This is a genomic window from Methylobacterium sp. E-066 (assembly GCF_022829635.1).
Taxonomy (GTDB): Bacteria; Pseudomonadota; Alphaproteobacteria; order Rhizobiales; family Beijerinckiaceae; genus Methylobacterium.
Genome location: NZ_JAKSYO010000050.1, coordinates 1 through 56,118, shown reverse-complemented (window position 1 = coordinate 56,118; position 56,118 = coordinate 1). Strand labels below are relative to the sequence as shown.

Annotated in this window: 51 protein-coding genes, 1 tRNA gene and 6 pseudogenes (1 of these 58 only partly in view); 28 read left to right on the top strand and 30 right to left on the bottom strand. The window is 67.5% G+C overall.

Going from position 1 to position 56,118, the window contains the following annotated elements; translation table 11 throughout:
* The 5 genes from MKL20_RS06175 to MKL20_RS06155 all read right to left on the bottom strand — a co-directional run.
* Positions 1–62, bottom strand: partial view of a hypothetical protein gene (locus MKL20_RS06175; RefSeq protein WP_050735995.1) — the beginning only. The gene continues 139 nt to the left of window position 1, outside the view; the window shows 62 of its 201 coding nt (coding positions 1–62); it begins with the start codon at positions 60–62; its stop codon lies off the left edge, out of view.
* Positions 63–447: 385 nt separating this feature from the next.
* Positions 448–1,971, bottom strand: coding sequence for a carbohydrate porin (locus MKL20_RS06170; protein ID WP_244035937.1), 1,524 nt, complete (start codon positions 1,969–1,971; stop codon positions 448–450).
* 75 nt (positions 1,972–2,046) lie between these two features.
* The gene (locus MKL20_RS06165) at positions 2,047–2,982 is read right to left on the bottom strand and encodes a Gfo/Idh/MocA family protein (protein ID WP_244035936.1); all 936 of its coding nucleotides are present in this window, start codon (positions 2,980–2,982) and stop codon (positions 2,047–2,049) included.
* 1 nt (position 2,983) lies between these two features.
* Positions 2,984–3,964 (bottom strand): AraD1 family protein, encoded by a 981-nt coding sequence (gene araD1, locus MKL20_RS06160; RefSeq protein ID WP_244035935.1) that lies wholly within the window; start codon positions 3,962–3,964, stop codon positions 2,984–2,986.
* Positions 3,965–4,031: 67 nt separating this feature from the next.
* The gene (locus MKL20_RS06155; protein ID WP_244035934.1) at positions 4,032–5,639 is read right to left on the bottom strand and encodes an aldehyde dehydrogenase (NADP(+)); all 1,608 of its coding nucleotides are present in this window, start codon (positions 5,637–5,639) and stop codon (positions 4,032–4,034) included.
* A 145-nt stretch (positions 5,640–5,784) separates the two neighbouring features.
* Here MKL20_RS06155 and MKL20_RS06150 point away from each other — a divergent pair, with 145 nt between their 5' ends.
* Positions 5,785–6,525 (top strand): FadR/GntR family transcriptional regulator, encoded by a 741-nt coding sequence (locus MKL20_RS06150; RefSeq protein ID WP_243970690.1) that lies wholly within the window; start codon positions 5,785–5,787, stop codon positions 6,523–6,525.
* A gap of 37 nt (positions 6,526–6,562) precedes the next feature.
* Here MKL20_RS06150 and MKL20_RS06145 read toward each other — a convergent pair whose 3' ends face one another.
* The 3 genes from MKL20_RS06145 to MKL20_RS06135 form a co-directional block, all read right to left on the bottom strand.
* Positions 6,563–8,362, bottom strand: coding sequence for an IlvD/Edd family dehydratase (locus tag MKL20_RS06145; RefSeq protein ID WP_244035933.1), 1,800 nt, complete (start codon positions 8,360–8,362; stop codon positions 6,563–6,565).
* Positions 8,359–9,510 (bottom strand): aldose epimerase family protein, encoded by a 1,152-nt coding sequence (locus MKL20_RS06140; protein WP_244035932.1) that lies wholly within the window; start codon positions 9,508–9,510, stop codon positions 8,359–8,361. The genes MKL20_RS06145 and MKL20_RS06140 overlap by 4 nt, the downstream gene beginning before the upstream one ends.
* A gap of 173 nt (positions 9,511–9,683) precedes the next feature.
* Positions 9,684–10,835: an aldose epimerase family protein gene (locus MKL20_RS06135; protein ID WP_244035931.1), complete on the bottom strand. Its 1,152-nt coding sequence runs from the start codon at positions 10,833–10,835 to the stop codon at positions 9,684–9,686.
* A gap of 156 nt (positions 10,836–10,991) precedes the next feature.
* Here MKL20_RS06135 and MKL20_RS06130 point away from each other — a divergent pair, with 156 nt between their 5' ends.
* Positions 10,992–12,305, top strand: a complete 1,314-nt coding sequence (locus tag MKL20_RS06130; RefSeq protein ID WP_244035930.1) for a sugar MFS transporter — start codon at positions 10,992–10,994, stop codon at positions 12,303–12,305.
* Between the two features lie 70 nt (positions 12,306–12,375).
* Complete coding sequence (locus MKL20_RS06125) at positions 12,376–13,239, top strand: SMP-30/gluconolactonase/LRE family protein (protein WP_244035929.1); 864 nt, start codon at positions 12,376–12,378, stop codon at positions 13,237–13,239.
* A gap of 274 nt (positions 13,240–13,513) precedes the next feature.
* Here MKL20_RS06125 and MKL20_RS06120 read toward each other — a convergent pair whose 3' ends face one another.
* Positions 13,514–13,735, bottom strand: coding sequence for a DUF6894 family protein (locus tag MKL20_RS06120; protein ID WP_243970701.1), 222 nt, complete (start codon positions 13,733–13,735; stop codon positions 13,514–13,516).
* Positions 13,736–14,473: 738 nt separating this feature from the next.
* Between MKL20_RS06120 and MKL20_RS06115 the strand changes: the two genes are divergently transcribed.
* From MKL20_RS06115 to MKL20_RS06105, 3 genes are all read left to right on the top strand, one after another.
* A complete protein-coding gene (locus tag MKL20_RS06115) occupies positions 14,474–14,698 on the top strand; it encodes a hypothetical protein (protein ID WP_243970703.1) in 225 nt (74 codons plus the stop codon).
* Between the two features lie 155 nt (positions 14,699–14,853).
* Positions 14,854–15,183: a hypothetical protein gene (locus tag MKL20_RS06110; RefSeq protein ID WP_244035928.1), complete on the top strand. Its 330-nt coding sequence runs from the start codon at positions 14,854–14,856 to the stop codon at positions 15,181–15,183.
* A 6-nt stretch (positions 15,184–15,189) separates the two neighbouring features.
* Positions 15,190–16,923, top strand: a complete 1,734-nt coding sequence (locus tag MKL20_RS06105; protein ID WP_244035927.1) for a sensor histidine kinase — start codon at positions 15,190–15,192, stop codon at positions 16,921–16,923.
* Between the two features lie 152 nt (positions 16,924–17,075).
* Here MKL20_RS06105 and MKL20_RS06100 read toward each other — a convergent pair whose 3' ends face one another.
* The 5 genes from MKL20_RS06100 to MKL20_RS06080 all read right to left on the bottom strand — a co-directional run bounded on the left by MKL20_RS06100 (position 17,076) and on the right by MKL20_RS06080 (position 23,002).
* The gene (locus MKL20_RS06100) at positions 17,076–17,465 is read right to left on the bottom strand and encodes a phage holin family protein (RefSeq protein ID WP_244035926.1); all 390 of its coding nucleotides are present in this window, start codon (positions 17,463–17,465) and stop codon (positions 17,076–17,078) included.
* Positions 17,466–17,554: 89 nt separating this feature from the next.
* Entirely contained in the window at positions 17,555–17,983 is a 429-nt protein-coding gene (locus MKL20_RS06095; protein WP_244035925.1) for an RNA polymerase sigma factor region1.1 domain-containing protein, read from the bottom strand.
* A 168-nt stretch (positions 17,984–18,151) separates the two neighbouring features.
* The gene (locus MKL20_RS06090) at positions 18,152–21,388 is read right to left on the bottom strand and encodes a helicase HerA domain-containing protein (protein ID WP_244035924.1); all 3,237 of its coding nucleotides are present in this window, start codon (positions 21,386–21,388) and stop codon (positions 18,152–18,154) included.
* The gene (locus MKL20_RS06085) at positions 21,385–22,062 is read right to left on the bottom strand and encodes a hypothetical protein (protein ID WP_244035923.1); all 678 of its coding nucleotides are present in this window, start codon (positions 22,060–22,062) and stop codon (positions 21,385–21,387) included. Before MKL20_RS06085 ends, MKL20_RS06090 begins: the two co-directional genes overlap by 4 nt.
* 4 nt (positions 22,063–22,066) lie before the next feature.
* A complete protein-coding gene (locus MKL20_RS06080) occupies positions 22,067–23,002 on the bottom strand; it encodes an endonuclease domain-containing protein (RefSeq protein WP_244035922.1) in 936 nt (311 codons plus the stop codon).
* Positions 23,003–23,455: 453 nt separating this feature from the next.
* Between MKL20_RS06080 and MKL20_RS06075 the strand changes: the two genes are divergently transcribed.
* The 10 genes and pseudogenes from MKL20_RS06075 to MKL20_RS06030 all read left to right on the top strand — a co-directional run bounded on the left by MKL20_RS06075 (position 23,456) and on the right by MKL20_RS06030 (position 27,856).
* Positions 23,456–23,532, top strand: a tRNA-Arg gene (locus tag MKL20_RS06075).
* Between the two features lie 295 nt (positions 23,533–23,827).
* Positions 23,828–24,205, top strand: a complete 378-nt coding sequence (locus tag MKL20_RS06070) for a hypothetical protein (protein ID WP_244035921.1) — start codon at positions 23,828–23,830, stop codon at positions 24,203–24,205.
* A pseudogene (locus MKL20_RS06065) lies at positions 24,202–24,486 on the top strand (SH3 domain-containing protein); the annotation flags it as partial. The gene MKL20_RS06070 and the pseudogene MKL20_RS06065, both read left to right, overlap by 4 nt.
* A gap of 45 nt (positions 24,487–24,531) precedes the next feature.
* Entirely contained in the window at positions 24,532–24,756 is a 225-nt protein-coding gene (locus MKL20_RS06060) for a YARHG domain-containing protein (RefSeq protein WP_244035982.1), read from the top strand.
* A 94-nt stretch (positions 24,757–24,850) separates the two neighbouring features.
* Entirely contained in the window at positions 24,851–25,087 is a 237-nt protein-coding gene (locus MKL20_RS06055; protein ID WP_244035920.1) for a hypothetical protein, read from the top strand.
* A 62-nt stretch (positions 25,088–25,149) separates the two neighbouring features.
* On the top strand, positions 25,150–25,350 hold the full coding sequence (locus MKL20_RS06050; RefSeq protein WP_243970723.1) for a hypothetical protein: 201 nt from the start codon (positions 25,150–25,152) through the stop codon (positions 25,348–25,350).
* An 87-nt stretch (positions 25,351–25,437) separates the two neighbouring features.
* Entirely contained in the window at positions 25,438–25,581 is a 144-nt protein-coding gene (locus MKL20_RS06045; RefSeq protein WP_244035984.1) for a hypothetical protein, read from the top strand.
* Positions 25,578–26,582, top strand: coding sequence for an NAD(P)H-binding protein (locus MKL20_RS06040; RefSeq protein ID WP_244035919.1), 1,005 nt, complete (start codon positions 25,578–25,580; stop codon positions 26,580–26,582). Before MKL20_RS06045 ends, MKL20_RS06040 begins: the two co-directional genes overlap by 4 nt.
* 696 nt (positions 26,583–27,278) lie before the next feature.
* Positions 27,279–27,518 (top strand): hypothetical protein, encoded by a 240-nt coding sequence (locus tag MKL20_RS06035; RefSeq protein WP_244035918.1) that lies wholly within the window; start codon positions 27,279–27,281, stop codon positions 27,516–27,518.
* 110 nt (positions 27,519–27,628) lie between these two features.
* Entirely contained in the window at positions 27,629–27,856 is a 228-nt protein-coding gene (locus MKL20_RS06030; RefSeq protein ID WP_244035917.1) for a hypothetical protein, read from the top strand.
* Positions 27,857–27,896: 40 nt separating this feature from the next.
* On the opposite strand, the gene MKL20_RS06025 is transcribed toward MKL20_RS06030, so the two are convergent.
* Both MKL20_RS06025 and MKL20_RS06020 read right to left on the bottom strand, forming a co-directional pair.
* Complete coding sequence (locus MKL20_RS06025) at positions 27,897–28,163, bottom strand: hypothetical protein (RefSeq protein ID WP_244035916.1); 267 nt, start codon at positions 28,161–28,163, stop codon at positions 27,897–27,899.
* A 1,841-nt stretch (positions 28,164–30,004) separates the two neighbouring features.
* Positions 30,005–30,523: a MucR family transcriptional regulator gene (locus tag MKL20_RS06020; RefSeq protein WP_244035915.1), complete on the bottom strand. Its 519-nt coding sequence runs from the start codon at positions 30,521–30,523 to the stop codon at positions 30,005–30,007.
* Between the two features lie 365 nt (positions 30,524–30,888).
* On the opposite strand from MKL20_RS06020, the pseudogene MKL20_RS06015 reads away from it, so the two are divergent.
* Positions 30,889–31,657 (top strand): annotated as a pseudogene (locus MKL20_RS06015) (transposase); the annotation flags it as partial.
* Positions 31,658–31,759: 102 nt separating this feature from the next.
* Here the strand turns inward: MKL20_RS06015 and MKL20_RS06010 are convergent.
* A pseudogene (locus MKL20_RS06010) lies at positions 31,760–32,571 on the bottom strand (IS5 family transposase).
* A gap of 474 nt (positions 32,572–33,045) precedes the next feature.
* On the opposite strand from MKL20_RS06010, the gene MKL20_RS06005 reads away from it, so the two are divergent.
* Complete coding sequence (locus tag MKL20_RS06005; protein WP_244035914.1) at positions 33,046–33,213, top strand: hypothetical protein; 168 nt, start codon at positions 33,046–33,048, stop codon at positions 33,211–33,213.
* 942 nt (positions 33,214–34,155) lie between these two features.
* Positions 34,156–34,332, top strand: a complete 177-nt coding sequence (locus MKL20_RS05995) for a hypothetical protein (protein WP_244035913.1) — start codon at positions 34,156–34,158, stop codon at positions 34,330–34,332.
* Here MKL20_RS05995 and wrbA read toward each other — a convergent pair.
* From wrbA to MKL20_RS05980, 3 genes are all read right to left on the bottom strand, one after another.
* A complete protein-coding gene (gene wrbA / locus MKL20_RS05990) occupies positions 34,329–34,982 on the bottom strand; it encodes an NAD(P)H:quinone oxidoreductase (protein WP_244035912.1) in 654 nt (217 codons plus the stop codon). The two genes, MKL20_RS05995 and wrbA, sit on opposite strands and share 4 nt — an antisense overlap.
* A gap of 9 nt (positions 34,983–34,991) precedes the next feature.
* Positions 34,992–35,189 carry a hypothetical protein gene (locus tag MKL20_RS05985; protein ID WP_244035911.1) on the bottom strand — a complete coding sequence of 66 codons (198 nt, stop codon included), beginning with the start codon at positions 35,187–35,189 and terminating at the stop codon, positions 34,992–34,994.
* Positions 35,190–35,457: 268 nt separating this feature from the next.
* Positions 35,458–35,835 (bottom strand): DUF1236 domain-containing protein, encoded by a 378-nt coding sequence (locus MKL20_RS05980; protein WP_244035981.1) that lies wholly within the window; start codon positions 35,833–35,835, stop codon positions 35,458–35,460.
* 519 nt (positions 35,836–36,354) lie between these two features.
* Between MKL20_RS05980 and MKL20_RS05975 the strand changes: the two genes are divergently transcribed.
* A complete protein-coding gene (locus MKL20_RS05975) occupies positions 36,355–36,990 on the top strand; it encodes a class I SAM-dependent methyltransferase (RefSeq protein WP_244035910.1) in 636 nt (211 codons plus the stop codon).
* A gap of 413 nt (positions 36,991–37,403) precedes the next feature.
* Positions 37,404–37,628: a hypothetical protein gene (locus MKL20_RS05970; protein WP_244035909.1), complete on the top strand. Its 225-nt coding sequence runs from the start codon at positions 37,404–37,406 to the stop codon at positions 37,626–37,628.
* A 280-nt stretch (positions 37,629–37,908) separates the two neighbouring features.
* Here the strand turns inward: MKL20_RS05970 and MKL20_RS05965 are convergent, their stop codons facing one another.
* Together MKL20_RS05965 and MKL20_RS05960 are read right to left on the bottom strand one after the other, a co-directional pair.
* Positions 37,909–38,085, bottom strand: a complete 177-nt coding sequence (locus tag MKL20_RS05965; protein ID WP_243970750.1) for a hypothetical protein — start codon at positions 38,083–38,085, stop codon at positions 37,909–37,911.
* A 620-nt stretch (positions 38,086–38,705) separates the two neighbouring features.
* The gene (locus MKL20_RS05960) at positions 38,706–39,464 is read right to left on the bottom strand and encodes a tyrosine-type recombinase/integrase (protein WP_244035908.1); all 759 of its coding nucleotides are present in this window, start codon (positions 39,462–39,464) and stop codon (positions 38,706–38,708) included.
* Between MKL20_RS05960 and MKL20_RS05955 the strand changes: the two genes are divergently transcribed.
* Entirely contained in the window at positions 39,457–39,672 is a 216-nt protein-coding gene (locus MKL20_RS05955) for a hypothetical protein (RefSeq protein WP_244035907.1), read from the top strand. The genes MKL20_RS05960 and MKL20_RS05955 overlap by 8 nt on opposite strands.
* Positions 39,673–39,762: 90 nt before the next feature.
* On the opposite strand, the pseudogene MKL20_RS05950 reads toward MKL20_RS05955, so the two are convergent.
* The 5 genes and pseudogenes from MKL20_RS05950 to MKL20_RS05930 form a co-directional block, all read right to left on the bottom strand.
* Positions 39,763–39,972: pseudogene (locus tag MKL20_RS05950) on the bottom strand (Arm DNA-binding domain-containing protein); the annotation flags it as partial.
* Positions 39,973–40,500: 528 nt separating this feature from the next.
* Complete coding sequence (moaA, locus tag MKL20_RS05945; RefSeq protein WP_244035906.1) at positions 40,501–41,520, bottom strand: GTP 3',8-cyclase MoaA; 1,020 nt, start codon at positions 41,518–41,520, stop codon at positions 40,501–40,503.
* Between the two features lies 1 nt (position 41,521).
* Positions 41,522–42,841: an FAD-dependent oxidoreductase gene (locus MKL20_RS05940; protein WP_244035905.1), complete on the bottom strand. Its 1,320-nt coding sequence runs from the start codon at positions 42,839–42,841 to the stop codon at positions 41,522–41,524.
* Positions 42,838–43,143, bottom strand: a complete 306-nt coding sequence (locus MKL20_RS05935; RefSeq protein WP_243970759.1) for a ferredoxin family protein — start codon at positions 43,141–43,143, stop codon at positions 42,838–42,840. Before MKL20_RS05935 ends, MKL20_RS05940 begins: the two co-directional genes overlap by 4 nt.
* Positions 43,144–43,188: 45 nt before the next feature.
* Positions 43,189–45,315 (bottom strand): molybdopterin-dependent oxidoreductase, encoded by a 2,127-nt coding sequence (locus MKL20_RS05930; protein WP_244035904.1) that lies wholly within the window; start codon positions 45,313–45,315, stop codon positions 43,189–43,191.
* Between the two features lie 210 nt (positions 45,316–45,525).
* On the opposite strand from MKL20_RS05930, the gene MKL20_RS05925 reads away from it, so the two are divergent.
* On the top strand, positions 45,526–46,410 hold the full coding sequence (locus tag MKL20_RS05925; protein ID WP_244035903.1) for a helix-turn-helix transcriptional regulator: 885 nt from the start codon (positions 45,526–45,528) through the stop codon (positions 46,408–46,410).
* A 351-nt stretch (positions 46,411–46,761) separates the two neighbouring features.
* Positions 46,762–47,652 (top strand): transporter, encoded by an 891-nt coding sequence (locus MKL20_RS05920; RefSeq protein ID WP_243970767.1) that lies wholly within the window; start codon positions 46,762–46,764, stop codon positions 47,650–47,652.
* A gap of 98 nt (positions 47,653–47,750) precedes the next feature.
* On the opposite strand, the gene MKL20_RS05915 is transcribed toward MKL20_RS05920, so the two are convergent.
* Positions 47,751–48,701: an IS481 family transposase gene (locus tag MKL20_RS05915; protein ID WP_244035902.1), complete on the bottom strand. Its 951-nt coding sequence runs from the start codon at positions 48,699–48,701 to the stop codon at positions 47,751–47,753.
* 388 nt (positions 48,702–49,089) lie between these two features.
* A complete protein-coding gene (locus MKL20_RS05910) occupies positions 49,090–49,689 on the bottom strand; it encodes a TetR/AcrR family transcriptional regulator (protein ID WP_244035901.1) in 600 nt (199 codons plus the stop codon).
* Positions 49,690–49,777: 88 nt separating this feature from the next.
* On the opposite strand from MKL20_RS05910, the gene MKL20_RS05905 reads away from it, so the two are divergent.
* From MKL20_RS05905 to MKL20_RS05885, 4 genes and pseudogenes are all read left to right on the top strand, one after another.
* Positions 49,778–51,037, top strand: a complete 1,260-nt coding sequence (locus MKL20_RS05905; RefSeq protein WP_244035900.1) for an efflux RND transporter periplasmic adaptor subunit — start codon at positions 49,778–49,780, stop codon at positions 51,035–51,037.
* 119 nt (positions 51,038–51,156) lie between these two features.
* Positions 51,157–54,351 (top strand): efflux RND transporter permease subunit, encoded by a 3,195-nt coding sequence (locus MKL20_RS05900; RefSeq protein ID WP_244035899.1) that lies wholly within the window; start codon positions 51,157–51,159, stop codon positions 54,349–54,351.
* A 9-nt stretch (positions 54,352–54,360) separates the two neighbouring features.
* Positions 54,361–54,905: pseudogene (locus tag MKL20_RS33245) on the top strand (LysR substrate-binding domain-containing protein); the annotation flags it as partial.
* 383 nt (positions 54,906–55,288) lie between these two features.
* Entirely contained in the window at positions 55,289–55,909 is a 621-nt protein-coding gene (locus MKL20_RS05885; RefSeq protein WP_244035896.1) for a hypothetical protein, read from the top strand.
* 98 nt (positions 55,910–56,007) lie between these two features.
* Here the strand turns inward: MKL20_RS05885 and MKL20_RS05880 are convergent.
* Positions 56,008–56,118 (bottom strand): annotated as a pseudogene (locus MKL20_RS05880) (IS630 family transposase); the annotation flags it as partial.

Here is a 56,118-nt window from a genome sequence, read left to right as displayed (position 1 = left end):
CTCGCGCCGTTGCCCTTGTGCTCGTCGAAGAACTTGCAGCTCTCGCAGTTTGCGCTGGCCATGTCTCGATGCTCCCGTTTCGGTTCGGCGGCGTGCCGTTCGTTCTTGCAAATTAGAACAACTATAATCTGCTCGTCAACCCACGACCGGGCGCACGGTTCCATCCCGGGACGCGCCCCCGAGGGCGACGTCTCCCGAAAGGCGGGGCCGGCATTCGGGATGGAGCAGACCATGGATCTCGCACGGCTGCCGGGATTGGGCCTGCACCTCTTCATTGGCTTCATTGGCGCCGGATCCTGCGGGCGGCCTTCGCCTGCGAGGCCCTGATCGCCCGCCCCGAAACGCGATCGGCGCGCGCGGATGTTCCGCGCGCGCCGATCCGGTTACCGTCCCGCCCGCGAGCCCGCTGGGGGCGGGTTCGCGGGCGTCGTCGTGGTAACCCTGATGTCAGAGGCTCCCGGGGCCCTTGGCCAGACCGCCCAGGGTGAACAGGTCGACCGAGAGCTTCGCGCCGACCACGAAGGCGTTCGGGATCGGCTTCGGCCGGAACGGGAAGCGGGTCTGGTCCGGGTCGATCACGTATTGCAGGTTCGGCATCAGCCGCACCGCCGGGGTGAGCTGGATGCCGTAGCTCAGCTCCAGGATGGTCTGCAGGGTTTCGACGTTGCGGCTGCTGAGCCCGTACGACGCGCGCGCCGCCCGGATATTGGCTGCCCCGAGGGAGGAAAGTTTCTCCATCACGAACACGGCGCCGAGGGTGTCGTAGGGCCGGCCCGGGAAGGTACCGGTCAGAACGGCGCCGCCCTCCAGGAAGAAGTCCTGGGTCTGCCGCCCGCCGGTGGCGCCCAGCGCGACCCCGAACAGCGTCAGGCCCTGGATGCCGTTCGGGTCCGGACGCCAGACCATCTGGTCGAACCGGGCATAGACCGCCGACCGGCCGAACCGGGTCAGGTCGTCGAGCCCGCTGAACAGGCGAGGCCCGCGGCGCACGTCGAGCACGGGATCGCTGTAGTCGGACTGGTCGATGATCGCGCCGATGCCGTAGTTGCGCGGCAGCGGATCGTTGCCGAAGTTGGTCGAGTAGCCGACTTCCACCGGGATCACCACGCCGGTGGCGCCGTTGGTCGACCAGTCGATGCCGTTCCGGTCGTCACGCTGGTTGCGAGGATTCACCTCGTAGACGCCGGCATGCACGAACACCTTGTCGTTGACCCAGGCCTTGGCGTGGCCGCCCCAGCTCGCGATCGGCCAGTAGGTGAAGTTCGTCATCTTGAACGCGGATTTCGGCGCGCCGCAGGTGCCGTTGTTCTGGAAGTTGCAGTAGAGCGGCGAGGCGAGGAACGGCGGGTTGGCCAGAAGGCGACCGACCTCCACGTCCAGGCGGTTGTCGAACAGCTTTTGCTCGTAGGACAGCACCGTGAGATGCGCGGTCTGACCGCCGCCGTAGACTTCCTGGACGCTGGTGTTGTTGCCGATATAGTCCTGCGACAGGCTGCGGCCGTGACGCTGGGTCACGATGGTATGCACCGCGCCGCCGTCGATCCCGGCGAGACGGCCGAGGTCGGCATCGAGGCCGAACACGATCTGGCCGGTGTAGTCCGACCCCTGGCGGATGCCGCCCGACGGGTTGGCGGCGAATTCGCCGGTGTAGTTCAGGATCATGCTGATCCCGTTGCCGAGGTCGAGGGTTCCCGGCGGCAGGCCCGGCGGCGTCGCGCTGGCGCCCTGCACGTCGGCCGCAGCCGCCGCGCTATCGGCGCCGGCAAAGCTCCGCGCCGAGCGCACGTTCCGCCGCCGGGCGCGGTTTGCGCGGTACTGGGCCTTCGCCGCCGGACTCGCCTTCGGACCCGGGTTCACCAGGGACGGTCCCCCGTCCGGAGCATTAGGCTCTTGAGCTTCGGCCGGGCTGACGCCCGCCGAGAGTGTCGCGGCGCACAATGCGAGCGCCGCCCATCGCGTGTACTTTCCCATAACAGTGACTCCCCCTTAGTAACGCGCGGCCCTGATTGGCTCTGTCGCGTTGGTGTTCCGCCGGGATCCCTCCGGTCAGTCCGTGAAGGCCTCCACGGTGCGGCGCTCGCCGCGCAGGAGGGCGTCGGCGACGTGGATCAGCGGGTTCAGGTCGACGTCGCTCGTGCCGGAACGGACGAGGGCGGCGAAGCGGTCGTAGAGGCCGCGATACTCGGCCTCCGGAAGCAGCGGTTGCGGGCTGCCGTCGATCGTGAGGACGCTGCCGCCCTTCGACAGCACCAGCAGGCCGTCCTCGGTGTCGACGCGGATGTCCCAGGTCTGCGGGCCGGTCTGGCGCCAGTCGAACACGGCCTCGATCGGGGTGCCGGCGGCGTCGGTGAAGTGCAGGTCGGCGGCGATCGGCGCCTGCCGGTTCTCCGGGACCGAGAGGGTCGCGCCGGTGAGGAAGAACGGCGGCAGGATGTGGGTGGCGATCGACAGGGCGTTGATCCCCGGATCGAACACGCCCATGCCGCCGGCCTGCCAGATCCAGGCCTGGTTGGGATGCCAGTGCCGGACATCCTCCATCCAGGCGATCGCCACCGACCGGATCCGGCGGCCGGACAGCCACTGGCGCGCGGGCTCGACCCCGGGGGCGTAGCGGGAGTGCCAGCTGGCGAACAGGGTGACGCCCCGCGCCCGCGCGGCCTCCACCAGGATCCCGACCTCCGCGAGCGTCGCCCCCGGGGGCTTCTCCAGGAAGACGTGCCGGCCGGCCTCGATCGCCGCCAGGGCGGCCGAGAAGCGCACCTGCGGCGGCTGGCACAAGGCGACCGCGTCGAGGTCGCCCTGCCCCGCCAGCATCTCCGCCAGCGTGCGGTAGTTCGGCACTCCCTCGAAGCGGCCTTCCCGGCTCGCCACGGCGGTCATGGTGTAGTCCGGCGAGGCACCGATGACCGGCAGATGCTGGTCCCGGGCGATCTTGCCGACGCCGACCAGCCCGATGCGGATCGTTCCGTTCGAAACCGACATCTCAGAGGACCTTCACGGCGAGTTCGCGGGCGGGCGCGACCGCCAGGGGATTGCGCAACGGCAGGGTGAAGGGCGCAGCCTCGATCTCGAACACGTCCCCGGGCTGGGCCGTGACGCCGTCGCTGAACGACAGGGTGGCGGTGCCGAAGAAGTGCACGTGCAGGTCGCCGGGGCGGCGGAACTGCGCGTATTTGAAGTGGTGCCGCTCCAGGTTCTCGATCGTGTGGGACATGTTCGCCTCACCCGAGAGGAACAGCTTCTCCCAAAGCACAGCGCCGTCGCGCCGGATGCGGCTGGAGCCGCGCACGTCGGCGGGCAGCGCCCCCAGCCACAGTTCCGGCCCGAGCGCGGCCGGACGGAGCTTCGAATGGGCGAGCCACAGGTAGTTGCCGCGCTCGGTGACGTGGTCGGAGAACTCGTTCGCCAGCGCGAAGCCCAGGCGCACCGGATGGCCGTCCGGGTCGATCAGGTAGATCCCGGCGATCTCCGGCTCCTCGCTGCCATCGAGGGCGAAGGCGGGCGACAGGAGCGGCTCGCCGGTGCCGACGATCGCGGCGCCGTCGCCCTTGTAGAACCATTCGGGCTGGACCCCGGTCTCGCCCGGGGCGGGCTTGCCGCCCTCGACGCCCATCCGGAACATCCGCATGGAATCGGTCGGGGCCGGATCCGCCGCCGCGGCGCGGTGCATCTTGTCCCGGCCCTCGGCCGAGCCGAGATGGGTCAGGCCGGTGCCGCTGAGCAGCAGATGCGCGGGATCCTGGTGGTCGATCGGGGGCAGCAGCCGCACGGCGTCGAGATCCACGGTGTCGCCGAGCCCGAGCCGGGCCGCCGTCTCGGCCAAGCCGTCCCCCGCCGCGAGTGCGCGCCGGGCCAGCTCCAGGACGCTGTCCACGCCGACCACGCTCCGCGCCCGGCCGTCCTCCAGCACCGCCACACCCCGCCGCCCGTCGGGGGCACGGAATTGTAGGAGTGATTGACCCATCGTGATCCTCCCAGGGCCAGCCTTCGGCGGACCGGCTCGAAATCAGGTGGCGCCGCGCGCCGGCGCGTCAGCGATCGAAGGTCGGGCTGAGGGTGCCGTCGACCCTGCGGGTGAGATGCCAGGGATTGTCCGGGCGCAGGGGCTGCGGCAGCAGCGCCTCGGGAAGGTCCTGGTAGCAGACCGGGCGCAGGAACCGCTCGATCGCCAGGGTGCCGACCGAGGTGCTGCGCCCGTCCGAGGTCGCCGGGAACGGGCCGCCATGGACCATCGCGGGCGCGACCTCCACGCCGGTGGGCCAGCCATTGGCGAGGATGCGGCCGGCCTTGCGGGCCAGGGCCGGGACCAGGCCGGCGGCGATGTGCTCGTCGGCGCGGTCGAGATGCAGGGTCGCGGTGAGCTGGCCCGGGAGCGCGGCGATGATGCGGTTGACCTCATCGAGGTCCGCGGCCGCCACCAGGATCGCCGCGGGGCCGAACATCTCGTCGGCGAGGCCGGGATCCGCCAGGAACCGCGCCCCGTCCGTGCGCAGCAGGGTGGCGGGGGCGCCACCGGGACCAGCCTTCTCCCCGCGCGCCGCGACAGTCACCCCCGGGCGGCCCGCCATCTCGGCGACGCCCTGCTCGAAGCGGGCGCGGATGTCGGCGGTCAGCATCGCGTGCGGCGCGCTCTCGCGGATCGCCGCTGCAGCGGCCTCAGCGAAGGCTTCGAGGTCGGAACCGGCGATCCCGATCAGCAGGCCCGGATTGGTGCAGAACTGCCCGGCCCCCAGCGTCAGGGACTGGCCGAAGCCGGCGGCCAGGGCCGCGCCCCGCGCCCGCAGGGCGCCGGGCAGCAGCAAGACCGGATTGACCGCGCTCATCTCGGCATAGACCGGGATCGGCTCGGGGCGGGCCGCCGCCACCCGCATCAGCGCGAGTCCGCCGCCACGCGAGCCGGTGAAGCCCACCGCCTTGATCCGCGAATCGGCGACCAGCGCCGTCCCGAGGGCGTTCGAGGGCCCCGGCAGGTAGGAGAACACGCCCGGATGCAGGCCGCTGGCGGCGACCGCCGCCCGCACCGCCCGGGCGACCAATTCGCCGGTGCCGGGATGGGCCGGGTGGCCCTTGACCACCACCGGGCAGCCGGCCGCGAGTGCGGAGGCGGTGTCGCCCCCGGCCACCGAGAAGGCGAGCGGGAAGTTGCTGGCGCCGAACACCACCACTGGGCCGAGCGCGACGTGGCGGCGGCGCAGGTCGGGGCGCGGCAGGGGCGTGCGCTTGGGCTGGGCCGGATCGATCGTGGCCTGGACCCAGTCGCCCGCCCGGACGACGCTCGCGAACAGGCGCAGCTGGCCGATGGTACGGGCGCGCTCGCCCTCCAGCCGGGCGCGCGGCAGCCCGGTCTCGGCCATGGCCCGCTCGATCAGGGGCTCGCCGAGATCGCCCACGGCCGTGGCTACGGATTCCAGGAACCCGGCCCGCACCTCGGGGGTCGATTCGGAAAAGCTCGGGAACGCCGCATCCGCCAGGGCGCAGGCCACCGCGACCTCCGCCGCGCCGGCAGCGGAGAAGGCTGGATCCAGCGCCGCGCCAGTTGCCGCCTCGACGGCCCGGAAGGTATCTGCCGCAGTCGCATCCTCGGCGCCGATCAGGATCGTGCCGCGAATCTCCGCATTCACACTCAGCTCTTTACTCATACAAATAACTTAGAGCAGTTGTGCAGTGGCTGCAAGCCTGGCGGCACTATGATGCTTGCGGGTGTCGCCGCTTGCGCTCCTACAACTTCCAGGTACGATCGCGGCGATCCTGCCCCGTCCTGGCGGCTCGGACTGGAGGTGTCGGGTGAGGGGGGATCCGGGGTTCGAGGACATCAAGCTGCCGCTGGCCTCGGGCTCGCGCCGGATCCACGGCTCGGTGGCGCGCGATCTCGGCATCGCGATCCTGGCGGGCCGCTACGCGCCGGGAGACGTTCTGCCCGGCGAGATCGAATTCTCGGAGCAGTTGAAGGTCTCGCGCACCGCCTATCGCGAGGCGGTGCGTATCCTCAGCGCCAAGGGGCTGGTCGAGAGCCGGCCCCGCACCGGTACCCGCGTGACCCAGCGCAGCCGCTGGAACCTGCTCGATCCCGACATCCTCGCCTGGGCCTTCGAGGCCGAGCCCAGCGAAACCTTTATCCGGGATCTGTTCGAGTTGCGGATGATCGTCGAGCCGGCGGCGGCGGCCCTGGCGGCCGAGCGGCGCTCGGGGCTCGACATCTCCCGGATGGGCCATGCCCTTGAGGAGATGGGCCGCTACGGCCTCGCCACCGAGATCGGGCGGGCCGCCGACCAGGCCTTCCACAACACGATCCTGGAGGCGGCGCGCAACGGGCCGCTGATGGCACTGTCGAGTTCCATAGCCGCGGCCGTGACTTGGACGACGATCTTCAAGCAGCGCCGCAGCGCCCTGCCCCGCGATCCGATGCCGGACCACCGGATCCTGTACGAGGCGATCGTGGCTGGCGACGTCGAGGCGGCGCGCGCGGCGATGACCGAACTGGTCCGCCTCGCGCTTGCCGACACCGAACTGTCGCTGAAGGCGTAAAAGAACCCCGCCGCCGTCACGGCGGCGGGGCTTCCGTTCAGTGGTTGTCGCGCGGCAGCCCGCTGGTCTGAGCAATGCGCTGGAAGCGCTCGGCGCCCTCCAGGATCGCCCCGGTGTGCATCTGCCCGACGCTCGCACGCTGGATCGCCTGCCATGGGGTCTGGGACGCCGGATAGGCGTAGCCCCCGGCCTCCTCCAGGGCCTTGCGCCGCCGCTCGATCTCGTCCGCGTCGAGCAGCATGTCGGCGGTGCCGCACTTCAGGTCGATCCGCACCCGGTCGCCGGTGCGCAGCAGCGCGAGGCCGCCGCCGACTGCCGCCTCGGGCGAGGCGTTGAGGATCGAGGGCGAGGCCGAGGTGCCGGACTGGCGCCCGTCGCCGAGGCACGGCAGCGCGTGCACCCCTGCGCGGATCAGGTAGGCGGGCGGACGCATGTTCACCACCTCGGCCGCGCCCGGGTAGCCGACCGGGCCGGCGCCGCGCATGATCAGGATGCTGTTGTCGTCGATCCCCAGCGCCGGGTCGTCGATACGGTGGTGGTAATCCTCCGGTCCGTCGAACACTACGGCCCGGCCCTCGAAGGCCTCCGGGTCCTCGGGGTTCGAGAGGTAGCGCTGCCGGAACTCCTCGCCGATCACGCTGGTCTTCATGATCGCCGCGTCGAAGAGGTTGCCGCGCAGCACCAGGAAGCCCGCGGCCTCCTTCAGCGGCCGGTCGATCGGGCGGATCACATCCTCGTCCTCGATCTCCGCGCCGCGGCAATTGTCGCCGATGGTGCGCCCGTTCACCGTCAGAGCGTTCTCGTGGAGCAGCCCGCGCCGCATCAGCTGCGCGGCCACCGCCGGGAGGCCGCCGGCGCGGTAATAATCCTCACCGAGATACTCGCCCGCCGGTTGCAGATTGACGAGCAGCGGCACGTCGAGGCCGTGGGTCTGCCAGTCGGCGATGTCGAGCTCGACCCCCGCGTGGCGGGCGAGCGCGGCCAGGTGGATCGGGGCGTTGGTCGAGCCGCCGATCGCCGAGTTGAGGACGATCGCGTTGAGGAACGCCTCCCGGGTCAGGATGTCGGTCGGCTTGAGGTCCTCCGCCACCATCTCGACGATGCGCTTGCCCGTGCGGTAGGCGACCTCCTGGCGGTCCCGGTAGGGCGCCGGGATCGCCGCGGAGCCCGGCAGCATCATGCCGAGCGCCTCGCCGAGCGCGTTCATCGTCGTCGCCGTGCCCATCGTGTTGCAGTAGCCGGTGGAGGGGGCCGACGAGGTCACCAGCTTGATGAAGCCGTCGTTGTCGATCTCCCCCGCGGCCAGCATCTGGCGCGCCCGCCACACAATGGTGCCGGAGCCGGTGCGCTGGCCCTTGTACCAGCCGTTGAGCATCGGACCGACCGACAGGGCGATGGCCGGGATGTTCACGGTGGCGGCCGCCATCAGGCAGGCCGGGGTGGTCTTGTCGCAGCCTGTGGTCAGCACCACCCCGTCGAGGGGGTAGCCGTACAGGAGCTCGACGAGGCCGAGATAGGCGAGGTTGCGGTCGAGGCCGGCGGTGGGCCGCTTGCCAGTCTCCTGGATCGGATGGACCGGGAATTCGAGGGCGATGCCGCCGGCCTCGCGGATGCCCTCGCGCACGCGCTCCGCCAGGACGAGGTGATGCCGGTTACACGGCGACAGGTCGGAGCCGGTCTGGGCGATGCCGATGATCGGCTTGCCCGAGCGCAGCTCCTCCAGGCTCAACCCGAAATTCAGGTAGCGCTCCAGGTAGAGCGCCGTCATGTCGATGTTGTCGGGGTTGTCGAACCAGGCGCGGGAGCGCAGGGGGCGGTTGGTCGGGCGATCGGTCATGGCTGGGTCCGGGGTGCGGAGCTGGCGGAGAAGCGGTAGGTGATCACGTTCCGGTAAGTGGCGCCGGGGTCGAGCCGGGCCGAGCCGAAGGCCGGCTGGTTCGGCGTGTCGGGGAACAGTTCGGGCTCGATCGCGAGGGCGTCCGACTGCCGGTAAACGAGGCCGGATTTGCCCACCACGGTCGCGTCGATGAAGTTACCGGTGTAGAATTGCACACCTGGCTGGTTGCTGGCGACCTCCAGGACCCGGCCCGAGTGAGGATCCTCGACCTTCGCCACGAGATGCAGCTCGGCCGTGGGCGCGTCGGTCACGACCCAGTTGTGATCGTAGCCGCGCCCGCGCACGATCTGGATGTCCCGCCCGTCGCGGATGCGCGAGCCGATCACCGTCGGCTTGCGGAAGTCGAACGGCGTTCCCGCCACCGGGACATGCGCGCCCGTGGGGATCTGCGTGGCGTCGACCGGGGTGTAGCGCTCGGCCGGGATGGTCAGAATCTGGTCGAGGACCGAGCGGCCCGAGCCCTCGCCGGCGAGGTTGAAGAAGCTGTGATTGGTCAGGTTGACGACGGTCGGCTTGTCGGTGGTGGCCTGGTAGTTGATGGTCAGCGTATTGGTGGCGTCCAGCGCGTAGGTCGCGGTCACCGTGAGCGTACCGGGAAAGCCTTCCTCGCCGTCCGGGCTGACGTAGCGCAGGGTGACCGACGGCGTGGCGCCGCCCTTCACCTCGGTGATGGTCCAGAGCCGCTTGTCGAAGCCGGCGGTGCCGCCGTGCAGCGTGTTGGGGCCGTCATTGGTGGCCAGCGTATAGGTCCGGCCGTCGAGGGTGAAACGCCCGCCGCGGATCCGGTTGGCGTAGCGCCCGACGGTCACCCCGAACCGTTTCGGCTTGTCGAGATACGTCGCGAGATCGGTGTAGCCGAGGACGATGTCGGCGGGCTTGCCGGCGCGGTCGGGCACTTCGAGGCTCCGCAGCAGGGCGCCCCAGGCGATCACCCGGGCGGTGACGCCCTTGCCGTTGGTGAGCATCACCTCCTCGACCGTGCGGCCGTCCGGCAGAGTACCGAACACGGTCCGGACCGGCTCGGCCGCCTGTGCGACCATCGGGATCGTCGCACAGCCGCACAGCACCAACCACTTCAACAGACGCATCCAGGTTCCTTCTGCCGTCGCCGGCTTGGCCTGCCGATTGCGCGCAGGCCATTCTATCTACTCATACACATCAGGTCTCGGCGCCCGGGGCGGTCGAAGTGTCCCGGGGCCGATACTGAAATCAGGCGCGCTTTCGGAGGAGCGCGGTCATGGCGGTCCTGTCGGGCGATCGATCATTCGTGGCCTCGATGCGCCGCGCCGGTGGAGAAGCGGTAGGTGATGACGTTCCGGTAGGTCGCACCGGGATCGAGCCGGGCCGAGCCGAAGGCCGGCTGGTTCGGCGTGTCGGGAAACAGCTCGGGCTCCAGCGCCAGGGCGTCCGATTGCCGGTAAGCGAGGCCGGATTTGCCCACCGCGGTCGCGTCGAGGAAGTTGCCCGCGTAGAACTGCACGCCCGGCTGGTTGCTGGCGACCTCCAGGACCCGGCCGGATTCGGGATCCTCGACCCGGGCCACGAGATGCGGCTCGGCCGTCGGGGCGTCGGTCACGACCCAGTTGTGGTCGTAGCCACGCCCGCGCACGATCTGGATGTCCCGCCCGTCGCGGATACGGTCGCCGATCACCGTCGGCTTGCGGAAATCGAACGGCGTGCCGGCAACCGGAACGTGCTCGCCGGTCGGGATCAGGGTCGCGTCGACCGGGGTGTAGCGTTCGGCCGGGATGGTCAGGACGTTGCCCAGGATCGACCGCCCCGAACCCTCGCCGGCGAGGTTGAAGAAGCTGTGATTGGTCAGGTTGACGATCGTCGGCCTGTTGGTGGTGGCTTGGTACGTGACCGTGAGGGTGTTGGTGTCGTCCAGCGCATAGGTCGCGGTGACCGTGAGCGTGCCGGGATAGCCCTCCTCGCCGTCCGGGCTGACATGGCGCAGGGTGACCGACGGGGTGGCGCCGCCCTTGACCTCGGTGATGGTCCAGAGCCGCTTGTCGAAGCCGGCGGTGCCGCCGTGCAGGGCGTTGGGGCCGTCGTTGGTGGCGAGCGTGTAGGTCCGGCCGTCGAGGGTGAAGCGCCCGCCGCGGATCCGGTTGGCGTAGCGCCCGACGCTGACCCCGAAATAGTTGGGCTGGGCGAGGTAGCCGGCGAGATCGCGGTAGCCGAGGACGATGTCGGCGGGCTTGCCGGCGCGGTCGGGCACCTCGAGGCTCCGCAGCAGGGCGCCCCAGGCAATGACGCGGGCGGTGACGCCCTTGCCGTTGGTGAGCGTCACCTCCTCGACCGTGCGGCCGTCCGGCAAGGTGCCGAACACGGTCCGGACCGGCTCGGCCGCCTGGGCGACCACCGGGATCGCCGCACAGGCGCCCAGCGCAACCGCTCCCACTCCACGCATCCGATCCCCTGGCAAGATGCTCGCCCTCCCCTTGCCGATCGTGCGCCGGCCCTCCAAGGGTGCCGCGGTTGACGTCGGCACATCCGCTATATACTCATACAAATGAAATTCACAATAAGGGGCCCGTAAGGCGGCCCCGGCAAGAGGAAACGTTTGATGGCAGGACCGATCGCGAGCATCGGAGCGCCCGCGGCGGAGACGGCGACGCGGGACCAGGGCAGCTACCGCCCGGCCCTCTCGCTGCTCGCGAGCCTCTTCTTCATGTGGGGCTTCATCACGGTCATCAACAACACGCTGCTGCCTCATCTGCGGAGCGTGTTCGACCTCAGCTACACGCAGACCACGCTGATCGAGTCGGTGTGGTTCATCGCGTATTTCGTGGCCTCGATCCCGGCGGCGAAGCTGATCGCGCGCATCGGCTACCAGCGTGCCCTGGTGGTTGGCCTCGGCATCATGGCGCTGGGCACGCTGGGCATGGTCCTGGCCTCGCATCAGGTCTCGTACGCGATCACCCTCACCGCCCTGTTCGTGATCGCCAGCGGCATCACCCTGCTCCAGGTCGCCGCCAACCCCTACGTGGCGGTGGTCGGGCCGCCGGAGACCGCCCCGGCGCGCCTCAACCTCGTCCAGGCCTTCAACTCGTTCGGCACGACCCTGGCGCCTTTGTTCGGCGGCTACCTGATCCTCGGCCGCTCCGCCTCGGGCAACGTCGCCGCCGGCACCGCCCTGAGCCCGGCCGAGCGGCTGGCCGACGCGCAGTCGGTGCAGCTCCCCTACCTGATCGTGGCGGCGATCCTCGTCGTCCTTGCTGTCGTCATCGCCCGCTTCCCCCTCCCCGCCATCGGCGGCGGGGACGATGCCGCGAAGCGCACCGCCAAGACCGAGCGCGGAACGCTGTCGCTCTGGCGCCACCGCAACCTCGTATTCGGCGTGCCGGCGATCTTCATCTACCTGATCGCCGAGATCGGGGTCTCGAACCTGTTCATCAACTTCGTCTCGCAGCCGGAGATCGGCAACCTCACGCACACCGAGGCCTCGCATTACCTGTTCCTGCTCTGGGGTGGGATGATGGTCGGCCGCTTCGTCGGCAGCTACCTGATGCAGGGGCGCTCCGCCGAGACCATCCTGGCCGGTGCGGCCATCGCGGCCTTCGCGGTGATGCTGGTGGCGACCTTCGCGACGGGGCCGCTCGCGATGTGGGCGCTGATCTCCGTGGGGCTGTTCCACGCCGTCATGTTCCCGACGATCTTCACCCTGGGCATCCGCGGCCTCGGGCCCCTGACCGAGGAGGGGGCGGGCCTGCTGATCATGGCGATCGCCGGGGGCTCCCTGGTGGTGGTGCAGGGCTGGGCCGCCGACCGGTTCGGCCTGCAGCACTCCTTCCTGATCACGGCCGCCTGCGAACTCTACGTCCTGTTCTTCGCGCTGTGGGGCAGCCGGCCGAGCCGGGGCGCGTCAGACCGCGCCTGATCGGCCCCGCCCGCGATGCTGCGTGAGGCGGCGGGCCGGGACCCGTCGCTGGACTGGAAGAAGGCGATCCATGGAAGCACAGTTCCGCATCGTCGCCCGTGCCGAGCGCGACCGGCTCGGCGAAGGCCCCGTCTGGGTGCCGGAGCGGGATCGGCTGTTCTGGGTCGATATCGAGGCGCCGGCCCTGCGCTGGCTCGACCTCGCCAGCGGCGCGACCGGCACGCGCCCGTTCCCGGAGCCGATCGGCTGGATCATCCCCCGCGCCCGGCGGCGTGACTTCATCATCGGCCTGAAGAGCGGCTTCGCGGTGTTCGACCTGGAGGCCGACAGCGTCACCCCGATCGGCAATCCGGAGCCGGATTATCCGGACAACCGCCTGAACGACGCCAAGGTCGACCATGCCGGCCGGATCTGGGCCGGGAGCATGCACCAGGCCGAGACCGCGATCTCGGGCGCCCTGCACCGGCTCGATCCCGACCTGACCTGGCGCCGGATGGACGGCGCTTACGGCGTCGCCAACGGCCCGACCTTCAGCCGCGATGGCCGGATCCTCTATCACAGCGACAGCGCCGCCCGGACCGTCTTCGCCTTCGACCTCGCCGCCGACGGCACCTTGACGGGCAAGCGCGAGTTCCTGCGCTTCCCCGAGGCCTGGGGCTGGCCCGACGGGATGACCACGGATGCCGATGGCTGCCTGTGGATCGGCCATTGGGGCGCGGGCCGGCTCAGCCGGGTGGATCCGGAGGGGCGCCTCCTGCGGGCCATCCCGCTGCCGGCCACCAACATCACGAGCTGCGCCTTCGCGGGCCCAGGGCTCGACCGGCTGTTCGTCACGTCGGCGTCGCGGGGCGCCGAGCACGAGCCCTCCGCGGGGGCGTTGTTCGAGCTCGATGTCGGCGTGAGCGGCCTGCCGCCCCGCGCCTTCGGCGGCTGATCGCCTCGATCCTTCCGGTCAGGCGCGCGCCGCCGAAGTGGATACCGGTTCGGCGTCAGCGAGCGCGTTCAATCAAGGACTTGGAGCCGTTCCCGATTGCAACGCGATCGGGAACGGCTCCAGGCCGAGGCATCGCTGAAACGTGTGGAGGCTTTCCCCCGGATGAGGGATGCGGCCGTCGGGTGCGGCGTCTAAGATCCGGCATTCTCCGAGACGAGATCACCTTCAAACCCGCCCGGCCCGTGCCGCGGCGGGTTCTTTGATCGGGGCACCCTCACGGCTGGATCGGCAGGCGGCCGACCACCGACCCGGCGGCATCCCGGACCACCAGGGTCCACGAGGCGCCGGACGCGCCCCTGCCGACAGAACCCGCCATCTCTTCGATCACGCTGTGCGCTTCGGCCAGGGCCTCCTCCAGGCTCTCGGCCTCGACGCCCACATCGTCCCGGATCCGCTCCCGGTCGTTCTCGACATCGAAGTAAAAGCGCTCGGGCACCGACTTCCCCCTGCTGGAACCCGCTGGCGGGCGCTCGGACCATGCTACGTAGTCTGGTGCGCGGCTGCGACCAACGCCGACTGCGATAAACCTTAATGTAGCTAAAACGTGAATTGGTCGGCGCTACGACAATAACGCCGAGATTTGATCGCGGCGATCTAATATAGATCTTGGCCATAGCCCGCCCGCCCACACCCAGTGGCCCGAAGAGGTGGTGCTTCCGACCCCGGGGCTTTGACATGTCGACCTCCGAAGAGCCGCCTGCTGCGAAGAGCACGGGCACCGGTTCAAACAGAAAAGAGATGGTGCGGGCGCATATCCGGAGCGTTCTCTCGAAGATCGGTACGCCATCAATACCCAAGGATCAGACGCGCTGAGGGCGGCTTGGCAATACGCCCTTGGGTGATGGGAGGCGCGCGGGCTTCCGCGCACGACCGCCTTTTTGCGTAGCAACGCCGTACGAAATAGCGGGTTTCTGAAACTTCCAGCGTCGTCGCGCCGTAGATCGACCCATGTCGGACGAGACCCACCTTCGCGCGCGTATCCGCGCGGTGCTGCTTAAACTGTTGCGGACCTTGACGGACCGGACGGAGCCGCGCGGCCCGGCGCCGCTCTAGGCTCGTGTGCCGCCACCCCGCCCCTTGGGGCTGCGGGATCGCCATGCCGGCACCGATCAGCCCGGGGCGTTAACCTTTCGTCAACCATGGGCCGACACAGTTCCGGACGGAGGGCTGAGCCATGGTTCGACGCCGGGATTTCGATGCGCTGAGCGAGGCGCAGATCGCCGCGAGGCGCACGCGGAAGCGCTGGGTCGAGCCCAAGGCGCAGTTCCGACCCGCCGCGCCGCAGGCGGTCACCGAGCTGCTCGACACGATCCAGCACGTCGCGGAGGCGGCTACCGGCGAGCGCAGCTTCCTGCATCTGCGCCCCGTCGCGGGCGGAGCGCGCAGCCACGAGCATTAAGGCAAGCCGCAGCGTTTCGAGGCCGAGCCCGTCTGCGGGCTGGCGAGCGTCCGCCGGTTCTGCAACAAGGCCGGGATGAGCCGGCGTACAGCCTTCGATCTCGCCTTTGCCCCGGCGCCGGCCGTGTCCGGCCGATGCCGCGCGATCCGCAGGCCGTGAGACCGGCGATCGCTGCCGGAGCCTTGCCGTTCCGCACCAGCCTGTCGATGATCGCCGGCCTGGCCGAGCCGCTGGCGGGACATGGCCGGATCCACGCGGCGTCGGCTTGCGGCAGGACGGTCAAGCTCTATCTGTCGCGGCACCTCGGTGTCGGAGCGCCTGAGAGGGCGGCGGCCGGCCTGACCGAACGGCACCGGGGCGAGCGCGGTCATACCGTGCGCGTGGTAGAGGATGAGCCGGCGTTGCGCGACCTGATCGTGGAGGTTCCGGGCGACCTCGGATTCGCCGCGCTCCAGGCCGCTCATGCCGGCGAGGGCCGCGACTGACGAGCCATGTCGCTGACCACGCGTATCCTGCTGCTGGTGCTGCTGGCGCTCACCCCAGCGCTGGTGATCCAGGGCTACAATGAGGTCGCCCTGCGGACGAGCCGCGACGCGGCGGTGCGCGCCGACGCCCTCGCCACAGTCCGGGGCGCCGCGGAGGATTTCGCCCAGCTGTCGGACCGGATGCGGCAGGCCCTCGACCTCATCTCCGGGGATCCGTCCGTGCGGGCGCGCGAGCCCGCCGCCTGTGAAGCGTATCTAAAGCGATCCGCCGCCCGGCTCCCGCACGTGATCCTGATCGCGCTCACGGATCCCGACGGCAGCGTGATCTGCGACAGCGCCGGTTCCGCGGCGGGGGCCTATTCGAGCGGGGCGCGGGCCTATCACCGCCGCGCCCTCGAGGCGGACGGCTTCGCGGTCGGCGGCTACGCGCAGGGCATCGTTTCGAAACGGCCGTCGATCCACTTCGCCCGGGTGGTGTCCGCGGCCGACGAGGCGGTCGCCGCGGCGACAGGCATTCGAGCGACCGGCGTCCCGGCCACAGGCGTCCTCTTGGCCGCCGTCGATCTCGACTGGCTGTCTGACCACCTGGAGCAGACGCTGCACCAGGCGGAGACGGCCATCACGGTGACGGATAACGACGGCCTCATCATCGCGCAGCGCCCGAACGGGGCGGACTGGATCGGCAAACGGATTCCGCCGGAACGCGCCGCGATGCTGACGGCCGGGGACGGCGACGTGCGCATCGCCGAGGGCCTCGACGGCCGCACCCGGATCATCGCCACCGCTAGGCCGGGGGGACCGCTCGCGGGGGTGCGCCTGATGGTCGGACGCGACAGCGCGGCGGCCTTCGCGGATATCGACGCCGCCACGCGCCGCGGGCTGGTGCTGATCGCCCTGGGCGCGGTGCTGGCGCTGGCGGCGGCGCTCCTGGCCGGACGGATGTTCATCCGCCGCCCGATCGATCGCCTGCTCCGGATCGCGGCCGCCTGGCAGGCCGGCGACCTCACCGCCCGCACGGGCGTGCGCGGCACCACGGAGTTCGGCCGACTCGGCGGCAAGCTCGACGCCATGGCCGGCACGCTTCAGCGCAACGCCGACGAGCTGCACGCCGAGATCCGCCGCGGGCGCGCCCTCCAGGAGCAGCAGGTGACGATGCTGCACGAGTTGAACCATCGGGTGAAGAACACGCTGGCCACCGTGCAGGCGCTGGCCCGCCAGTCCCGCGGGTCCGAGGGGGTCCTGGAGGCGCGGATCCTGGCTTTGTCCAAGACCCACGACCTCCTGACCCGCGAGGATTGGAGCGGGGCCTCCTTGCGCGAGGTGCTGGAGAGCGAGCTGAGCCCCTATCGCACGGGCGGCGACCAGATCGGCCTCGACGGTCCCGACGTCTCGCTGTCCCCCCGGCACGTGCTGGCTCTGGGCATGACGATCCACGAGCTGACCACGAACGCGGCCAAGTACGGCGCGCTCTCGGTCTCCGGGGGACGCGTCCGGGTCTCGTGGTCCCTCGCCGCGATGGAAGGCGGGACGCTGCGCCTGCGCCTAACCTGGCAGGAGAGCGGCGGCCCGCCGGTGCAGCCGCCGGCCCGGGCCGGCTTCGGGACACGCCTGATCTCGGGTGGGGTGCGGCGCGAACTCGACGGCCTCGTCGACCTCGCCTTCGAGGCCGAGGGCCTCCGCTGCCACCTCGATGTGCCGCTCGATCCGGGACTCAGCGCGATCCTGGCGCCGACGCAGTAAATCGCAAAGCCCTGGGTTTCCAAAGGGCTTGGAGCCCTTTGGTCAGGTTTGGGACAAAGTCCCGAGGCTCGCAGGGCTCTGCCCTGCACCCGCAAAAGTTCGAAGACCTTTTGAAACCCCGATCGTTTGTCCGTATGCGGTCGCGCGCGACTCTAGGCCCGCGTCCGCGCCACCTCGCGGGCATCCTGCTTCACCTGCCGCCACGTCCGCCACGGCTCCAGGTTCGAGAGCGCCATCCGGCGCAGGCCGAGCCAGCCGAGCACCAGCGCCACGGCCAGGAACGGCGCCGCGACGATCAGCGCCGCCGGCGCCTCGGAGCCGAACGGCACGGCGAGCAGCTTCACCACCGCGTCGAGCCCGAGGAAGAACGTGACGATCAGCAGCACGGGGATCGTGCCCACGATCGCGATCAGCGAGACGATGGCCCGGACGTTGCCGTCGATCTCGGTCCGCGCCAGCGTCAGCAGCGCCTCCATATGCGCCGCGCTCTCGCGCAGGGCCGCGACCAGCAGGGCCAGGGTGTTATCGGCGCGTTGACGCATGGTCGGGGTTCGTCCTCTTGGTCCGCCAGGGCCGGGGCCAACGGGGCGGCCCGCGGAAGCGTTCCGGCCCGGAGCCTCACAGCCGGGCATCACAGCAACAACAGCACGGCGCCGAGGATGAGCAGCGTCGCGAGCCCCGCCAGGGCGACGGCCCGGGTGACGTCCCGGCTTCCGTCCGGATCCCGCTCGGGCGGGGTGGCGGGCCGGATCGGCGCGGGCTCCGCCGGCACGGCCGGGGCTCCCGTCCCGCCCGCGGGCAAGACAGGCGGCGGCGTCCCGGAGAGCTGCTCCGGGAGCATCAGCGATCCGGAGATCGGCCGGTCCACGGGCGGCCCGAACGCCTCCGGCTCGACGCTGACCCCCGCGGCGTCGAGCTCCAGCATCACCAGCACCAGGGCGTCGACTTCCATGCGGTCGACCGGCAGCGCGGCCTGCAGGTCCTGCGCCGTGAGTTCACCGCGCGCCCGGCCGAGGGCGATCAGCCGGTCCAGCGTCCCGCGATCGATCGTCTGCGCCATCCGCGACCCCCGCCCCTGCCCGCCAATGTCAACAAGCCGCGCACCCCGCGCCGCGCCGAGAAGCTGCCCATGCCGCAGGATTACAATGAGGCAGGCAGCTACCAGTGCCGCGCCTTGAACGTGGCCGGCGTCGCCGCGCGTGGCGACGCCGGCCCGGGATCGGGTGCCTCAGGAGGCCCCCGCGCGGGTATCCGGCTCGGTCGAGCGCCTGGCTTGACGAACGACCTCTTCCGGCGTCGGCGGGTTGGCTGGGTGGTAGGAGAGGCAGAGCGGCGTGCGCAGCTTGGCCGGCCGTCCCGAGCCCTCGGTGGCGAAATAAAATTCCCCCGCCCCCAGTTTGCCGATATCGGCAGCAGTGCCCCCGTTCGCCGCGAGGATCTCCTGGGCGGCCGCGATGGTCGCGGGTGCGCTCTGCCGGCCGAAGAACTGCGTGGTGCAATTGGAGACGACCTGGTTGTGGATGCCGCGCGGCACCTGCGTCGCCACGATCATCCCGAGCCCATACTTGCGACCCTGCGCCACGAGCTTGATGCCGCTGCCGAGGCCCGGCGACGCCTTCTGGGCGGGCAGGAAGGTCTGCGCCTCGTCGACCACGTAGAGCATGCCGCGCGGGGACGGGTTCTTCTTGATCCAGCCGAACAGCGTCATCTGGAGCCGGTTCACGAAATCCTCCCGGGCCGCGTCCGAGGCAAGGCCCGACAGGTTGATGACCGAGATGCGCGTGCGCGCGGGGTCGCGCCCGAAGAACAGCTGCCGCGGGTCGAGCACCGCGCCGTCCACCTTCAGAAGCGGGTTCGTCGCGATCGCGGCATGAAGCTGGTCCGCCATGCCGAGCCCGAGCTTGGCGGCGTTGCCGATCGGGCTGATCCCGTCGGGCAGGTCCGCGAGCAGGGCGATGAAGTCGTTGAGCTTGCCCCCGCCCCGGTCCGCGAAATGATGGAGCGCGCCGGCCAGCACGCCGCGCAGGAGATTGGTCTTGGCGCCGGCCAGCGGGCCCAGGGTCTCGGCCGCCATCTCGATCGCCTGCTGGCGCTCGTCCCGATCCGCGCTGAGTTCCGCGAAGTCGGGCAGGACCGAGAGAAACAGCGGGTTGCCGGCATGCACGCCCGGCGTCCAGACCACGACCTCGACCCGCTCGGCGTAGAGCGCCGCCTTGCGGTCGTCCTCCGGGGAAAACCCTTTCGGTCGCGCCGGCCATGCGTCGCCGAGCCGCGAGAGATCGTTGTTGGGATCGATCACGATGGCCGGAATCCCCGCCAGGGCGGCCTCCTCCACGAGGCGGCGCAGGAGCACGGTCTTGCCGGAGCCCGAGCCCGCGATGATCGCGGTGTGGCGGGGCAGCAGGCGCAGGGGCAGGCTCACCTCGGGGGCGTCGGGCGTCATCCGGTGCCCGACCGGGATCGCGTCCGGCGCAGCCGACCCGGAGGCGGTCCCCTCGGCCCGGATCGCCCGGCCCGGCCCATCGGCATCCGCCCGCGCCGAAGCGGGTTTGCCGGCAGCGTCGGACCCCTCGGGGGCGGCCTTTTTCTGGGCGATCGGGAGAGCGATGTCCTCTCCGTCGCTCCTCGGGGCCGGGATCGTCCGGCCGGATGCGGGGGCCTCTGCGCTGGCCGCCGCGTGGGCGAGGCCCGCGTCCCGGAAGAAGGCCGTCTTCACCAGCGGCTGCTCGGCGCGGATCCAGCGCTCGAACCGGTCGGAGATGCCCTCCGCCTGCGCCCAGGCGTGCAGGTCGCGCAGGGCGACGAAGGTCCGCAGGTCCTCGTCCGAGGGATCGATCGACCGGCCGCCGGCCGCCGTGAACGCCGCGACGAGCTGCTTCGTCTTGGACCCGCCCGGCATGGGCCCGCGGCGGACCAGCAGCAATTCCCGGTCGGGGATCCGCGCCGAGATGCCCGAGGCTGTGAGCGCCGCCCGCAGGCGGGCCTGGAACGCGATGGCATTCTGGTGCTGGAGCGCCCGGTAGCAGACGTGCCGCTCGCGGTCGTTCTCGTCATGATGGATGAAGATCAGCCGTCCGTGGAGCGGCGGGATCCGCTGGTCGGGTTCGCCCCGGCTGGCGACGTCGAGCGTGTCGTCCGGGTCGTCCTCCAGGGTGTAGAGGTCGAAGACGTCGCGCAGCAACTGGCCGAGCCAGCGATCCTCGTCGCTGCGGATGCCCGAAATGTCGGCCGCCTTGCAGGCCTCGGCGAGGTCGAACTCGGTGGGTGACGCCACCGTCACCGGCGCATCCGGCGCCTTGCCGAGGCTGTCGCAGATCGTGACCGCGCCCTCCGCGAGGCAGCGGCGGCGGACGGCGTCGCAGCGCATCAGCAGGGTGCGCGGCATCATGTTGGCCGCTGCCGCCTCCGCGATGGCGCGCGCGCTGAACGGCCAGGTCGGCGACGGGGCCTCGAAACCGGTCTCCGCGTAGGCTGGGGCCAGCCGGCCGGCCACGAGGGCGGCGGCGGCAGCCTGCTCGTTCATGCCCAGCAGCACCGTCGGCTCCCCGAAGCGGCCCAGCATCGGCGCGAGGCTGCGCGCCGTGAGGCGCGCCCAGGATTCCTCGAGGCAGGTCACCACCGTCATGCTGCGGTCGCAGACGATGTTGACCTCGAGCAGGCCCGCGGCCAGCACCTCGGCGAGGCCGGCTTCCGCGTCGAGCCCATCCTCCGCGGCGAGCCGGCTGCTCTCGATGATCCCGTCGATCTGGTCGACCGCGATGAGCGTCGGACCGCTCAGGGCCATGATCCAGCTCATGCCCCGCACGAGCTCGACGGGGGCCGGCGGCGGCGTCTTGAAGCCCAGGGCGGCCCGCTCAACCGGGTCGGCGTCGTAGCCCTGCAGCCAGGCATGGGCGAGGCCGACCACGCCGAAATCCTGCGAGCGCAGCAGGCAGAGCGCGCGGAACACGTCGAGATGCTTGAGCGCCCGCGCCGCATCGACCCGCATCAGCGCCGTGACGAGGACATCGACGATCCGGCGGGCGTCGATATTCGGGGTGTTGAACGCGGCCTCGACCTGCGTCTCGACCCCGAAGCGGCGTGCCACGCCCGCCAGCACCGCATCCGATTGCCGCCGTCCGTCCGGCATCTTTTGCAGGAGGGCGGTCACGAAGCTCAGGGCCGCGCTGCGCCAGAAATCCGTCAGCCCGAGGACGTCCAGGGGCACGAACCACGCACCGGTGCGCCAGGCCTCGCGGCGGAGCTGCCCGACCAGATGGGTCTTGCCGACGCCGGCCGGCCCGACGAAGACGCGGCCGATGGCGCGGTCGGCCGGCTTGCGGGCTTTGGCGTGCAGGTCGGCGACGAGGCCGGGGACGAGGCGCTCGTTCGGGCTGCCGATGGGCGCGGTGTCGACCCAGATGCTGTCGAGCGTGCGCACCCAATCGAAATCGACCCGGCGCAGAGCGTCGAGGGCATCGGTCATGATTGGATCCAGAGGATGTGGAAGGGTTCGCCGGCCGGGCTGAACGCCGCCTCGCGCTCGGCGGATGTGAGCGACTTGGGATCGCTGAACTGGCTCAGCCGCGCCGTCTTGTCGCCGCGCAGGATCGCCGCGAGGCCCGCATCGACAGTCGCCCGGTCGAGGTCGCCGAGCTCGGCCCTCAGGGCGCTCAAGCGCACGGCCTTGGCCCTCTCCCCGCCGGTCAGCGCGAGATACGCGGTCTCGATTCGGGCGCGGAGCTGCTTGGGCCCGGGCTTCTTCGCTCCCGTGTTCGCTCCCTTGGCCGCCGGTTTGCTCGCGGGCGGGCGCGGCACGGCCGGTGCCGGCTCGTCGGGGGCGGTCCCGACGAGGTCGGCGAGGGCACGACCCGTCGCGGCGAGATCGGCCTGGATGCGCGCCAGCCAGTCCTGCAGCACACGGAAGGTCGGCGGCAGGGGCTCGCGCATATGCCCGCCCGCCCAGTTCCAGCCCTTGTCCGTGACGGTCAAGCGCAGCGAGCGCCCGTGCCGCACGGCTTCGAGGTAGCGGCCCTTGATGAGGGCTTCCCGGTCCGCCTTGTCGATGCGGGGCGTGATCGCGCTCTGCAGGGCGCTTCCGCACCGGCCGATCAGGCACCACAGAATCAGCGCCTGCTTCGGCGTTACCGACTCGCTCATCGACTCACCCCTCCTGCGAACCGCGCCGCAGGCGGACGACGGCCCGGATCTTCTCGATCGCCAGCGGAAGGTCGGCCGCGACCTGATCGTTGGTCAAGCGCAACACGAGGTAACCCGCGGTCAGCAGCTCGTAGTCCCGGTGACGATCGTTGCCGAATTTGGGCTCCGCCCGGTGCTCGGGACCGTCGAGTTCCACGACGACGCGGTGTTTCCGGCACAGGAGGTCGACACGTGGTCTCGCGCCCCAGGCCCCGACGGGCACAGGGGCATTGCAGACGAACAAGTCCCTGAGGTCGGCGTCCTGTGCCAGGGCGTCGGCGACCCGCCGCTCGATGGCGCTCGCCGGGTGCGCACCGACCGGTGCGATGAAACGCTCGGCCGCTGTGCTTTCCGGGTGGGCGAGTTCATAGGCGCCGTAGAGGACACGGTCATAGGGCGCGGTCTCAATCGGCGGCACGGCGAGCGTCGCCACCACCGCGGCCCCGTGCTGCGTGCACCATTCCAGCGCCTCGATCGCCGGACGCGCCCGCGTCGCCGATGCCGGATCGACCTCCCAGATCAGAACGACGCCGGCGGGGTCGATCGCACGCGAAAGCCGGAGGAGCTCAAGGGCTCGCCCCATCCTGCGGAAGCGCGGCACCAGGCCGAGCCTGGCGCGCTTCGACGCCGCTTTCAGCCAAGGATCGGCGGTGACCGGAGTGAGAGACGCATCGCGGCCGTGCCAATGCGGCCAGCGTCCGAGGGCCAGCTCGGCGAGATCGTCGAGAAGCCGGTCGATGAGCGCCATGGCCGAGAGCTGGACCCCGCTCGCGACCAGCAGTGCGCTGCGGTCGGTGCCCTCCGAGACGAGGGCGCCGATGGCGGTGCGATCGATGCCCAGGACGACCAGACGCGCGCTCTGCCCCAAACCGGCGATGCGCCGGATCAGGTCGTCAGCCATGATCTGCGGCCGCGCCGCAGGGCCAAGATGGAGGGACGGTAGCAAACCGAGACCGTGCTGCCCGCTGCCCGCTGGCGCCGAGACGCCCTGCAGCTGTTTGTCGGACCTTTTCAGCACAGCCGCTGGGTTCTGGCTACAGGCCGAACACCTTCAGGTTGTCGCGCCCTCCAGGGAACACCTCCCGGTCTCACTCGGAACCCCTGCATCGTCGCGCCAAGCCAACGCTCCTTCCGGAGGAGAAGCCGCGGCGCGTTCGCGCCACAGGCCGCGTGCCGCCCTTGAGCCTCCCTCGGCCGACCGACTCATTTGCGCTCAGCGCTCGCGCGCACCCGACACGCTTCGAGCCTGTGCCCTTTGCCGCAGGGGGCTCGATACCTCCCTGTCGCGCCTCAGAGAGGCACACCCGAGCCGTTGCGCTGGCGGCGCGGTTGGGTTAGGAAATCGGCGCGGCTAGCACCCGTAGCTCAGCTGGATAGAGCGTTGCCCTCCGAAGGCAAAGGTCACACGTTCGAATCGTGTCGGGTGCGCCAATCTTGTCAATGACTTAGCGGACTACGCGATGCGGTCCGAAGATCGCCGCGGAAGCACTGCGGAAGCGGGCGGCTCGAACCGCCCTCCCCTCATTCATGTTGGCTGGATCCTGGATCCAACGAAGAGCGGTTTGTCGCGCCATAGAATCGTTGGCGGCATTCCAGTTGGGCATTGGGATGCCGGAGCATTTTCGAGATGAGGCGATTACGGCTTTTCGCTCCTGCAGCCATAGCGGTGCTCGCTGCGTCACCTGCATCTGCATCCGGTAAAATCTTCTACGGGTCGCGGGCCGGTATGACGGTGACGGTCGTGTCCATGAATGGGCTCGATACCGATCGCGCGGTGATCCGCACGAAGCACACACGCGAGGATGCCGTCGGCTTCTGCCGCGACTATGTCGGCAAGGTCACGCCCGATTGCATCCGTGAGGAACTGGCAGTCCGGCTTAACGACGAGGTTACGGCGAACTGCCCCAGGGGCGAGTTCGTAGACTTTCAGGGAAACCGTTACCGCGTCCTCGGGCCATCCCGCGACAAAGACAGCATGACCAAGTACGTGCTGAAGAACCTGCCGTCGGGCGAGATCGCCGATGGATCGTCGGCAAGCGGCTATCCGACCAACATTCAGATTTTCAAGGCCCTCTGCCCGAGCCGGGCGCCGCTTGAGGAATGAGCGGCATGTACAAGCTTCTCTGTCTGATCATAGGCGGCGCCATCGCCGCGCTCGCCTTACCCAGCGGCTCGGCTCTGGCCCAGGTCCAGCAGGAAGCCTTCAGCTACCCGGTCGGCCTCGATCCTTACGGCGACAACTTCCTGGCGCTGCGCAGCCTGCCAAGCGGCACCCAAGGCGTCCGCCTCGCGCGACTCGGGCCCGACACCCTGTTCACCGAACTCGGCCGCCAGGGCGGCTGGGTGAACATCCAGCTGCCGTCCGGCCAGACCGGATGGGTGAGCGCTCGGTACGTCGGCTGCTGCCGCACAGCCGCGAGCGGCCGCAGTGTGCCGAGCGGATCCGCCTCGTCATCGTGCGAGGAGCTGTGGTCCGAGCGGAACGCGATCTTCAAGGCTGCGGGCTACTGCTTCCGCACCCCGCAGGCCATCCAGGCGTTCGGCAATGCCGGGTGCCAGTTCGACGACGAGGCGGACGTGCCGCTGTCGACGCGCCAGCGGGAGCAGGTGGCCAAGATCCGGGCGACGGAGCGTCAACTGGGGTGCGCGCGGTGACAGCTTGGCCCACTGGCCAAGGCTACGTTCTGCCCCGCGCGGGATCTGAATGGGTCAATCCAAATTGACCGGCTCTCACGCAGAGCCCGACAAGGTGGCCGAGGTCGCCCGGCTCGCAACAGCGATCGCCGACCGCATCTTGGAACAGAACGCCGCCGGTACGACGATCCCGCCGGAGCAGTTCACCATGCTTGTCAGGGCTGCCCGGATGCTTCTGGACAATGGGGCACCCTGGCCGCCTTCCGTCGAAATCGTGCTGATGGAGGTCGCCAGGCGCATCGGGCAGGCCGAGGCGGCCCCTGATGTTGGCCCGGCTGCGACTAAAGGGTGACGACGTCGTGGGGCACCTGACGCAAGCTCTTAATGCAATGCGACGGCCGTAGGGAAGCGAACATGCGCATGGGACGATCGAAGCGCAGGCTACCCAAGAGCCTGACGCAGCACGTGTCGGATCCGAAGATCGTGGCCTTCAGGCCTCGAACCGACCAGCGTCGTGCCAACCTTCGGACCGAAGCCGCAAAAAGGTTCTACCTCTCGATTGTCACCCTCACCGTCGTCGTGCTTGCTGGCGGGTATCTGCTGCGCCTCTGGTAGCCCCCTCGCAGCCGCCGGCGTCATCTTCATCGAGGAGAACGGCGAGGGGCCGGGCGTGCGGCTAAAGAAAGCCTGAGAGGCGAGACCATGTCCGACGCGATCGCGGATACCGGAAGCACGGGACCGAAACGCTCAAAGGGCAACGTGTTCACCACGGAAGTCGACACCGGCAAGCGGGCTCAGAAGTTCTTGGCGGTGGGGAATTTCGTGCTGCGCAAGCGGGTGCCGTGAAGGTGGATCGGCCGGATGATTCACCACCGCGGCGCGTCCTCGTTCTGGGCGGCACCGGCACGATCGGTCGCGCGACGGTGCGGGCGCTGGTGGCGCGCGGTCACGCGGTCGTCTGCCTCATCAGGCGCCGCGACCCGTTAGGGCCGGCGGACCCTACCGCCCTCCCCAAGGGCGCCACCGCGCGGGTCGCAGACCTGATGGATCCGGCCTCGCTCGCGCGCGACGGCGTCTGCGGCGAGCCGTTCGACGTCCTGGTCTCGTGTCTCGCCTCGCGCACCGGCCTGCCCGACGACGCCTGGGCGATCGACTATCAGGCGCAGGTGAACGCGCTGCGCGCCGTCGAGGCGGCCGGCGTGACGCACGTGATCCTGCTCTCAGCGATCTGCGTCCAGAAGCCGATCCTCGCCTTCCAGCATGCCAAGCTGGCGTTCGAGCAGGCGCTGATGGAATCGGGCCTCGCCTACACGATCGTGCGGCCGACCGCCTTCTTCAAATCGCTCTCGGGGCAGATCCAGCGCGTGCAACAGGGCAAGCCGTTCCTGGTCTTCGGCGACGGCCTGCTCACGGCCTGCAAGCCGATCAGCGACGACGATCTGGGCCGCTACCTCGCCGATTGCATCGACGCCGAGGACCGGCGCAATCGCGTCCTCCCGATCGGCGGACCGGGCGAGGCGATCACCCCGAAGGCGCAGGGCGAGCACCTGTTCGCCCTGCTGGGGCGTGAGCCGCGTTTCCGGCATGTGCCGGTGGCGCTGCTGGACGGGATCATCGCCGTTCTGTCCACCCTCGGGCGGCTTGTCCCGGCCCTGGCCGCCAAGGCCGAGCTCGCGCGCATCGGACGCTACTACGCCACGGAGTCGATGCTCGTCCTGGATCCGGCGACGGGCCGATACGATGCCCGGGCCACGCCGTCGACGGGGTCGGATACGCTGTTCGATTATTACGCGCGTTTGGTCCGGGGCGAGGCCGTCGCCGAGCGCGGCGACCACGCCGTGTTCTGACAGTACGGGCATCGGAAGTCTTAGATTTTGCTTGACCCGTCTCTCCGACCCTCGACCTCATCTTGAGATGCCCGCGCCAGCGGACCCCGACGGAGCGCGCCAGGCCCCCTCTCCCGTGCGGGAGAGGGTTGGGGTGAGGGATCAGGTTTCTCCGGAGAGGTCGCATCCCTCGCCCTGTCCCTCTCCAGCACGGCAGAGGGGACCCGCGCCTCATCTTGGCCTGAAGGCCCGTCTATCGATCGAACGACCGACAGCCTGTCAGGACGAGGGAAGAGATTGGGATCTCCGTTAGTCGAGATCGTTTCTCAAGCCCCCGTCAGCGTGCCGCGCTCGCCCTCGGCTCCGTCACGCCCAGGTCGGCGATCCCGCCTACACGTCGTAGTGCCCGGGCCCCGCCTCGCGGATCAGGCCGGGTTGCCATCCTCTTTCGCATCGGGTGAGTTGACGCCCATGTCCGCGGTGAGACCACCTGCGCTCCGGATCCGAATGGCCGTCGCGCGCGTCCCGGCTCGATGAAGTCCCGTCTGGTAGTAGCCCTGCGCTGTGTGGCGCCGGTCATTGATGTCGTTCGGGACGTTCCGACCGCCGCCCTCGCCTTCGTCGCCGCTGCCGGTGGGGCGCAATTGGCCGAGCCGCTGCCCAAATGGCCGTAACCAGGACTGACGCGGCAGCGGCCTATCGTTACACTGACCGGCGATGCACAAGCTGGCGCCTAACAGTCTGTACCGCCTCCGCAACCTCGCGACGACAGGACCTCGCTTCTATCAGATCAGCGTCTACATGCGGCGCCTGGAGACGCTCGGACTTGTCGTGACCACTGGTCGAGCGATCCCGGCGGAAGACAGCGTCGAGTACGAGATCACACCAGCAGGTCACCAGGAGCTGATCGAACGCTATGGAGCGTCATGGTCGGAGCCTGCCGGAGATGAGGGCTAATCCGCCCGTCGCATCCTCAGTCTCAATCGGTATGTGAACACGCCAATTTGTGCGGATGCCTGACGCGGCCGGTCGCCAGTAGGCTTACTCGGTCAGCACCGGAGGCCCCCATGCGGGACAGCGAAGCTTTTGCGCAAGAGATCGCCGCACTCCTGATCGCCGATCTCAAAACATCGGGCGCGCGCACCCCATCTGAGATGGAAGAGGCCTGTCGCACCTCGCTTCACAGCCTGCTGGGCGACCGTAAGGTGCCGGAGCAGATCGCCGTCCTCATGCCGGTTGGCATGGATCGCTGGCCCCAGGTCGTCGTAAGGCCTTGCAACCTTCCGGGCGAATAGAAGCCTTAAAGAACAGATTTACTCGGCTGAATATTTTGTTTTAAGTGCAATAAACGTAAAAAATTGACAACGGCGTAACAACCGCATTTGCTGCACCTAAAATCATCAGGCCAGTGACGATATTACCTTGTAGTTTTGGCTTATGCTCAAAGAAATATTGAACAGGAAAAGCCAGTATCGTAATCGGAAGCATAAATATAACGCCGATTGTCCATACTATTAAGCATGGAACAAAAACAAACAAACTTGTCAGACCATCAGTTTGATTTCTGTCGTCGTATTTTCGTACCGTATAGGCGTGCGCCATCGGACTCGCCACTCGTGCTAAAACCGGAATTGCAACCAGCGGTAGTATAATAGCGAATCGCGCGATCTCAACGCGAACCAGAGGCCTCCTTCTGCTGCGGATTACGCAGAAGCTGATTGTGCAAGCGTATCCGGCAGGCCTGCTGTTAGGTAGTCCGCGACAGAGTCCGGCCAAGAAAAAACCCGCGCGGCGGACCGGGCGGGCTGAAGATTGCTGATCCAGGACCAAGGACCACAGCGAATGTGGTCTATCATGGTTAAAAAATTCTAAATGCCAAACATCGCTGGGTTTGTACTGGAGCCCAGGCGACCGCCATCTGCTATTTGCCTGAACCCTCATCAGCCATCCGTTCAGTGCCATGCCCTTGAACGGATTGCCGAAGCAGGGTTACTCCGCCTTCACCAGCTGCCCCCAGTGGTTCTGCACGCTGTCGCGGAAAGTGCGGCGCACCCCGTCAGGAGCGCGCCGCAAGTTGGCTCGTGGTCTCATCGACGAGCCGACGCCCATGGCAAAGCCCAGGCCACGAAAAAGCCCGCGCCGGCGAACCGGGCGGGCTGAAGTTGGGTCTGTCGAATTTGGAGGTTCAACTTCGGCACCATACCGGCACCCGTGCGCGGATCATGTCACGATGCCGAGACGAAAAGCCCCGCTCGGCGGCTGCCGGCGGGGCTGAAGGTGGGGCTTGGGAGGAGAGCCGAAACTACACCCTCAATGGTCCGCTGCATTAACGTGAGGCAGACTTCGTCTCGGTAGCCGCGCCAGCGTGCGGGCGGTTCCTGGTGCCTCATCCCGCTTTCGCCATGCGCCGCCCCTGGCTCTTCACGATGTCGCGAAAGAGCTCGGTGAGCACGGAATTGAAATTCGGTTTATTAACTCATCGTTAACGATTTATCTGAAGTTAATATATCGTCGCGACATCGCGATGTCAGTTGAGTGCCAATTGCATTCACGCCGCTCCTTTCCTGAGTAATGCCCAGCATTGGCTGCGGTGCAGGAAACTGCTGAGGAGCACCGTAGGAGGGGGAAATGGGGGCGATTGTCTTAGCCGGGCCATCGGTTGGGTTTCAGCCAAAGGACCGACGTGGCTCTGCGCTCCAGATCCTGCTTGTGCTCGGCTGGGGTGGCCTCTTCGCCTACTGCGCAGCCTATCTCTACGAGGACCTGCCGTTCCAAACTTCGACGATCCAAGCCATCGGCGAACCGCCTATCGATCAAATGGCGGACCTCTCTCGTCCTATTATCTTGGTTGCCGCACCCGAGCCTGTCACGCCCGCCGTGCCCCCGTCTAACGTGCCGCCGTCCGCACCGTCGGCCATCGTGGCGCAACCCACAGTGCCTCCAGCCACGCCCCGGCCAGCTTCAGCCAGCCTGGACTACGTTGGGACCTGGGGGCCTACTACGGACGCCTGCAGCGCTCCCTCGCGGCGCAAGGGATTCGTCCCAGCGACGATCACGCCCGAGCGTGCTCAGGCTGCCGACACCATCTGCAGCTTCCGCGGTGCCCATCGAGCCGGCAATGCCTGGTCGATGGCAGCTGATTGTGGTGACCGCGATCACCGTTGGTCCTCCCAGGTCCGCCTAGCCGTCAATGGTGACCGTCTGACCTGGACGAGTGCCATGGGCACCTCGACCTACGTTCGTTGCGGCCGCCGAGCTGGGTGAGGCGTGCTGCACCTGCATTGCGACACCTGATCCTTGCTGCGAAAGGACGCGCCGGCCACACGTGAACGGGGGGAACACGGCGACCGGCGCGCTCGCCGGCGGGAGCCTGGCTAGGCTCAACCGCTGCGATAGGTGGGCATATGGGGATCGCTGGGAGATACGCGGATCACCGGGGGGCTTCAGGCCTCGGCGGTTTCCTTGACCTTCCGCGGCCGGCCGGCACGCTTGGGCTTCTCGGAGACGGTCGCGGTCGGCTCGGTGGCCTTCGGAGCCGCTGTCTTGCGCTGGTTGCCGAGGCCGAGGCTCTTGGCCAGTGCCGAGCGCTGCTCGGAGTAGCTGGCGGCCGTAGAAGGGTAGTCCCGCGGCAGCCCGTAGCGCTCGCGGTATTGCTCGATGGTCATGCCGGCGCCGCTGAGATGCCGCTTCAGGGTCTTGTACGGCTTGCCGTCGACGAAGCTGATCAGCGCGTCGGGCGTGATCGACTTCCGAATCTGTGACGGTGTCAGCTTCTCGACCGCTGGCGCCGCGGGTGCGCTGCCTCGGCCGAGCCCTGTCAGCGCAGCGTGCGTGTTGGCGATCAGGGTCGCGATCTCGTTCGGCTGCAGGTGGTTGTTCGAGACGTAGGCAGAGACGAGGCCCGACGTCAGTTCGATGTAGTCGGTCGCGCCGCGCTCGAGCGTTTCCAGATTTTCGTCCACGATGTCCACCTATGCTTGGAGAAGTCGCACAATGTGCTGGCGAATGTCAGAAAGCAATGCGATAATGATAGGAGATAATTGTTTGTGTAAATTTTCGCGCGGAAATCGGCGCGCAGCTCCGACTTCGAAGCCTTTGCCCAAGTCATCAACGAGGACGTCATCTCGACCTTGAGGCAAGATCGCAAGAGACTCGGTTCCATGACGAGCGCATCTCCCGTCCATAGCCCGGCGGCTCGCGAAATGGCGGAGTGGCTGGCCCCGCATGTGGCGGTGCTTTGGCCGCTCGCAGAAGAATGGTTCTGGCCTGCCCCCTGAAAAGTGGTCCTCCCTGAGGTATGGCTTCGAGCCATGTGGAGGATGTTGTCATGGGACGGAAGAGGCATACGGCTGAAGAGATTGTTGCCAAGCTGCGCCAAGTGGATGTTCTGGTCTCACAGGGCCGCAAGGTCGCCGAAGCAATCCGGTCCATCGAGGTGACGGAAGTCACGTATTACCGTTGGCGTTCCGAGTACGGCGGCCTGAAGGGTGATCAGGTCAAGCGGCTGAAGTCTCTGGAGACCGAGAACCAGCGCCTTCGTCGAGCGATCTCCGATTTGACCCTGGAGAAGCTGATCCTGAAGGAGGCGGCTTCGGAAAACTTCTGAGCCCGGCTCGCCGCCGGGCTTGTGTCGAATACGCCGTTGCCGAGCACGGTGTGTCCAAACGCTTCGCTTGCCGTGTCCTGGGTCAGCATCCCTCATCCTGAGCCTGTCGAAGGATCGACGCAGCGCAAGGTCGCCGTCCTGGTCGAGGATGAGGCCGCTTTGACGGGCGCTATCGTCGCCTTGGCGCTGCAGTACGGGCGCTATGGCTACCGTCGGATCACGGCGCTGCCCCAGCGCGACGGCTGGACGGTCAACGTGAAGCGGGTCGATCCTTCGACAGGCTCAGGATGAGGGGATCTGGCGACGGGAGGGGCTCAAGGTCCCAGCCCGCCAGCCCAAGCGAGCGCGCCTTTGGCTCAACGACGGCTCCTGCCTCCGCTTGCGGCCGGAGCGCCCTGATCACGTCTGGTCGTACGACTTCGTCGAGCACCGTACGCACAACGGGCGCAAGTACCGGATGCTGAACGTCATCGATGCGTTCACGCGCGAGGGCGGTGCCAACCATTGCTGGAGAGGAGTATGACGAAACGCCTCCGTCTCCTCCCGGACCGATCCGAGATCACCGACGACACGCCGCTGCACCTAGAACGTGTTATGAACTCGTCATCAGTTGTCCGGCCTGTTTGAGCATGAGGCAGACGAAGGCGACCATGTGAAGTCCTGCCAGCGTGCTGGTATAACGCTCGTAATCCTCGACCAGGCGCCGACAGCGCGTGGCCCAGGCGAAGGATCGCTCCACCACCCAGCGGCGCGGCAGCAGCACGAACCCCCGCTTGGCCTCGGGGGCCTTGACCACCGCCAACGCGATCCCGTGCGGCCGAGCGGCCTCAGCCGCCCGCGCGCCGGTGTAGCCCTGATCGACGAAGCCGGTCTCGACGCTTCCGTCCGTCTCTGCTTGCACGGCGCCGGTCAGGCGATCGACCTCGCCGCGGTCGTCGGCATCAGCCGGCGTGACATGCAGTGCCACCACGTGGCCTGGCGTATCGACCGCCAGATGAACCTTCGAACCTCGCTTGCGCTTGGCCCCGTCGTAGCCCGACCGGTCGCCGCTCTCGGGCAAGGATCGCAGCGTCCGGCTGTCCAGGATCACCGCTGACGGCTCCGGCTCTCGGCCCGCCGCCATCCGCAGCACCGCCCGCAGATCGCCGGCCACATCGGTGAAGCACGCCGCTGCCAGCCAGCGCTGCGTCTGCTGGTACACCGCGCCGCCCACGGCGGCAGGTCGTGCGGCATGAACCGCCACGGCGCCCCCGTCTTCACGATGAACCGCAGGCCGTTGAACACTTCCCGCAGGTCGTGATCGCGCTGGCCCGAACTCTCCCGCAGCAGCGCCAGATACGGCGCAACCAGCGCCCATTCCTCATCGGACACGTCGGACGGATAGGCAGTGCGATCCAGGCTCATGCCCCATAGCGCGCCACCCCCGCGTATAGTTCATAACAGGCTCTAGAGACCGCGGCCCGACTTGCTTTCCCCGATGGCGTCGTGACGGGTTTGGCCTTGCGGAGCGCCGCCGCCCGCGGCGACCTCGATTATGAGCGTCTCGGCAGTCGAATCGTCACGACCCTTAGATTCATCAGTGAGTGGCGTGCACGGAACCGACACCCGGCGAAACCTTCGGTCGAACGGCAGGCGCCCTCACACCTTACCGATGAGTACCGTGCGGCCTCCTCCATAGCAGCCTCCTATCGCGCAGCCGTGGATCTTCGCGCCAAGCCAAAAGGAGGCACGCCCAGCGACGCGCATCAGGCTGCATCGGCATCCCTAGAAGCTAAGCTCCGCGCACTGTCAAAGCCGAAGTTCGACAAATACGGGAAATGCAAAGGCGGCCGACCCCGCCGCCCGCAGGGTTAGACGATGCCTCGTCGGCCGGCCCAGGTGACCCAGGCCGACATCGCACGGGCGATCCGGGCCATGCGCGTCGCCGGCTACGCGGACGTGCGTGTTGTTTTCCGGGAAGGCTCGATCATCGTCGAAGCAGCCCCAGAGGAAGCGGCAGTAAGTGCCGGCCGGCCCAAGAAACAGGAACAGGTCATCCTCTTGTGACCTCGGCCCGCTACGAACGCACAAGGTTTGCGCTGGAAGGGGCATGACGAGGCGGCCGAGCACGAGGACGCCCTCACGCGATAGCCACGCTGATTAAGCAGGGCTGGAAGCCTTGAGTGCTCATTGACATCAACCTGCAGTAGTACGCAGGGAATACCTATGTTGAAAAAGCTCCCTCAAGGCGCGGCCACCTTTCGCGGTCGCGGATTGGCGTTCGTCCACGGCTCCCACATCGTGGTGAAGGTCTGCCCGGAGTGTTCGCAATGGAATGCGCCCAGGGCGGCCGACACGGGCGTATGCGGGTGGTGCGCCTACGTCCCCTTCTGTGAAGACGTGGAGCCTGTCGTTGAAATCGAAACTGCGGCTTAGAACCTGACGACCATCATGGCGGCCAGGGCTGCGACTGCTCCCTTCAGCGACGTGAGGCGTGGTGGCGTTGCATCCGCTTCCTCCCGTTTCGCCGATACTGCCGCGCTCGCTCTCAGGCTGACTATTGGTGCGGTCGCGCCACCTGCGGGAATGATTGCCGACCGCAGAGATCGTGGGTCCAGGCGCGCCGCCCGAGCGTACGCTCATGACGGTTGGTGCCGATGCGTGGTGTCGAGCGGATCGTCTGCCAGATCGCTGCGTTTCGTGACATGACCGCTCAACCCCTACCCCCGCCGGACCCCGCCCGCCTCGCGCTCACGGAGTCCGCCCTCGCCGCAGCGGATCTCCTCTGGCGCGCCGAGATGCGTCGAAACTACGGGCCGGATGGAGTGCTGATCTACGCCTTCTCGCCCGAAGGACAGGGCGGGCTCGGTACGCCACTTCGACGGACATACGAAGCTCGGCGCGTTGCCGTCGCGTTGTGGCGTCACGAACGGCAGCGGCCAACGCGGTGACTCTGGTCCAGCAGTCAGTTCACCGAAGCGATAATTGGTAACAAGGCGAGAGGACTTAATGGCCGAGAGCGACAAGCCACAGGGCGAAAGCGTCGTGCCGCCGACGGTGCCGATCCGGAACGTCAACGTGCCTGCCCCGACCACGGGCAGCGAACCTGAAGGCAAGGACCCGGTGAAGAACGCCGAGAGCAAACCCGACGATCCGGACAAGGCGGCCAAGGACGGCCTCGCTTAGCGCGCCTTCTGCCGGCTTGGCATCTCCCCAGCCGCGATCAATGCGCTCGTGATCGCCACCATTCGCCGACCTTGATGGCGGGCTGCATCGAGATCTTCCCTCCGGGGTGGCCGGTTCTCTGAACCCACGATGGCGGACGCGCCGTAAGGCGAGCCCGCCTCCAGCATGGCACTGTCGGTGTAGCCGGTCGGCAGGATCACCATGCCCAGATGCGCCATCGGGGCGTACAGCGAGAGCGTGACGACCTCGGATCCACCGTGTGGCCAGGAAGCCGCCGCGAAGGCACCTCCGACCTTGCCGGCGAGCAAGCCGCGTTTCCACTGCGGACCGAGCAGGTCCAGGTAGTTCTTCAGTTCGGTCGCCATAGCTCCGAAATAGCAAGGTGTACCGAACAGGATCGCGTCGGCCCACTCGGCATCCTCATGTGTGGGAGCCTCGTAGAGAGCATTCTGCCGCGCGGCGCTCTCGGTCCATCCTTCGACTTTCGCCATCACAGCTGCATCGACGACTTCTCGCGGCCTCCGCAGGCGTATCTCGGCCCCCGCCTCGCGCGCGGCCTGCGCCGCCGCGGTTGCGAGGGCTTCGACGCTGCCGCTGCGCGAGTAGTAGACGATCAGCAAACGCGTTGGGTCGGAAACGGGATCAGCCACAGCACGCTCCTATGGATTGGTGCGGCGGACTGCCGATTGCAGAGAGGACGAAACGCCAGTCGCCCCTACAGGGGTGCTGGAGAGCGACGAAGCATCTGCCGCATAGCCGGTCGTTCTGTGCGAACTCGCCATCTGGCCGGCCATCAGCACGGTCAGCGCTGCCAGCATGAGCCCGGTGCCGCCGATCACCCCGCAGAACATCGGCATGCCGGGACCACCGTGCTGACCGTTTTGACTGGAATGCCGTTCTGCCACCTGGAAACCTCGCTGATCCACACTTGCGGATCCGAGTCGGCAACAGGCGCTCCAGCCAATAGGTCCGCCCCTGTGGCGCCATGGCTCGCAGGTCGACCCGGGAGCGAGAAACCGGCCCTACGACCCAAGAGCCGCCGGGCAATCGACCGCCCTGGCCGCCTGGGCTGCACCAAGCGGGTGACACCCAGGCTGCGCCGAGGTCGAGGGATCCCGAAGCGGCCTACTCGATCACCTCGACGATGCGGCGCGTCCGCGGTTCGACGAGCACGGGATGATCGTTGACGATGGTGTAGTTGTAGTTCGGCAATGCGAATTCGGACGGTACGTCGTAGTAGATGACGCCGTCTTCCGGCAGCACCGTTCCGACCCGCACCGGTCCCGCGTAGGCGAACGATGGACGTCGCTCGCCGATCACGTAGATGCGGAAGCGCTCGCGCCGGTCGATGCCGAGCATGCTGTTGGCCGTACCGACGGCCGCTCCGATCGCCTCGCCGACCACTGCGCCGAGCGGCCCTGCGATGGCTTCACCACGCTCGCGACCATCCTGTGCGCCGCGCGCCAAGCCCTGTGCATGAGCCGGCGTCACGGCGCCGAGCATCAGCACGACCGGCAGAGAGATCCGAAGTCGCATAGTGTCCTCATCAGGCGGCATGAACGGTATCGAAGGTTAGCGGCACCATGGCGCGGCCCCGCACCATCGGATCGGAGCCCGATCAATGGACCCTGTCGTCACCGGATCCGTGGTGGCCGGACGCGCCAGTGCCCCCGCGGATGGCCGGTTGGCCTTCGCCAGCATCACGGCCGAGAAGCAACAGAGTGCGAGTGCAGCGACCCAGAGGACGCCTCTCACGGTTCGGGTCGTTCGCTTGGACATATCCCAGACGCTGACGGCCGTCGGTTAGCGAACTCTTGCACGGCGCGAAATGCGTCTGGTGGTGGCCAGCCCCTCCGGCGCGAACCGCCCTCGGCCATAGCCTTCCGATGCGGCATCTTGCGCCGAGGTGGGCCGCGGGGCGCACCGGGCCTTATCTCCGGGTGGCATCGGGTGCCCACCCGCCCCCCGGGCGGGGAGGCGGCTCAAGTCCGATGCTTCGCGCGAAACGAAGGCATACCCACCATGGCTCAGGATCTGCCGGAGCTGCCCGCAGAGGCGTTCGCCAAGCAGGATCGCAGTCCCGATCCGCTCTTCTACGCGCAGCCGCGCCTCGTCACCCATATCGATGCCGCTGCCATCGCCGCCGTGACCGACCTCTACAGGGCAGTCGTACCCTCGGGCGGTGTGGTCCTCGACCTGATGTCGAGCTGGATCAGCCACCTGCCGGACGAGGTCGCCTACGAGAGCGTCATCGGCCATGGCCTGAACGCAACGGAACTCACCGCCAATCTGCGTCTGGCACGGCACTTCGTGCAGGATCTCAACGCGCAGCCGCACCTGCCGCTCGACACGGCCAGCGTGGACGCGGCTCTGATCTGCGTCTCGGTGCAGTATCTGCAGCGCCCCGTAGAAGTTCTGTCCGAGCTCGCGCGCGTCCTGCGCCCCGGCGCACCGGTGGTCATCAGTTTCTCAAACCGCTGCTTCCCGACCAAGGCGGTCGCGATCTGGGGCGCCCTCGATGGGACCGGACATGCGGAACTGGTTCGCCTGTACCTGCAGCGCGCCGGCTTCGCGCGCGTCGAGACGCATGTCCTGAAGCCCGAAGGGGGCTTCAGCGATCCGTTGACCGCGGTGGTGGGCTGGACCACACCAGCCTAGCCGCCGCGCCGCTCGTTCGCGCGCGCGAGACGGATCGAGGACCGTCCCGAACGGAGGATGGCTGGTTCATGGCAACGCTCGGGCGACAAGGAGCAGGCCCGGCGCCCCGCCCTCGAGGCGATGCCGGCCGCGCCCGATGAGGATGCTTGAAACTCGGCACTTGGCCCACCGCTTGCGTGATGCGAGCGATTCCTCCCGAACCACCTTCAGCCCCGCCGGCAGCCGCTTCGCGGGGTTTTTTCGTGCTGAATCCCGGCCCGGGACGGCCGGCCCAGACGACCAGCACGCCCCGGTAACCGCCCCACGCCATCCTGCATTCCGAGCCACGTTGCGTATCGGCTCAACCGCTCGTGAGATCGGACGCCCCCCGCCCCATGAGCAGATCGGGTGGGGCCCAGCGGCCGATGCCTTAGGTGCTCCTGATCATGATGGAAGAGCCAGGCCAGACGCTGTCAGACGAGGAGCTGGATCGGCTGGCGCGCAAATTGTTCGCCGAGGTTCGGGCTGAAAGCCCAGAGGCGAAAGCGGGAAGAGCTTTGGAGACCGCTGGTGAGGCGGCTGGAGAGGTCATCCCCATCTTACCTGATTGGCTGCTGGACGGCAGCGACGATAAAACCGGGGGTGACAGCGAAGGCTGAGCCAGCGTCATCCGATCGCCTGCGGGTGCCGCGATGGAATGCCCGAGAAATCAGCCGGCGTCAGTGGACAACCGGGATGGCTGCGGCGGTGCTGCAGCTTGTAGCTTCCACCAGCAGTGACGTTGCCGGCGATGATCACTTGCCCATGGCAAGCAGGGCAGCGCTTTCGGCACCATCCTGTAGATGGTGCGGGCTTCCAAGAGGCTGACGGCGCTCCACACGCCGTCAAGCTCCACCTCGCACGTCGGCTGGCCGCTCGGCGGCATGTGGCGCGATATCGTCAGATCTGGATCTCTTCGGCATGCAGGCCACCAGCCCGCAGGTGATCCGGGATATCGGCATGATCGTAGTACCCGGCTTCGTGAGCCATGGCGTCGAGCGCTGCGATCGGGTCGGCGGCCGAGCCGGTCCAGAGGATCGTGCCTGTCGCCACCTGACGGATCTGAAACACCCTCATCGCCCCCTCTCCCGCATATGTTGAGCGATCAAGCGTAGCGGCGTCTTCGACGTTCCTAGGCTACCTCAATCGGTCAGCATGCCGCATGGGCGGGCCTTGCTCGTTTCTGAGCTACCACAGCGTCCACCAGCGGCCGACGCCTACCAGCACAAGGAACATCAGCGCGGCCCCAATCGTGATCGTGCCGATGGGGTTATACCGAACCGAGACTCGTTGGCGTTGAAATCAGGGCCATGGGATTTTCGATCGGGTCCTGGTAGCGGCTTCACCGGCCGCAAACCCATGCTTGTAGCCGGCCTTATAGATGCCACACAGAATCGCGGCAATGCATGCCCCGATCACGAGTTGGTCGAGAAGCGACAGGGAGTTGAACCAGGCCCACAACACCATGCCGCTATCCCTCGGACCCTGTATCGACGCGACGCATGAACCGGAGCATCATCCGGTGGCAGTCCTTGACCCATTCCAGGGCCAGGGTACGACCCCAGAGGGCGATGAACACTACCCCGCGTGACCTTGCACGCGATCTGCGCGCGTGCTTGCCGGGCGGCCATATCATCACGGCTCGCCCGGCCTTGACCAAAACGGCTCACTCCACCCGAGCAATCAGCCAACTCCAGTCATTCCGTGGAGCCGGACTGTTGCTTGGTGCTGCTCATCGCCCCCGCGATCTGCATCGCCACCCGGTCCGCCGCCGCGAGCAGCACCACGTCGAGATGGTGGATGTCCCATGAGGTGACCCCGTGCCCGGCGTGGCCCAGCATCGCGCCGATCGTAGAGTCGCTGTCGCCGAGGTCGCCGGCCGTCGAGGCGAAGGCGTACCGCAGGGTATGCGCCGTGACGCCCTCCAGCTTAGCGCGGCCCACGATGCGCTCAAGGGCATCATCCAGGCTGGCGAACGGCCCCTGCCCTCCCCGCGCCGTCGGTAGGACGTAGGTCGAGCCGGGGGCCCGCTCGATGCCGTCCAGGATCAGCAGCACGGCCTTGCTGATCGTCCGGACCGAGGCGCCCTCCTTGGAGTCCTCGAGCCGCAGGCACGGCTCGGCCCAATCGATCTCTGACCAGCACAGCTTCGTGATCTCGCCCAGCCGGCAACCGGTGAGCGCCAGCAGGCGGACACCGGCCACGGCCTGCCAGCGCTCCGAAGCGCCCTCTTCCGCCTCGGCGAGCGCCTTGCCGAACGCGGCGTACTCGGCCGGCGTCAGGCGCCGCTTGCGCTTCTTGTCCGCCGGTCGCTTCACGCCGGTGGCCGGGTTCGAGGTGATGACACGCTCGCTGACCGCGTAGCTCAGGATCCCGCCCAGGAGCCCAACGGTGCGCGCCGCGGTGCCCGGGCCACCCTCGACAACCGCCTTGCCCCGGAAGCCCGTCTTGACCACGCCAGCAGTCTTGCCGGCCTGCAACGTCGCGGAAGAAGCGCTGGACGTCCGGCGCAGTCACATCGGCGACCAGACGCCGGCCCAGGAGCGGCTTGATGTGCCGCTCGATCCGGCCGCGATCGACATAGAGGGTCGAGGCCTTCTTGGCCTGGCCGCCCTTCCCAATGATCAGGCCCTTGTCGGCTGCCATGAGGTAGGCGTCGCATAGCTCCGCGACCGTCATCGAGCCGCGGCGGGTGGCATGCTCCTCCGCTGGATCCTCGCCCCGGATCGCGTCGCCCAGCGTCACGATCGCGAGCTTGCGAGCTTCCTCGAGGGTGATCTTGCCATGGGTGCCGAGCGACATAGGCCGGCGCGTGCCGCCCTTGGTCCGATAGTCGGCGTAGTGGACCCGCTTGCCGCTCGGGAACACGCGGACGCCAAAGCCCGGCGGCTCGCTGCACCAGACGAAGTACGTGACGTCTCGTGGGGTCACGGCATCGACCGCCTTCTTGGTCAGCTTCGGCATGCCGGACCTTTGCCCTCTCTCGCTGGTGTCACCAGAGTGTCACCACAGATTGGGGCATTCGGGAATAACGGCGGGATCTCTGGTAAACATCAGGGATGAAAAAACACCGCGATATCAAAGTTTTAGCTAATCCCAGCAAACTGGGGAATCCCCGGGCAAACCAAGCACGTTAATCCTCCGAAGGCAAAGGTCACACGTTCGAAACGTGTCTGGTGCGCCAAAACCCATACCCTTCGGAACAGAACTGCGAACCACCGCCGTCTGAAATCGACGAGAGGCGGGCAGTAACCCGATGTGAGCTGGATAAGAATCGTGTCTGCTTCGCACCTATCTCGGTCGTGCAGCCAGTCAATCAATGTCTTTAAATCAAATATCTTCGTCTAAAATATTAGGTTTTTCGGATAACTAGGTTGTAGGTGCGGCCTATAAAATCAATTTAAATAATTGATTATGGCGGACACCGTAATAAATTCCCTCAATCAAATATAACGCTAGCCGCCATCGGCATCTCGATGCGGCCAAGTTGCATTACCCACCGGTCTCGGACATCGTTCGTGTGATTTGGGGCGGCGTGCCTCGCCGGAGCACGAAATCGTGGCCCTTCGGTTTCCGGCCCAGCGCCTGATCGATGACGCGCACGACATCGTCGTCGCTGCCGCCAACCCGAAGTATCGCCCTCAGGTCGGTCGCATCGTCCTGCCCCAGACATGTATAGAGGGTCCCGGAAGCTGTGACTCGCACGCGGTTGCAATCGGCGCAGAAATTGTGGGTGTGCGGGGTGATGAAGCCGATGAGGCCGCCGGTCTCCGCGATCCGGGCGTAGCAGGCCTGACCGCCGGTGCGTATCGGGATGTCGACCAGCGTCCAACGCTGTTCGATCTGCCGGCGCAGGGCATTGAGGGGCAGGTACTGGTCGAGGCGGTCGGCACCGATATCGCCGAGCGGCATGGTTTCGATCAGGCTCAGCGCCATGTCCCGCTCGTGCGCAAAGGCGATGAGATCGTGGATCTCGTGCTCTGTCCCATCCTTCAGAGCGACCGCGTTGAGCTTGACCGTGAGCCCCGCCGCACGAGCCGCCGCGAGTCCGTCCAGCACCTGAGCGAGCGAGCCGCCGCGGGTCAGTGTCCGGAAGCGCTCGGGGTCGAGGGTGTCGAGCGAGACGTTGATCCGGCGTACCCCCGTTCGGGCCAAATCCTCGGCGAAGCGGGGCAATTGCGTTCCGTTCGTCGTCAGGGTCAATTCGTGCAGCGAACCGTCCCGGAGCGGCTCGGAGAGCGCCTTGAACAGATCGAGGATTCCCTGTCGGACCAACGGCTCGCCACCGGTGATGCGCAGCGTGTCGATGCCGCGGGCGATGAACAGCCGCGCGAGCCGGGCCAGCTCCTCCAGGCTCAGGATGTCCCGCCGGGATCGAAAGCTCATGTCCTCCGACATGCAGTAGACGCAGCGCAGGTCGCATCGGTCGGTGACGGAGAGGCGCAGATAGGTCACGCGGCGTCCGAAGCCGTCGATGAGCCCGCAGGTCCGGGCCTGCGTCTGCGCGGCCATCTCAGGCCGCCTCGCCCGCGATTGCCAGCATCTCGGCGCGCGTGACGAATTTCTCGCGCGGCTTGCCGGCGGCCTGACCGCGAGCCAGTTCGGCGGCCTCGATCCGGCGCCACGCTGCGTAGTCGATGGTGCACCCGCTCCGGTTCGCGAGATTGGCCACCAGCGCGTCCGCGTTCCCGATCGGAGCCGGCAGAGCCGCGAGGTCGTCGAGCACGGCTGCGGCCGTCTCGACGCCGCAGGCGCGGTTCGTCCCGATCGTGCCGTGGGGCCCGCGCTTGCTCCAGCCGCAGGCGTAGAGGCCGGGCATCGTCACGTGGTCCGCATGGATCCGGCCACCGAGATTGGCATGAACGCCCGTCGCCGCATCATAGGGTACACCCAGCATCGGCGCGGTCCGCCGTCCGATGCTGGAGATGACGAGGCCGCACTTCAGCGCGATGGTTTCGTTCGTGGCCGGTCGACACAGGTGGAGTCGCTCGACATGGCCGTCCCCGGCGAGCTGTCGCGGCTCAAGGCCGAAGCGGATCAGGCAGCGCCGCGGCTGGCCGGTGTCCCGGCTGGCCTCCGCGAAGGCGCGCAGGATCTCGGCATTGGCGCGCGCTTCAACGCCTGCTTCAGCCGGCGGTTTCGGTACGCCTTCCGGGAGGTCGTCGGGGTCGAGACCGGTGCTGCACGCGGCGAGATCGCCGAACTCAGCCAGCTCCTTCGGGGAGAAGCGAGCGCGCTCGACGCCCCCGCGCCCGACGATCTGCACTTCCCGGATGCGGCTCTCGGCCAAAGCGTCCAGCGCATGGGCGGCGATGTCGGTGTGGCGCAACGCGTCGGGGGTCTTGAGCAGGATACGCGCGACGTCGAGCGCGACGTTGCCATGGCCGATCACCACCGCGCGCTCGGTCGAGAGGTCGAAGGCCAGCCCGGCGGCGTCGGGGTGACCGTTATACCAGCCGATGAAAGCGCCCGCCTGATGGCTTCCGGCCAAGTCCTCGCCGGGAATGCCCATCCGCCGGTCGAGGGAGGCCCCGTTCGCCAGGATCACGGCGTGGTAGCAGGCCCCGAGTTCGGCGACGCTCACGTCGACGCCAACCTCGACGCCTCCGACGAAGCGGAAGCCGGGCAGGCCGGCGATCCGGTCGAACACTGCGGTCACCTGCTTCAGCTTCGGGTGGTCCGGCGCGACACCGAACCGGACGAGCCCGAACGGAGCGGGCAGGCGCTCGAACAGGTCGACCGCCACCGGTACACCGGAGCGCAGCAGCGCCTCCGCTGCATAGAAGCCCGCCGGGCCGCTCCCGACCACCGCGATACGATGCGGCGCGCTCATGAGGCCAGCCGCTCCGCCCGCTCATCCGCGCCGGGCAGCGGCGGGAGCTTGGCGTTCACCACCGGGGTCTCGGCGGCGCGCAGCCGGTTGATCTCGACCCATCCGGCCTTGTCCGCCGGCATCTGCCAGGACGGATGGATCGCACGCACCGGGCAGATCGGCGCGCAGCCGCCGCAATCGATGCAGTTCTCGGGATCGATGTAGGTCATCTCCTCGTCGAGATGGAAGCACTCGACCGGGCAGACGGTGACGCACTCGGTGTAGCGGCAGCCACGACAGGAATCCGTGACGACATAGGCCATGTCGGTCTCACCTCAGCTGATACGAAATGGGGGACGCGGAGGCTGTCAGGCGGCGGCCACGTCCACGAGCATGTCGGAGAAGGTCGGGGCGTGGCCGAGATCGGCGAAGGCCGATGGCGTCAGGGCGTGGACGGTCGGCCCGCGCTGGTTGGAGCGCTGCCAGAAGCCCGCCGGAGCGACGACCACCCCGCGCATCACGTCGGGGGAGAGCGTCGCGAAGGCCTCGAACGTGCCGCGGTCGTTGAACACGCGGATCGGTGTTCCCGCCGCAATGCCGCGCGGCCCGGCATCATCCGGGTGCAGCAGCACCGCCTGCTGCTCGCCCGCCTGCGCGACCTGAGCCGGCAGGTTGCCGTAGTTCGAGTTCATGAACGCGTGGCTCTTGGGCGAGATCAGGCTGAGCGGGAAGCGCGCGGCGAGGGCGGGCGCGGAGCGCGGGCTCTCGTTCGGGGGCAGGTAGTGCGGCAGCGGATCGACCGGCTCGCCCGACTGGCCGCCGCCGTAGCCCTGGCGGAACAGCGGCGCGACGAAGTTGCCGCCTGCGGCCAGGCTCGACTTGAACTCGCACTTGCCGGAGGCGGTCGGGAAATTGCCGTCGCGATGGGGCGCCCAGGCATCGGCCGCGTCCATGGTCAGGCGCATGTAGCCCTTCTGCTTCAGCTCCTCGAGGGTGATGCCGGCCACCACCGGGCTCGACCAATCCATCGCGTCCGCGATCATCGCGTCGTCGGACCGGAAGAAGAACGGATCTTCGATTCCGAGCGCTTTGGCGAGCCGGCGGAACAGCTCGGTGTTCGGCACCGCCTCGCCGAGCGGGGCGATGGCCGGGTTGTTATAGGACAGGTACAGGTGCCCCCAGGAGAACATGATGTCCGCCTGTTCGAGCTGGGTGGTGGCCGGCAGCACGATGTCGGCGTAGCGCGCGGTGTCGGTCAGGAAGTGCTCGCTCACGACCGTGAACAGGTCCTCGCGCGCCAGCCCGCGCTCGATCGTCTGCTGCTGCGAGACCATCGCCATCGGGTTGGCGTTGTAGACGAACAGCGCGCGGATCGGCGGATCGAGGGGTATCTCGCCGGCCAGCGCCGGTCCGAGCCGCCAGGAATTGATCACCCGCATCGTCTCGGGCTGGAGGTCGGGCCGCATCAGGCCGGGCCAGTTCACCGGGAAGGCCCAGATCGGCAGTTGCAGCAGGCCGCCGCCGACATGCTTCCAGGCTCCGATCAGCGCCGGCAGACAGGCGATCGCCCGGACGGTCTGGCCGCCACCCGCATGGCGCTCCACCGCCACGCCGATCCGCACCACCGCCGGCGGCGTCGTGGCGTATTCCCGGGTCAGCTTGAGAATGTCCTCGACTGGAATGCCGGTCTCCGCCGAGGCGAATTCCGGGGTGTAGGCCTCGCACCGCTCGGCGAGCTCGTCGAACCCGATCGTATGCCGGTCGATGTAGTCGCGGTCGGTCAGCCCTTCCTTGATGATGATGTGCATCATCGCCAGCGCCAGCGCGCCGTCGGTGCCGGGGCGGATCGGGATGTGCCAGTCCGCCAGCCGCGCCGTGCGGGTGCGGACCGGATCGATCACCACGAGCTTGGCGCCGTTGCGCTTGGCCTGCTCGATGAACGGCCAGTGGTGCGAGTTGGTGCTGAGCGTGTTGCAAGCCCACAGGATGATGTACTTCGAATGGACGAAGCTCTCGGGATCGACGCCCGGCGTATGGCCGATCGTCATCATGTAGGCGGTGCACGAACTGGAATCGCAGAAGGTGCGCTCGCAGACGCTGGCGCCGAGCTTGTTGAACAGCGGATCGCCGACGTTGAGGCCGTTGATGATGCCCTGGGTGCCGAGATAGCTGTAGGGCAGGATGGCTTGAGCGCCGCTCTCGGCGATGATCGCCTTCCAGCGGCCGGCGATCTCGTCCAGCGCCGCGTCCCAGGTGACCCGGGCGAACTGGCCGCTGCCCTTCGGGCCGACGCGTCGCATCGGGTAGAGCAGGCGTTGGTCGCTGTAGACCCGGTTCTGGTAGTCGTTGACCTTCACGCACAGGCGCCCCTTGGTGAAGGGATGGTCCGGGTTGCCCCGCACCGCGATCGCCTTGCCATCCTCCACCGTCGTCAGGATCGAGCAGGTGTCGGGGCAATCGTGCGGGCATGCGCCGATGACGACTTCGCGGGCCATATCCACCCTCCGGTTGACCAAGTCTCGAACAGGAGGGGATCGTGCCAACGATTGAGGCGGCGGGCTTTATCGCGACCTGCGGCTTTGTATTCCTGAATTGCGGTCCTTGGGCCGCCGGACGCGGCGCTCGTCCCCAGGCCCTGCAGCGCGCTGGCGCAGGTTGTGCATCCGGATTGGAACCGTTTCAGCGTCCGAGGAGGATCGCCAGGCATGCTGGGGCATTCGGTCGACAAATACGTGACCGGACGGCTGCTCGACACGTCGAATCGCTTGCGCTGGTCGCACCTGCACGCCGAGCGCTGGAGCCATATGCCGGGCGAGCTTCCGGCCCTCACCCCGCACGATACCGAGATCGCCATCCTGCTGCGCGGCCGGACCTTCGTCGAACGGGTCGGCAGTGGCCGCCGCCAGCAGACCCACGGTCATCGCGGCACGGTCTGGCTCTGCCCGGCCGGCATCGAGGAGGAGTATGTCAACATCTCCGATCCCATGCTCGACTGCCTGCACATCTTCCTGCCGGGCCGCCCGTTCGCGGAGACCCTGCTGCGCGACCTCGACATCGACCCGGCCCGGGTCGAACTGCGCTACGAGGTCATCGCGCAGGATCCCTTCATCGAGCATGTCGCCGGCCGGATCATCGAGGAGATGGACAACGAGAGTGCGGCCGGACGGCTTCTCATCGAGTCGCTCGGTGTCGCGCTCGCCGCCCATCTCGTGCAGCGCTATTCGGCAGCGAACGTCCTGCGTAAGGAGAGCGCCGACAAGCCGCTCGACCGGCGGCGTCTCGAGCGGGTGGAGGACTTCATTGCGGCTCACCTGTTCGAGGATTTCGCGGTCGCCGACCTCGCGGCGGCGGCCTGCATGAGCGTCGCGCACTTCACCCGAAGCTTCCGCGCGGCGACCGGGCGGACGCCCTACGAGTATGTGAGCGGGCGCCGCCTCGATCTCGCCAAGCACCGGCTGCTGACGGAGGATACCCAGATCGCCGAGATCGCGGCGGCGACCGGGTTCTCGTCGCAGGCGAACTTCACCCGCGCCTTCCGGAACACGATGGGCGTGACCCCGGCCCAGTTGCGCGCCTCCGCGCAGAGATAGGCGGCGCGCCGCGCGCCGGAGGGGCCTGCGCCGAGCGGTCAGATCCCTCGACGGGCTGCGGAGCGGCCCAAGCGGCGGAGGCCGGCTCCCTCCAGGCGCGGATGCATCATGCCGTGCGCCTCCAGCCTCTTCCAAGACGGGACCGCCCGTCCTCCACGCGCTGTGCGCCCGGTCCCTGCGAAAGCCGGCCGCCTTCGTCAGCCACCGATCACGCGAGCCGATCCACCGCCGCACCGCCGGCTTCCGCAGGAATCGAACACTGAAAGACGTTTGCGGATAACGACCGCAGGCGGAAAATCCGGAAGCTTCCTCTCAAGAACTCCCGACATCAGGACCGGGAGCGAGGGGCGCATGATGAGCATCAAATCTGGACTGAGCCTGATCACGGCCGCACTCGGTGCGTGCATGAGCTTTTCCGCCGAGGCTATTGAGATCAATCCCGGGGACAATGAACAGTTTCCGGTCGGATCGACAATCGGGCTGCTCTATTACCAATACGGCTACGGCAACGAGTCCTACGCGCGGGGTACGAAGACGACTTCCGATGCGAAGCTGGACACGAATGTCGGCATCATCCGCCTTCTGCACGTCTATGAAGTCGCTCCGGGGGTGACGCTCGACCCGCAATTCCTCCTCCCCGTCGGCGCGATCTCAACCGGCGGCGTGCTGGCGCCCCTCGGATCGCCGGGCGGCGTAGGCGACCTCATTCTGGCGGCCCCGTTCAAGTTCAAGCTCGACACCGCCTTCAACGACGTCTTCGCCATTACCCCGTATCTCGTCGCGCCGACCGGGAGCTACGACCCGACCCGATCGCTGAACTTCGGCGCCAATCGCTGGCAAGGACTCCTTCAGGCGGGCTATATCAAGCACTTCGATCCGGCATGGTCGCTCGACCTGACCGGCGACGTCACGTTCTACTCTGACAACACCCGCTACAATTTCGGCGGCCTCGGGCGACTCTCGCAGGATCCGCAATTCGAGTTGCAGGCCTATCTGCGGTACAAGATCGATCCGGTCCTGGAAGTCGCGGGCGGCCTGGGCGGCAAGATCGGCGGCAACCAATCTTTCCGGCAGGTCTCGCTCCGAAATTCTCAGGGAACGATGTATGGCCGCCTCGGGGTCGCCTACTTCCCGGAGCCGACTTTCCAGATCCAGGCCATGATCGGCCGGGATCTCACCGTCGAGAACGGAACGAAGCAGGCGACCTTCGTTCAGTTGCGGCTTGCCAAGATCTTTCCCTAGAGCTGTTCCCGATCGCGTTGCAATCGGGCTCGACTCTAAGTCTTTGATTCAACGCGCTCGCTTGCGCCGAACCGGTATCCACTTCGGCGGCGAGCGCTCTAGTTGTGGAACCTCAAGAGGTTGTTCATCGGCAGGCGAAATCGGCTGATGGGTGGCATGGATTGTAGGCCGTGCGGGCGATGCCAGTTGTAGTTATGGAGCCACGGTTCGAGGGCGGCTTTTCGGTGTTCCGATGTAGGGTATGGGCGGGCATAGGCCCATTCTCGCAATGATGTCTGGACGAAGCGCTCGGCCTTGTTGGTTTTTGGGGTGTAGGGCCGGGTGCGGATGTGCTTGAGGCCGAGGGCTTTGCAGGCATCGCGGAAGGCGAAGCTTTTGTAGCAGGCGCCATTGTCGGTAATCGCGCGGGTGACAGTGACGCCGAGGCTTTGATAATAGGCGACGGCGGCGTGCAGGAAGGCGATGGCGCTTTCCTTTTTCTCGTTGGCGAGCACCTGGCTGAACGCGATGCGCGAGTGGTCGTCGATGCAGACGTGGACGAACTCCCAGCCGATGCCCCGTGCGTTCGACTGGCCGGTACGATCCCCTGTGATGCGGTGTCCGACGCGGTCGAATCGACCGAGCTTCTTCATGTCGATGTGGATGAGTTCGCCTGGGTGGTCCCGCTCGTAGCGGCGAACGGGCTCGGGTGGATCGAGGTCGCGTGCGCGGCTCAGCCGTGCCTCGCGCAGGATGCGGCTGACGGTGGCAGGCGAAAGCGCCAGCAAGGCGGCAATCTGCTTGCCGCACAGCCGCTGGCGGCGCTGTACGACGACCTGCTCGACGACATCGGTAGCAGTGGCCCGGGGTATCCGGTGCGGGCGCGAGCTGCGATCGGCGAGACCGGCGGCACCCTCGGTCCGGTAACGCGCCAGCCACTTGGCGACGGTACGACACGAGACCCCCAGTGCGGCCGCGACCGCACTGGGGGTCTCGTGCATCGTCATCACACGCCGGACCATCTCGGCTCGACTGTACGGTGTGGTTCGGGCATTCTTGTGAATGTTCATCCGATCGTTCCTCGCAAGATGACGTGTCGCAACATCAGTCTTGCGCGGTCACACCGGATGAACAAACTCTTGAAAGCTCATATCTAGTCAATCCGCCGACCTCCGACGAGCGGCACAAAATTCCACAGGTCCGCACTGGCTGAAACGGTCACGTGCAATCCCCTGCAGTCTATACATTAAAACAATTTAAAACGGGCCGGCGGCTTTCGGCCAGATGCCGCCGTTGCAGATAGTCTGCATGAGCGTTTGTGATGGGTGAAAAGGAGGATGGCAGCTCTTGGAAATGCTAGAGCAGGAAGCAGGCATCGCCTGCATTTGCGAGCCATCGGGCGGCCTGCAGTCTTAGGATTGGGGCAGGCGTCAAGTACCACCGCGATTTTCCGATGGGCTAGGTCTGTCCGCTCCTGGCAAAGGCGTTGAGCGAGACGGACGCCACCGCGCGCAAGGCGTCCCGATTGGCACCAGACGACGCCATGACCCCCATGCCAGAGGCGACCGTCGACAAGAACCGCGCCAGCGCCACGGGGTCGGCATCAGTCGGGAGATCGCCGGCCTCCTTGGCCGAGACGAAGCGCCCGAGGAGCTCCGTCTCCGTCTGCGCCCGACGCGACGCCAGCTCGAACGGGATGTTCTCCGAACCGGCGCCACAGGCGAGGCCACCCTGGACCAGGAGGCAGCCGGGCGGATTGGCCGGGTCGGTATGGCTCTCGGCGATGCTACTCAGGAAGCGTTCCGCCACATCGCGCGCGGTGGGGCCGGCGAGCACGTAGCGCATGTGCTCGGACCGTCGCAGCGCGTAGCGGTCGAGGGCCGCTTTGAGCAGCCCCTCCTTGCTGCCGAAGGCCGCGTACAGGCTCGGCGCCTTAATACCCATCGCCTTCGTCAGCATGGCGAGGCTCGCGCCGTCGTAGCCGTGGCGCCAGAACACCTCCATCGCCTCGTCGAGGGATTTGTCCATGTCGAAGGACCGGGGCCGCCCCATCACCATCGTCTGCAGGCTCCAACTTTTATATCGAGTGGTAGATAAGTCTCTTGACGCCAGACGTCCATGCCGACATGTGTAGCGTGCTCTACAAATGTCGGAGTCGGTCGTGAACCCTGCGCCTCATTCTCCTCCTACCCGTTCCGGTCTCGGGCGCAGCCTCACTGCGGGTGTCGCCCTCGCCCTGCTGGCAGGGGCCTCCGTCCAGCTCATCCCATTCCTGACGGCTCGCGGGACGGAGGCGGTCGCGGCCCCGACGCCGGCCGAGCAGGCGATGCCGGTGCCGGTCGCGACCGTTGTCCCTCGGGCGGTCGTGATCTGGGACGAGTTCTCTGGACGTCTCGAGGCCGTCGACCGGGTCGACGTCCGGGCGCGCGTCGGAGGCGCGATCCAGGCCACGCACTTCACCGAGGGCGAACTCGTAAAACCGGGCGACCTGCTGGTGACCATTGATCCGGCACCCTACGCTGCTGAGGTACAGCGTCTGGAGGCGCAGGTCGCCGGTGCCGAGGCTCGCGTTGCCCTGACCGCGAGCGACCTAGAGCGCGGGCAGCGGCTGTCGGGCCAACAGATCGTCACGGCGCGCGACCTCGACGTGCGCTCCAATGCATTCAAGGAAGCCAAGGCGAGCCTTGATGCGGCGAAGGCGACGCTGGAGGCGGCGCGGCTGAACCTCAGCTACACCGAGGTTCGAGCAGCGGTCGGCGGCCGTGTCGGACGCCGCGAGATTACGCCGGGCAACCTCGTCGCCACGGGTGCGGGTGCGGCTGTGCTGACCACCCTTGTCTCGGTCGATCCCGTCTATGCCAGCTTCGACGCGGACGAGACCGTCGTCCTCAAGGCGCTGGCTTCGCTCGCCGAATCATCGGGCAAGCGCGGCAAACTCGATCGTATCCCGGTCGAGATGTTCACTGCCGACGGCGTTCGAGCAAGCGGGCATCTCCAGTTCATCGACAACAAGGTCGACGCGCGCAGCGGCACCATCCGGGTCCGCGCCAGCTTCGCCAACGGCGACGGTCATCTCATCCCCGGCCAGTTTGCGCGCATGCGCCTTGGTCAGGCCACGCCGCAATCGCTGCTCCTCGTGGACGAGCGGGCGGTTGGCACGGATCAGGACAAGAAGTTCGTGCTCGTGGTCGGGGCGGATGACCGCGCCGAGTTCCGTGCCGTCACCCTCGGCCGGTCCGTCGACGGTCTCCGCGTCGTGACCTTGGGCCTGTCCGGCGGTGAGCGCATAATCGTCAACGGCTTGCAGCGGGTTCGCCCAGGAATGCTTCTGCGGTCCGAGCCTGTCACCATGGGTGCTCGGCCACAAGACGCCGCATCCGCCGCACGCCAGCTCGCCCAGCGCTGACAGCCGGCTCCGTACGCATCCCTGATCGACCATCATTCAAGGCGGCCGCCTCGCGACCGCCCTCTCTCGCTGCGCGCAGTCCCACACCGCGCGATCTCTCTCGCCCCCAGGTGAGCGGCATGAATTTCTCGAAATTCTTCATCGACCGGCCGATCTTCGCGGGCGTGCTCTCGATGCTCATCTTCATCATGGGCCTGATCTCGCTCTTCGCGATGCCGATCTCCGAGTATCCGGACGTGGTGCCGCCCTCGGTCGTCGTGCGCGCGACCTTCCCGGGCGCCAATCCGAAGGTCATCGTGGAGACGGTTGCGACGCCGATTGAGGAACAGATCAACGGCGTCGAGGGCATGCTCTACATGTCGAGCCAGGCCACGACCGACGGCATCATGACGCTCACCGTCACGTTCCGCCTGGGCACCGACCCCGACAAGGCGCAGCAGCTCGTCCAGAACCGCGTCTCGCAGGCCGAGCCGCGCCTGCCTGCGATCGTGCGCCAGCTTGGCATCGTTACGGTGAAGTCCTCGCCGGACCTGACGATGGTGGTGCACCTCGTCTCTCCGAACGGGCGCTACGACATGACGTACCTGCGCAACTACGCAGTGCTGAACATCAAGGACCGGCTCGCCCGTCTCGACGGTGTTGGCCAGGTGCAACTCTTCGGCTCAGGCGACTATTCCATGCGCATCTGGCTTGATCCGCAGAAGACCGCCGAGCATGGGCTGTCGGCTGGCGACGTGGTGCGCGAGATCCAGGCCCAGAACGTCGAGGCGGCGGCCGGCGTCATCGGCGCCTCGCCGGCGATCCCGGGGCTCGACCTCCAATTGTCGCTCAACGCCGAGGGGCGGCTGACCAGCGAGGAGCAGTTCGGCGACATCGTCGTCAAGACCGGGGCCGACGGGGAGATCACCCGCCTGCGCGACGTCGCCCGGATCGAGCTCGGGGCCTCCGACTACGCCCTACGCTCGCTCCTCGACAACAAGTCCGCCGTCGCCCTGCCGATATCCCAGTCGCCCGGATCCAACGCGATCCAGATTTCCGACGAGGTCCGAAGGACCATGGCCGAGATCAAGCTGAACATGCCCGAGGGCGTCGACTACGAGATCGTCTACGATCCGACGCAGTTCGTGCGCGCCTCCATCGAGGCGGTCATCCATACACTGCTGGAAGCGATCGCCCTCGTCGTCGTCGTGGTGATCCTCTTCCTGCAGACGTGGCGGGCCTCGATCATCCCGCTGCTCGCAGTGCCGGTCTCCATCGTCGGCACCTTCGCGGTGATGCACGCCTTCGGGTTTTCGATCAACGCGCTGAGCCTGTTCGGCCTTGTGCTCGCCATCGGCATTGTCGTCGACGACGCCATCGTGGTGGTCGAGAACGTCGAGCGGAACATCGAGCGTGGCCTGTCGCCGCGAGAGGCTAGCTACCAGGCCATGCGCGAGGTCTCTGGACCGATCATCGCCATCGCGCTGGTGCTCGTCGCGGTGTTCGTGCCGCTCGCCTTCATCAGCGGCCTCACGGGTCAGTTCTACAAGCAATTCGCCCTCACCATCGCGATCTCGACCGTCATCTCGGCCGTCAATTCACTGACCCTCTCGCCGGCCCTCTCGGCGCTTCTCCTCAAGGACCACCACGCCCCCAAGGACCGCCTGACTCGGATCCTCGACGGGCTGCTCGGCTGGTTCTTCCGACGCTTCAACCGCCTCTTCGGGCGGGCCTCGGACGGGTACGGGCGCGGCGTCGGCATCGTCGTATCTCGCAAGGCGACGATGATGGTGCTCTATCTCGTCCTCGTCGGGTTGACTGTGGTGCTGTTCCGCCAGATCCCCGGCGGCTTCGTGCCGGGCCAGGACAAGCAGTACCTCGTCGGCTTCGCGCAGCTTCCCGACGGTGCCACGCTCGACCGGACCGAGGAGGTGATCCGCCGCATGAGCGAGATCGCCCTGAAGGAGCCCGGAGTCGAGAGCGCCGTCGCCTTCCCGGGCCTTTCCATCAACGGCTTCACCAACAGCTCGAACTCGGGGATCGTGTTCTCGACCCTGAAGCCCTTCGAGGAGCGCCGCTCGCCGGCCCTGAACGGGGGCGCCATCGCGCAGTCGCTCAACAAGAAGTTCGCCGCGATCCCCGAGGCCTTCATCGCGATGTTCCCGCCGCCGCCCGTCAACGGCCTCGGCACCATCGGCGGCTTCAAGCTCCAGATCGAGGACCGTGCCGGCCTCGGTTACGAGGCGCTCAACGACGCGACCAAGGCCTTCCTGGCGAAGGCAGCGCAGGCGCCCGAACTCGCGGGTCTGTTCTCCAGCTTCCAGATGAACGTGCCGCAGCTCTTCGCCGACATCGACCGGACGAAGGCGCGCCAGCTCCGGATTCCGGTCACCGACGTGTTCGACACGCTGCAGATCTATCTCGGCTCGCTCTACGTCAACGACTTCAACCGGTTCGGCCGCACCTACTCGGTTCGGGTCCAGGCCGACGCGCCCTTTCGCGCCCGCTCTGACGACATCGGCGCGCTGAAGGTGCGGGCGGGCTCGGGCGAGATGGTGCCGCTCGCGGCCCTCCTGCATGTCCGGCAGACGGCCGGCCCGGAGCGTGCCATGCGCTACAACGGCTTCCTCTCCGCCGACATCAACGCCGGCGCAGCACCGGGCTACTCGTCGGGCCAAGCCCAGGCGGCGGCCGCCCGCATCGCGGCCGAGACCCTGTCGCGGGGGTTCGCCTTCGAGTGGACGGACCTGACCTATCAGGAGTTCATCGCGGGCAACTCGGGGATGTGGGTGTTTCCGCTTGCGTTGCTCCTGGTTTTCCTCGTGCTCGCCGCCCAGTACGAGAGCCTGGCGCTGCCGCTCGCCATTCTGATGATCGTGCCGATGGGCCTTCTGGCTGCAATGTTCGGCGTCTGGCTCTCGGCGGGCGACAACAACGTCTTCACCCAGATCGGCCTGATCGTCCTCGTCGGCCTCTCGGCCAAGAACGCGATCCTGATCGTCGAATTCGCCCGTGAACTGGAATTCGCCGGTCGCTCCCCGCTCCAGGCCGCCATCGAGGCGAGCCGCCTACGGCTGCGCCCGATCCTGATGACCTCGATGGCCTTCATCATGGGCGTCCTGCCCCTGGTGACGGCCACCGGTGCCGGCTCCGAGATGCGCAGCGCCATGGGCGTCGCCGTCTTCTCCGGCATGATCGGCGTCACCGCCTTCGGGCTCTTCCTGACGCCGGTGTTCTACGTCCTGTTGCGCCGCCTCAGCGGCAACCGGCGGCTCAAGCAGCACGGTGGCCCCGCGCCGCTCGCCCACCAGGACCGGATTGCGGAGGCGGCCTAGCTGTATGGTCCCGATATTGAGATGGAGATCCAGTCCGCCGGCGAACTGGCCAACCTAACCAACCGGGAGGCCGACGTCGCGATCCGCGTTGTCTACGATCGTAAGACCCTGCCGCCCAACCTTCATGGCCTGAAGGGACCGGATCTGTTCGGGGGAGTTTACGTGTCCCGTGACCGGCTTGCTGCGTGGCGTGAGGGTGCGTCCGACGCCATTCGATGGAGATCGTGATCAGTGCCCAAGGCATCCCTGACTGGGTCCGCGAGGGCGAGGCTCCTGCCACGGGCGTTACGTTCAGGATCACGGACGGAGAGGCGCAGGTCGCGGCGGTGCAGCAAGGTATTGGGATGACGACGCTGCCGTGCTTCGTCGGAGATGCCGACCCGCTCCTCGCCAGGGTACCCGGCTCTGCCCTGCACATGCATGGGACGCTTTGGATTCTGACGCAGGGGGAGACGCGCAAGACAAAGCAAGTGCGGCTTTTCATCGAATTTTTGTCACGCAGGCTTGCCGCCTATGCTCCGCTTCTCGCGGGTTCAACAGCCTCGAATGTTTGAGAAGCAACTGCGAGGAAAGTGGAGTGCTCAACACCCCGCCGCTGATGCTTGACAGCATGCAATCTGCATCCGGCCTGTTGCTGTCACCCACAAGTTTGGGGAGGCTTATGTCCGCTCTCCGACAACGCAGAGCTCAGCTCGTTCGGCCGTCTTAGGTCGGTAGGACGCTGTCCGCTTTTTCGGCGGCCAACCTCCGAAGCAGTCATTCCGCTTTCGGCCAACCTGGTCCTTTTTAGCCCGATGAGATCGCAGGCAAGCAGACCTTCCGAATGCCAGCGGCGACCGCCCGTTGTGGACATCCAGAAATCGCCGTATGCGCGACGGCGATGCCCAGGCGATCACCTCGCACCATCCGGTACGATAGCCTCTTTGACGAGGTCAGCTTGCGCCTCCCGCTGTTCGAGGGCCTTTCTGCCGACAACATTCAGCATCTCTCGGCGTTGGGATTCGGTCGCGGCTTCCTGACAGCCTCCCTCCGAGCCCGCTTGCGCAAAGCAGGATTTCGCGACCTATCACATTTGGCTCAGTCTTCCCCGGACGAGATCACTCGAGTCAGGAAGTTCGGACCGGTCCGGGTCGAGCTTATTCGGACTTTCATCCTCGATGAGATTGCACATTGGCTGCCGAGCGCATGTCAGACGCACGCAGTCGCGGCTACCAGGGAACGAAGGCTCGAGCTGCTGCGCGAAACGCAAATCGAACGTCTGGCACTGGATGCCGATAATATCGCAGCGCTCGGTTTTGCTGGAGGCTCTTGTGCGGATATGGCCGACCGTTCGCGCCTCAACCTCCTCGGTACAGGAATTGTAACGCCCAGCGACGTAGATCGCATCGTCACCGCGCTCGTCCGTTTCCTGGGAGCGTCCAGGGCGACCGTTCCTTGCCCCGTGGACGGGGCCAGGGAAGCACCTTCAGCGGAAATAGAGACAATCGAGGGCCGTCGTGCCGCATTGCTGGCGGATCAGGATCGTGAATGGGAGGAGGCAGCTCCAGCCAGAGATTGACGTGGTGGCACGGTTCGGAGGGTTTAGGGCGACGATAACGCGGGGGCACAGCAGGACCGTGGGGAAGTCGCTAGAGCGTTTTCGGTTTAATCTGGCTCCTATCCTGCGGCTCCTGCGGCGGCGAAGAAGTTGGCGCACTCGTCGGGTGTGACGGTGTCGACGAGGCGCCCGATGGCCGACCACAAACCCTCGACGGTCCGCTCGGCAGC

What these genes read in the sequence shown, in the direction of transcription:
- MKL20_RS06170 (WP_244035937.1), bottom strand. Translation starts at nt 1,971, where the DNA reads ATGGGAAAGTACACGCGATGGGCGGCGCTCGCATTGTGCGCCGCGACA.
- MKL20_RS06165 (WP_244035936.1), bottom strand. Translation starts at nt 2,982, where the DNA reads ATGTCGGTTTCGAACGGAACGATCCGCATCGGGCTGGTCGGCGTCGGC.
- araD1 (WP_244035935.1), bottom strand. Translation starts at nt 3,964, where the DNA reads ATGGGTCAATCACTCCTACAATTCCGTGCCCCCGACGGGCGGCGGGGT.
- MKL20_RS06155 (WP_244035934.1), bottom strand. Translation starts at nt 5,639, where the DNA reads ATGAGTAAAGAGCTGAGTGTGAATGCGGAGATTCGCGGCACGATCCTG.
- MKL20_RS06145 (WP_244035933.1), bottom strand. Translation starts at nt 8,362, where the DNA reads ATGACCGATCGCCCGACCAACCGCCCCCTGCGCTCCCGCGCCTGGTTC.
- MKL20_RS06140 (WP_244035932.1), bottom strand. Translation starts at nt 9,510, where the DNA reads ATGCGTCTGTTGAAGTGGTTGGTGCTGTGCGGCTGTGCGACGATCCCG.
- MKL20_RS06135 (WP_244035931.1), bottom strand. Translation starts at nt 10,835, where the DNA reads ATGCGTGGAGTGGGAGCGGTTGCGCTGGGCGCCTGTGCGGCGATCCCG.
- MKL20_RS06130 (WP_244035930.1), top strand. Translation starts at nt 10,992, where the DNA reads ATGGCAGGACCGATCGCGAGCATCGGAGCGCCCGCGGCGGAGACGGCG.
- MKL20_RS06125 (WP_244035929.1), top strand. Translation starts at nt 12,376, where the DNA reads ATGGAAGCACAGTTCCGCATCGTCGCCCGTGCCGAGCGCGACCGGCTC.
- MKL20_RS06115 (WP_243970703.1), top strand. Translation starts at nt 14,474, where the DNA reads ATGGTTCGACGCCGGGATTTCGATGCGCTGAGCGAGGCGCAGATCGCC.
- MKL20_RS06105 (WP_244035927.1), top strand. Translation starts at nt 15,190, where the DNA reads ATGTCGCTGACCACGCGTATCCTGCTGCTGGTGCTGCTGGCGCTCACC.
- MKL20_RS06100 (WP_244035926.1), bottom strand. Translation starts at nt 17,465, where the DNA reads ATGCGTCAACGCGCCGATAACACCCTGGCCCTGCTGGTCGCGGCCCTG.
- MKL20_RS06095 (WP_244035925.1), bottom strand. Translation starts at nt 17,983, where the DNA reads ATGGCGCAGACGATCGATCGCGGGACGCTGGACCGGCTGATCGCCCTC.
- MKL20_RS06090 (WP_244035924.1), bottom strand. Translation starts at nt 21,388, where the DNA reads ATGACCGATGCCCTCGACGCTCTGCGCCGGGTCGATTTCGATTGGGTG.
- MKL20_RS06085 (WP_244035923.1), bottom strand. Translation starts at nt 22,062, where the DNA reads ATGAGCGAGTCGGTAACGCCGAAGCAGGCGCTGATTCTGTGGTGCCTG.
- MKL20_RS06080 (WP_244035922.1), bottom strand. Translation starts at nt 23,002, where the DNA reads ATGGCTGACGACCTGATCCGGCGCATCGCCGGTTTGGGGCAGAGCGCG.
- MKL20_RS06070 (WP_244035921.1), top strand. Translation starts at nt 23,828, where the DNA reads ATGACGGTGACGGTCGTGTCCATGAATGGGCTCGATACCGATCGCGCG.
- MKL20_RS06050 (WP_243970723.1), top strand. Translation starts at nt 25,150, where the DNA reads ATGCGCATGGGACGATCGAAGCGCAGGCTACCCAAGAGCCTGACGCAG.
- MKL20_RS06045 (WP_244035984.1), top strand. Translation starts at nt 25,438, where the DNA reads ATGTCCGACGCGATCGCGGATACCGGAAGCACGGGACCGAAACGCTCA.
- MKL20_RS06035 (WP_244035918.1), top strand. Translation starts at nt 27,279, where the DNA reads ATGCACAAGCTGGCGCCTAACAGTCTGTACCGCCTCCGCAACCTCGCG.
- MKL20_RS06030 (WP_244035917.1), top strand. Translation starts at nt 27,629, where the DNA reads ATGCGGGACAGCGAAGCTTTTGCGCAAGAGATCGCCGCACTCCTGATC.
- MKL20_RS06025 (WP_244035916.1), bottom strand. Translation starts at nt 28,163, where the DNA reads ATGGCGCACGCCTATACGGTACGAAAATACGACGACAGAAATCAAACT.
- MKL20_RS05995 (WP_244035913.1), top strand. Translation starts at nt 34,156, where the DNA reads ATGGCCGAGAGCGACAAGCCACAGGGCGAAAGCGTCGTGCCGCCGACG.
- MKL20_RS05985 (WP_244035911.1), bottom strand. Translation starts at nt 35,189, where the DNA reads ATGCCGATGTTCTGCGGGGTGATCGGCGGCACCGGGCTCATGCTGGCA.
- MKL20_RS05980 (WP_244035981.1), bottom strand. Translation starts at nt 35,835, where the DNA reads ATGCTCGGCGCCGTGACGCCGGCTCATGCACAGGGCTTGGCGCGCGGC.
- MKL20_RS05975 (WP_244035910.1), top strand. Translation starts at nt 36,355, where the DNA reads ATGGCTCAGGATCTGCCGGAGCTGCCCGCAGAGGCGTTCGCCAAGCAG.
- MKL20_RS05965 (WP_243970750.1), bottom strand. Translation starts at nt 38,085, where the DNA reads ATGAGGGTGTTTCAGATCCGTCAGGTGGCGACAGGCACGATCCTCTGG.
- moaA (WP_244035906.1), bottom strand. Translation starts at nt 41,520, where the DNA reads ATGGCCGCGCAGACGCAGGCCCGGACCTGCGGGCTCATCGACGGCTTC.
- MKL20_RS05940 (WP_244035905.1), bottom strand. Translation starts at nt 42,841, where the DNA reads ATGAGCGCGCCGCATCGTATCGCGGTGGTCGGGAGCGGCCCGGCGGGC.
- MKL20_RS05935 (WP_243970759.1), bottom strand. Translation starts at nt 43,143, where the DNA reads ATGGCCTATGTCGTCACGGATTCCTGTCGTGGCTGCCGCTACACCGAG.
- MKL20_RS05930 (WP_244035904.1), bottom strand. Translation starts at nt 45,315, where the DNA reads ATGGCCCGCGAAGTCGTCATCGGCGCATGCCCGCACGATTGCCCCGAC.
- MKL20_RS05925 (WP_244035903.1), top strand. Translation starts at nt 45,526, where the DNA reads ATGCTGGGGCATTCGGTCGACAAATACGTGACCGGACGGCTGCTCGAC.
- MKL20_RS05920 (WP_243970767.1), top strand. Translation starts at nt 46,762, where the DNA reads ATGATGAGCATCAAATCTGGACTGAGCCTGATCACGGCCGCACTCGGT.
- MKL20_RS05915 (WP_244035902.1), bottom strand. Translation starts at nt 48,701, where the DNA reads ATGAACATTCACAAGAATGCCCGAACCACACCGTACAGTCGAGCCGAG.
- MKL20_RS05910 (WP_244035901.1), bottom strand. Translation starts at nt 49,689, where the DNA reads ATGGTGATGGGGCGGCCCCGGTCCTTCGACATGGACAAATCCCTCGAC.
- MKL20_RS05905 (WP_244035900.1), top strand. Translation starts at nt 49,778, where the DNA reads ATGTCGGAGTCGGTCGTGAACCCTGCGCCTCATTCTCCTCCTACCCGT.
- MKL20_RS05900 (WP_244035899.1), top strand. Translation starts at nt 51,157, where the DNA reads ATGAATTTCTCGAAATTCTTCATCGACCGGCCGATCTTCGCGGGCGTG.